The 57,671-nt window shown below is 62.1% G+C and carries 45 protein-coding genes (2 of these 45 only partly in view); 28 read left to right on the plus strand and 17 right to left on the minus strand.

Features of this window, described 5'->3' with window-relative positions:
- Window positions 1–361, minus strand: partial view of a SusC/RagA family TonB-linked outer membrane protein gene (locus A0257_17045; GenBank protein AMR28634.1) — the 5' portion only. 2,717 nt of this gene lie to the left of the window's left edge; only the first 361 of its 3,078 coding nucleotides appear in the window; its start codon is at window positions 359–361; its stop codon lies beyond the left edge, outside the window.
- Window positions 362–650: 289 nt separating this feature from the next.
- On the opposite strand from A0257_17045, the gene A0257_17050 reads away from it, so the two are divergent.
- The 8 genes from A0257_17050 to A0257_17085 all read left to right on the plus strand — a co-directional run bounded on the left by A0257_17050 (window position 651) and on the right by A0257_17085 (window position 8,450).
- A complete protein-coding gene (locus A0257_17050; protein AMR28635.1) occupies window positions 651–1,832 on the plus strand; it encodes a hypothetical protein in 1,182 nt (393 codons plus the stop codon).
- Between the two features lie 93 nt (window positions 1,833–1,925).
- Complete coding sequence (locus tag A0257_17055; protein AMR28636.1) at window positions 1,926–3,929, plus strand: hypothetical protein; 2,004 nt, start codon at window positions 1,926–1,928, stop codon at window positions 3,927–3,929.
- 321 nt (window positions 3,930–4,250) lie between these two features.
- Window positions 4,251–5,351 (plus strand): hypothetical protein, encoded by a 1,101-nt coding sequence (locus tag A0257_17060; GenBank protein AMR28637.1) that lies wholly within the window; start codon window positions 4,251–4,253, stop codon window positions 5,349–5,351.
- A gap of 158 nt (window positions 5,352–5,509) precedes the next feature.
- Window positions 5,510–5,956: a D-tyrosyl-tRNA(Tyr) deacylase gene (locus tag A0257_17065; protein AMR28638.1), complete on the plus strand. Its 447-nt coding sequence runs from the start codon at window positions 5,510–5,512 to the stop codon at window positions 5,954–5,956.
- Between the two features lie 19 nt (window positions 5,957–5,975).
- Window positions 5,976–6,209, plus strand: coding sequence for a hypothetical protein (locus A0257_17070; GenBank protein ID AMR28639.1), 234 nt, complete (start codon window positions 5,976–5,978; stop codon window positions 6,207–6,209).
- Between the two features lie 3 nt (window positions 6,210–6,212).
- Window positions 6,213–6,518 carry a hypothetical protein gene (locus tag A0257_17075; protein ID AMR28640.1) on the plus strand — a complete coding sequence of 102 codons (306 nt, stop codon included), beginning with the start codon at window positions 6,213–6,215 and terminating at the stop codon, window positions 6,516–6,518.
- A 306-nt stretch (window positions 6,519–6,824) separates the two neighbouring features.
- A complete protein-coding gene (locus tag A0257_17080; protein AMR28641.1) occupies window positions 6,825–7,166 on the plus strand; it encodes a pyrophosphatase in 342 nt (113 codons plus the stop codon).
- Between the two features lie 123 nt (window positions 7,167–7,289).
- Entirely contained in the window at window positions 7,290–8,450 is a 1,161-nt protein-coding gene (locus A0257_17085; protein ID AMR28642.1) for an anhydro-N-acetylmuramic acid kinase, read from the plus strand.
- On the opposite strand, the gene A0257_17090 is transcribed toward A0257_17085, so the two are convergent.
- Window positions 8,447–8,899: a hypothetical protein gene (locus A0257_17090; protein ID AMR28643.1), complete on the minus strand. Its 453-nt coding sequence runs from the start codon at window positions 8,897–8,899 to the stop codon at window positions 8,447–8,449. The two genes, A0257_17085 and A0257_17090, sit on opposite strands and share 4 nt — an antisense overlap.
- Before the next feature lie 3,643 nt (window positions 8,900–12,542).
- Here A0257_17090 and A0257_17095 point away from each other — a divergent pair.
- Window positions 12,543–12,818 carry a hypothetical protein gene (locus A0257_17095; GenBank protein ID AMR28644.1) on the plus strand — a complete coding sequence of 92 codons (276 nt, stop codon included), beginning with the start codon at window positions 12,543–12,545 and terminating at the stop codon, window positions 12,816–12,818.
- 685 nt (window positions 12,819–13,503) lie between these two features.
- On the opposite strand, the gene A0257_17100 is transcribed toward A0257_17095, so the two are convergent.
- From A0257_17100 to A0257_17115, 4 genes are all read right to left on the minus strand, one after another.
- A complete protein-coding gene (locus tag A0257_17100) occupies window positions 13,504–14,376 on the minus strand; it encodes a hypothetical protein (GenBank protein ID AMR28645.1) in 873 nt (290 codons plus the stop codon).
- A 129-nt stretch (window positions 14,377–14,505) separates the two neighbouring features.
- Window positions 14,506–14,811 (minus strand): septum formation initiator, encoded by a 306-nt coding sequence (locus tag A0257_17105; GenBank protein ID AMR28646.1) that lies wholly within the window; start codon window positions 14,809–14,811, stop codon window positions 14,506–14,508.
- A 70-nt stretch (window positions 14,812–14,881) separates the two neighbouring features.
- Window positions 14,882–16,153: a phosphopyruvate hydratase gene (gene eno, locus A0257_17110; protein ID AMR28647.1), complete on the minus strand. Its 1,272-nt coding sequence runs from the start codon at window positions 16,151–16,153 to the stop codon at window positions 14,882–14,884.
- Window positions 16,154–16,304: 151 nt separating this feature from the next.
- Complete coding sequence (locus tag A0257_17115) at window positions 16,305–17,366, minus strand: UDP-glucuronosyltransferase (protein AMR28648.1); 1,062 nt, start codon at window positions 17,364–17,366, stop codon at window positions 16,305–16,307.
- A 179-nt stretch (window positions 17,367–17,545) separates the two neighbouring features.
- Here A0257_17115 and A0257_17120 point away from each other — a divergent pair, with 179 nt between their 5' ends.
- Complete coding sequence (locus A0257_17120) at window positions 17,546–18,472, plus strand: hypothetical protein (protein ID AMR28649.1); 927 nt, start codon at window positions 17,546–17,548, stop codon at window positions 18,470–18,472.
- Window positions 18,473–18,635: 163 nt separating this feature from the next.
- Here A0257_17120 and A0257_17125 read toward each other — a convergent pair whose 3' ends face one another.
- The 6 genes from A0257_17125 to A0257_17150 all read right to left on the minus strand — a co-directional run bounded on the left by A0257_17125 (window position 18,636) and on the right by A0257_17150 (window position 28,677).
- On the minus strand, window positions 18,636–19,922 hold the full coding sequence (locus tag A0257_17125) for a hypothetical protein (protein ID AMR28650.1): 1,287 nt from the start codon (window positions 19,920–19,922) through the stop codon (window positions 18,636–18,638).
- Window positions 19,923–20,192: 270 nt separating this feature from the next.
- Window positions 20,193–21,434 carry a hypothetical protein gene (locus A0257_17130; GenBank protein ID AMR28651.1) on the minus strand — a complete coding sequence of 414 codons (1,242 nt, stop codon included), beginning with the start codon at window positions 21,432–21,434 and terminating at the stop codon, window positions 20,193–20,195.
- 92 nt (window positions 21,435–21,526) lie between these two features.
- Window positions 21,527–25,609, minus strand: a complete 4,083-nt coding sequence (locus A0257_17135) for a hypothetical protein (GenBank protein AMR28652.1) — start codon at window positions 25,607–25,609, stop codon at window positions 21,527–21,529.
- Between the two features lie 283 nt (window positions 25,610–25,892).
- Entirely contained in the window at window positions 25,893–26,648 is a 756-nt protein-coding gene (locus A0257_17140) for a CDP-diacylglycerol--serine O-phosphatidyltransferase (protein AMR28653.1), read from the minus strand.
- Window positions 26,649–26,667: 19 nt separating this feature from the next.
- A complete protein-coding gene (locus A0257_17145; GenBank protein AMR28654.1) occupies window positions 26,668–27,858 on the minus strand; it encodes a hypothetical protein in 1,191 nt (396 codons plus the stop codon).
- A gap of 174 nt (window positions 27,859–28,032) precedes the next feature.
- A complete protein-coding gene (locus A0257_17150; GenBank protein ID AMR28655.1) occupies window positions 28,033–28,677 on the minus strand; it encodes an MBL fold hydrolase in 645 nt (214 codons plus the stop codon).
- Window positions 28,678–28,863: 186 nt separating this feature from the next.
- On the opposite strand from A0257_17150, the gene A0257_17155 reads away from it, so the two are divergent.
- The 9 genes from A0257_17155 to A0257_17195 all read left to right on the plus strand — a co-directional run bounded on the left by A0257_17155 (window position 28,864) and on the right by A0257_17195 (window position 38,543).
- Window positions 28,864–29,940, plus strand: a complete 1,077-nt coding sequence (locus A0257_17155) for a hypothetical protein (GenBank protein ID AMR28656.1) — start codon at window positions 28,864–28,866, stop codon at window positions 29,938–29,940.
- 134 nt (window positions 29,941–30,074) lie between these two features.
- The gene (locus tag A0257_17160; protein AMR28657.1) at window positions 30,075–33,434 is read left to right on the plus strand and encodes a hypothetical protein; all 3,360 of its coding nucleotides are present in this window, start codon (window positions 30,075–30,077) and stop codon (window positions 33,432–33,434) included.
- Between the two features lie 144 nt (window positions 33,435–33,578).
- Window positions 33,579–34,226 (plus strand): ABC transporter permease, encoded by a 648-nt coding sequence (locus A0257_17165; GenBank protein AMR29822.1) that lies wholly within the window; start codon window positions 33,579–33,581, stop codon window positions 34,224–34,226.
- A 105-nt stretch (window positions 34,227–34,331) separates the two neighbouring features.
- The gene (locus A0257_17170) at window positions 34,332–34,979 is read left to right on the plus strand and encodes a methyltransferase type 11 (protein ID AMR28658.1); all 648 of its coding nucleotides are present in this window, start codon (window positions 34,332–34,334) and stop codon (window positions 34,977–34,979) included.
- 13 nt (window positions 34,980–34,992) lie between these two features.
- Window positions 34,993–35,676: an ABC transporter permease gene (locus tag A0257_17175; GenBank protein AMR28659.1), complete on the plus strand. Its 684-nt coding sequence runs from the start codon at window positions 34,993–34,995 to the stop codon at window positions 35,674–35,676.
- On the plus strand, window positions 35,657–35,905 hold the full coding sequence (locus A0257_17180) for a hypothetical protein (GenBank protein AMR28660.1): 249 nt from the start codon (window positions 35,657–35,659) through the stop codon (window positions 35,903–35,905). The genes A0257_17175 and A0257_17180 overlap by 20 nt, the downstream gene beginning before the upstream one ends.
- A 19-nt stretch (window positions 35,906–35,924) precedes the next feature.
- A complete protein-coding gene (locus A0257_17185; protein AMR28661.1) occupies window positions 35,925–36,365 on the plus strand; it encodes a cytochrome C biogenesis protein in 441 nt (146 codons plus the stop codon).
- A 118-nt stretch (window positions 36,366–36,483) separates the two neighbouring features.
- Entirely contained in the window at window positions 36,484–37,560 is a 1,077-nt protein-coding gene (locus A0257_17190) for a hypothetical protein (GenBank protein AMR28662.1), read from the plus strand.
- Window positions 37,561–37,778: 218 nt separating this feature from the next.
- A complete protein-coding gene (locus tag A0257_17195; GenBank protein AMR28663.1) occupies window positions 37,779–38,543 on the plus strand; it encodes a hypothetical protein in 765 nt (254 codons plus the stop codon).
- Between the two features lie 4 nt (window positions 38,544–38,547).
- Here A0257_17195 and A0257_17200 read toward each other — a convergent pair whose 3' ends face one another.
- Window positions 38,548–41,295 carry a hypothetical protein gene (locus tag A0257_17200; protein ID AMR28664.1) on the minus strand — a complete coding sequence of 916 codons (2,748 nt, stop codon included), beginning with the start codon at window positions 41,293–41,295 and terminating at the stop codon, window positions 38,548–38,550.
- 119 nt (window positions 41,296–41,414) lie between these two features.
- Here A0257_17200 and A0257_17205 point away from each other — a divergent pair, with 119 nt between their 5' ends.
- Window positions 41,415–44,015, plus strand: a complete 2,601-nt coding sequence (locus A0257_17205) for a cytochrome C biogenesis protein (GenBank protein ID AMR28665.1) — start codon at window positions 41,415–41,417, stop codon at window positions 44,013–44,015.
- Window positions 44,016–44,170: 155 nt separating this feature from the next.
- Here A0257_17205 and A0257_17210 read toward each other — a convergent pair whose 3' ends face one another.
- Window positions 44,171–46,927: a hypothetical protein gene (locus tag A0257_17210; protein ID AMR28666.1), complete on the minus strand. Its 2,757-nt coding sequence runs from the start codon at window positions 46,925–46,927 to the stop codon at window positions 44,171–44,173.
- A gap of 218 nt (window positions 46,928–47,145) precedes the next feature.
- Here A0257_17210 and A0257_17215 point away from each other — a divergent pair, with 218 nt between their 5' ends.
- The 8 genes from A0257_17215 to A0257_17250 all read left to right on the plus strand — a co-directional run bounded on the left by A0257_17215 (window position 47,146) and on the right by A0257_17250 (window position 55,627).
- Complete coding sequence (locus tag A0257_17215) at window positions 47,146–47,952, plus strand: hypothetical protein (protein AMR28667.1); 807 nt, start codon at window positions 47,146–47,148, stop codon at window positions 47,950–47,952.
- Between the two features lie 138 nt (window positions 47,953–48,090).
- Window positions 48,091–48,408 carry a ferredoxin gene (locus A0257_17220; protein ID AMR29823.1) on the plus strand — a complete coding sequence of 106 codons (318 nt, stop codon included), beginning with the start codon at window positions 48,091–48,093 and terminating at the stop codon, window positions 48,406–48,408.
- 123 nt (window positions 48,409–48,531) lie between these two features.
- Window positions 48,532–48,768 carry a FeS assembly protein IscX gene (locus tag A0257_17225; GenBank protein ID AMR28668.1) on the plus strand — a complete coding sequence of 79 codons (237 nt, stop codon included), beginning with the start codon at window positions 48,532–48,534 and terminating at the stop codon, window positions 48,766–48,768.
- Window positions 48,769–48,875: 107 nt separating this feature from the next.
- A complete protein-coding gene (locus tag A0257_17230) occupies window positions 48,876–49,070 on the plus strand; it encodes a cold-shock protein (GenBank protein AMR28669.1) in 195 nt (64 codons plus the stop codon).
- 121 nt (window positions 49,071–49,191) lie between these two features.
- Window positions 49,192–50,148, plus strand: a complete 957-nt coding sequence (locus A0257_17235) for a hypothetical protein (protein ID AMR28670.1) — start codon at window positions 49,192–49,194, stop codon at window positions 50,146–50,148.
- 238 nt (window positions 50,149–50,386) lie between these two features.
- Window positions 50,387–52,822 carry a hypothetical protein gene (locus A0257_17240; protein AMR28671.1) on the plus strand — a complete coding sequence of 812 codons (2,436 nt, stop codon included), beginning with the start codon at window positions 50,387–50,389 and terminating at the stop codon, window positions 52,820–52,822.
- A gap of 126 nt (window positions 52,823–52,948) precedes the next feature.
- Window positions 52,949–54,163, plus strand: a complete 1,215-nt coding sequence (locus A0257_17245; GenBank protein AMR28672.1) for a hypothetical protein — start codon at window positions 52,949–52,951, stop codon at window positions 54,161–54,163.
- A gap of 201 nt (window positions 54,164–54,364) precedes the next feature.
- Window positions 54,365–55,627 carry a hypothetical protein gene (locus tag A0257_17250; GenBank protein ID AMR28673.1) on the plus strand — a complete coding sequence of 421 codons (1,263 nt, stop codon included), beginning with the start codon at window positions 54,365–54,367 and terminating at the stop codon, window positions 55,625–55,627.
- A gap of 88 nt (window positions 55,628–55,715) precedes the next feature.
- On the opposite strand, the gene A0257_17255 is transcribed toward A0257_17250, so the two are convergent.
- The 3 genes from A0257_17255 to A0257_17265 all read right to left on the minus strand — a co-directional run.
- Window positions 55,716–56,306, minus strand: a complete 591-nt coding sequence (locus tag A0257_17255) for a methyltransferase (protein ID AMR28674.1) — start codon at window positions 56,304–56,306, stop codon at window positions 55,716–55,718.
- Window positions 56,303–57,046, minus strand: a complete 744-nt coding sequence (locus tag A0257_17260) for a hypothetical protein (protein AMR28675.1) — start codon at window positions 57,044–57,046, stop codon at window positions 56,303–56,305. The genes A0257_17255 and A0257_17260 overlap by 4 nt, the downstream gene beginning before the upstream one ends.
- 246 nt (window positions 57,047–57,292) lie before the next feature.
- Window positions 57,293–57,671 carry the final stretch of an acyl-CoA dehydrogenase gene (locus A0257_17265; protein ID AMR28676.1) on the minus strand. 911 nt of this gene lie beyond the right edge of the window, so 379 of the gene's 1,290 nt are visible here — the last part of the coding sequence; its start codon lies beyond the right edge, outside the window — the gene reads right to left on this strand; its stop codon occupies window positions 57,293–57,295.

The following is a 57,671-nucleotide window of genomic DNA, read 5'->3' on the forward strand; positions in this document are numbered from 1 at the left end:
GCTGCACCACCGAGCCCGTGAGGTCGGCCTTGGTCTGGGTGCCGTAGCCCACCACCACGGCCTCGGCCAGGTCGGTGGCCGAGTTTTGCAGCACCACGTCGAAGCGGCTGCGGCCACTCACGGCAATAGTCTGCGACGCAAAGCCTACCGAGCTGATGACCAGCATAGCGCCCGGCTGCACCGCCAGCGAAAAGCTGCCTTCCGCGTTGCTGGTCACGCCGTTGGTGGTGCCGCGCTCCACGATGGTCGCACCCGGCACGGGGCTGCCGTCGGTGCCGGTCACGCGGCCATTCACCACCTGCGACTGGGCCAGCGCCGGCAAAGCCGCCATCATCAGTAAAGGAGTAAAAATGTTCCTCATAAGGTAAGTTGATTAAAGGGTGTTTAAGCAATAATGAGCGTTGGGTAAACAAAATCGTCACCTGCAAAGTAAAGGGGGTAGTAAGAAAAAATTCGCAAAAAACTAAAAAATAGTCCAAAATTTGAAAGGGTAAATCTCATTCACTAAGAATAAAGTTTGGTAGTGACCCTATTTTTGAAGGGGGTATCTAGAAAAGCCAACAGTTGCTTTAGCGTATCAACGGCTGCCCTATGCCTGCGCTGCCAGCTTACCACCACAGCCGCCGCGCCCCGTACCTTTGCTGCCACGCATGAAGCCAACCATTCACTACCTCACCACGGCCGCTCAGGTGGCCGAGGCCGCCGCCCATTTTGCTACCCTGCCCCGCATCGGTATCGACCTGGAATTCGATGATAACCGCTACCGCTACGGTCGTCACCTGGCCCTGATTCAGGTATTCGACGGCACTACCGTTTACCTGATTGACCCCCTACCCCTGGAGCCCGAGATGGCCGCCGGCCTGGCGCCGCTGTTCGCGGTGCTGCGCGACCCCGCCGTGGCCAAGGTCTTTCACTCCTGCAAATCGGATATTTTGCTGCTCGACGAGCTGTTTAGCGTCACGTGCCGCACCATTGTCGATACCAGCGTGCAGTTCACGCTGCTGGCTTTGGAAGACAATAATATTTCCCTGGGCCGCCTCATTCAGAGCGAGTTGGGCTTTGAGGTGGATAAGGGCGAGCAGAAGTCGAACTGGCTCAAGCGCCCCCTCACCGAAGCCCAAAAAGAGTACGCCGCCAACGACGTGCTCTACCTGTTCGAGCTGACCGACCGCCTCACCGTGCGCCTGCAAGAGCAGGGTAGGGCGCAGTGGGCGGCCGAAGAAAACCAGGCCCTCGAAGCCGTGCGCTACGGCCGCGGCGAGCTGCGCCCGCACCTGCGCCTGGCCGGCAAGTTTCGCATCGGCCCGCAGGAGCTGCCGCTGTTTCGGGAACTCTACGCGCTGCGCGACCGCGTGGCACGGCTGCTCGACCGCCCTAGCTACATGGTGCTCAGCAACGACCGGCTGGCCGAAATCACGCACCAGCCCATTGCTTCGCACGGCGCGCTACGCACCGCCGGCGGCCTGCACCCCGAGCTCAAGCGCGCCCCTTACGCCGACGAGCTGGTGGCCCTCGCCACCGCCGAGCTGGCCCCCGACGGCCCCCTACCCCCCGACCAGCGCCGGCCGCAGCCGTTTCGCCGCCGCTTCGGTGGCCCGGTGGCGGCCAGGGCCGAAGCCCGCGAAGGCTTGCTCAACGCCCTCAAAAACCACCTGGCCACTGACTTCAGCCCCGTGCTGGCCAACACCGTGCTTAGCAACCGCCTCATCGGCGACGTGGTGGAGCAGGGCAGCCTGGCCGCCCTGCGCCCCTGGCAGCGCCAGCTGCTGGGCGAAACCGCCGGCCAACACGGCTTGGCTATCAGTGAGTTGGAAGAGCCGCTGCAAGCATAGTTAAAGGCTAACGTGCTAAAAAAGAACGTCATGCTGAACGTAGTGAAGCATCTCGCCCGATTCGTTGAACGATACTCAAACGAAGTGGTAGAGATGCTTCACTGCGTTCAGCATGACGTTCTTTTTTGGTTTGTATTCTTATTACTCTCGCTAGCCGCCCTACCCACCCTGGCGCAGGAAAGCCCGCTATTACGCGGCCGGGTGCTCGACGCTGATACTCACCAGCCTATTCCGAATGCGCAGGTCGGTATTGGTAATAACCGCCTGGGTACCAGCACTAATCTTGATGGCCGCTTTGCGCTGCGCGTGCCCGCCGCTTACCAAAGCAGCGAGCTGGAAGTGGCCCTGCTGGGCTACCGCAACTACCACCGGCCCCTACCCCCCCTGCCGGGGCCGGAGCTGCTGATTGAGCTGCGCATCAGTCCGGCCAGCCTGGGCACGGTGAGCGTCACGGCCTCGGCCGAGGGGATAATCCGGGAGGCGGTGGCGCGCATTCCGCGCAACTATCCGGTGCGGCCGACCCAGCTCACGGGTTTCTACCGCGAGTCGGACGAGGAGGCGGCCGGCCGGCACTACGACTACCTCGTGGAAGGCCAGCTACGAGTGTATAAGCCTGGTTATCAGCACCCGCGCGAAGCCGGCCAGACGCAGGTGCTGGAATCGCGCCGGGTGGACCTGCGCCCCGCCCGGCCCGACGGCCTGGCCCTGCCCGGCCTCAACTGGATGGCGGGCGCGCTGGTGCCGCACCGCTTCGACTTCGTGCGCAACCGGGCCGAATTCATCAATCCGGCGCATTTCCGGGACTACCAGTACCGGTTTAGTCCGCAAACCACGTTTCAGGGGCGGGCGGTGTACGTTATCACCTTCGCGCCGCGGCCGGGCACCGACCGGGCCAATTTTGCGGGCGAAGTGTACATTGACGAGCGCAATTATGCTCTGCTGGGAGCTGCCTGGCACCGCACGCCGGCCGGCATCCGGCGCGAGAATATGCTGGTGTTTGAGGCCACCGAGCGGGCGTACCGGGCCGACTACCAGCGCTATGCGGGGCGCTATTATCTGAAAAGCATCTGGTACAACACCTTGGGCCGGCCGGTGGCCGGGCGGGTGCGCCACCACCTGGCCGAGTACGTGACCACGGCCATCGACACGGCCCAGGCGCAACCGCCTACCTACCTGGAGCGCAGCCAGTACGCCGATATTTTCCTGAAAAACCCGGTGCCCTACGATTCCACGTTTTGGCAGCACTACACCACCCTGCTCCCCCCCGACGCCCTGCTCGACCAGACCCGCCAGCGCCTGGCCGATACGCTGCTGCGGCGCCCTACCCCCCCGGTCGCGGCCGAAGTGCCGGCCACCCCGGCCGCGCCAGTCGCCAGGAAGTGGCGGCTGTTCAACCACTTGCGCTACACCTATGCGGGCGGCCTGCTGCCGGTGCGGCTGCCCGCCGCCGACCTGCGCGCGGCGCTGGCGCCCGGCGGCTCCGCGTTCAGCGCCGACGTGCGGGCCAGCCCCACGCCCCAGGCCCTCACCTATCAATACAGCTTCGGGTTGCAGCTCGATTTGGTGGGCGGCCTGAGCGCCTACGCCACCGCGCGCCACGTGCTGCGCCAGCTGCGGGGCGAGGGCTGGGAGGCTGGCCTCACCTACGCCCGCAACCTGAACCCGCGCGGCCGGCCGCTGCTGGCTCGGGCCGGTATAGCCTACTTGCGCCAGAGTGTGGGCCGCGAGCTGGGCACTGTGCCCAACCCCGACGCCGGCCTGCGCCTGGGCGGCAGCCCCTTGCCCGGCGACCAGCTCACGCTCTCCCTCCAAAACGTGACCGACGCGCTGCTGCCCAAACTCGGGCTGGGCGTGGAGCTAAACCACCGCTGGGAGGCCGTGGCCGACCTCGGCTACGTGCTGCCGCTGCGCACTCGCGGGCAGCTATTAATCGAAGAAGACAAGGGCTTTTTCAATTTCAATCAGCACACGGCTGACCTCAGCCTGCCCGCCACCGAGGCGCGGGTGCTCGTGAATGGCCAGCCCGCCACCAGCGGCCCCTGGCAGCTGGGCCGCCTGCTGCCGAGCGTGGGCGTGCTGTACCGGCTGGGGCACTAGGGGAGGGGTAGGGTGTGGATGAGGAAGCGTCGAACGCCGCTTGAACGTCATTCCTCGGCAAGCTCGGAAGGACGTTCTTTTTTAATCAACTCCAATTTTATACTCCTCGCGAAGTAGGGTGCGGGGCTTGTCCCCGCCCGTCGTTGAACACCTCGCGCTGGATTCGTTCAACGACGGGCGGGGACAAGCCCCGCACCCTACTTCGCGAGGAGTATAACTCCAAAAAAGTGTGCTGACCTAGAAGCTGCTGGCAGGGGGGTAGGCGGCCAAGCGGTGTAATTTTGAGCTGGCCCGCCCGTGGTCCGCCCGTTTTTTATCCGAATGACCGAACCAACCGCGCCACTTTCTACGCCCCTGCCACGGACTCAGCCCCGGCCGCGCCGCTGGGGCTGGCCCCTGGCGGTGCTGCTGCTGAGTGCGTTGGCCGGGGCGGGCGCGCTGGCCTACCGCCTGCTGTACGCGCCCAACGTGCCGGCCGCCGTGGACGGTGCGGCGTACCTGTACATTCGGAGGGGGGTAGGGCTGAACGCGGTGCTCGACTCGCTGCGGCAGCCCGGCATGCTGGACCGCCCCGCCGATTTTGCGCGGGTGGCGCGCTGGCGGGGCTTCGGCACGGCGGCCCATCTGGTGCGGCCGGGCCGCTACACGCTGCCGGCGGGCGCGGGCAACCTCGACCTGCTGCGCCTGCTCGAAAGCGGCCGGCAGGATACGCTGGCCTTCACCCTCAAGCCGTTTAACTACCTGCCGCAGTTGCCGCGCCAGGCTGGTCGCCAGCTTAGCATAGATACTACCCAGCTGCATAAGTTATTGACTGATAATGCGTATTTGACTCGCCGCTACGGCCTCGATACGGCCACCATACGTACGCTCTTCATTCCCGGCACGCTGCGGCTGTTCTGGCCCACGCCGGCGGTGGCCTTCCTCGATTCGGTAGCGATGCGGCACCGGCGCTTCTGGAACGGCCGGCGGCTGGCCGAGGCTGACTCCCTTCACCTGAGTCCCGTGCAGGTGGCGGTGCTGGCCAGCATCGTGCAGCGCGAAACGGCCCAGCCCCTCGACCGGCCCGTCATCGCGGGCGTGTATCTCAACCGTCTGCGCCGCGGCCAGCCCCTGCAGGCCGACCCTACCCTGCTCTGGCCGCTGCACGGCCTCGGCACCCGCAAGCGCGTGCTCAACGTGGATAAAAAAGTTGATTCGCCCTACAACACTTACCGCCACAAGGGCTTGCCGCCCGGCCCCATCACCACGCCCTACCCCCAGGCCCTGGACGCGGTGCTGCGCCCGGCGCACCACAACTTCGTCTTCTTCTGCGCCCGCCCCGATGGCAGCGGCTTTTCCGATTTCAGCGAAACCTTTGCCCAACACAAGGCCTTCGCCCGCCGCTTTCAGCATCATTTAGATAGCTTGAAAATCAAGCGATAGTCGTCTGTCATTGCGAGCGCAACGAAGTGGAGCGCGGCAATCTTTCCTGGCCGGCCGCATACATTGAATTTACTAACCCAGATGTGAAGGAAAGATTGCCGCGCTCCACTTCGTTGCGCTCGCAATGACAGACGACATTAATCTTTAATCACTGAAAAATGCGTCTCGTAATTCAGCGCGTCCGCGAAGCCTCCGTCACCGTGGAGGACACCATTACCGGCCAGATTGGCCCCGGCCTGCTGGTGCTGGTCGGCTGCGCGCCCACCGACGACGAGGCCGCCCTGGCCTGGATGGCCCGCAAGCTCGTCGGCCTGCGCATCTTCAACGACGACCACGGCCAGATGAACCGTAGCGTGCGCGACGTGGGCGGCCAGGTGCTGGTAGTGAGCCAGTTTACGCTGCTGGCCGATGCGCGCAAGGGCAACCGCCCCAGCTACAGCGGGGCCGCGCCGCCCGCCGTGGCCGCGCCGCTCTACGAGCGCTTCGTGGCCCTCACGGCGCGGGAGCTGGGCCAGCCGGTGCCCACCGGCATCTTCGGGGCCGACATGCAGGTGCGCCTCCTCAACGATGGCCCGGTGACGATTGTGCTGGATTCACCCGCCTGATTTCTGCGTACTTTGCAGCATGACTACCTACCTCACCGAGCGCATCACCGTGGACCCGGAACGGTGTTTTGGCAAGCCTACCGTTCGGGGTACCCGCTTGCAAGTTGATACCGTGTTAGGCTACCTGGCGGCCGGTGACACGCTGGCCGATATTCTGGAATCCTTCCCGACGCTGGAGCCGGCTGACATTCCAGCGTGCCTGGAATTTGCGCAGCAGATTATTCAGCAGCAGTTTGCGCAACAGGCCGCGTAGTGCATGGTGCGATTTCTAGTTGATATTAATCTGCCTTACCGATTTGCTTATTGGCGGGGTGAGGAGTTTTTACATCAGCGCGACCTGAACGAGCGCTGGCCAAATGTATCAATCCGGAAATATGCGGCTGACCACAACCTAACTATCATCACGAAGGATAAGGATTTCGCGCAGCTCATACGCCAGCAGGAGCCCCCACCGCGGGTTCTTTGGCTGCGAAGCGGCAGTTGTAGCTTGCGGCAGCTTCACCATTTTTTAGCGCCGCACTGGGAGCAGGCCCTAAGTTTACTTTTCAAGCACGCTAGTTAAAGCTATGCCCTTTAGGGCAAGACTTTAGTTGCTACTCCCTTTCGCCGGCCTTGCTTATGCAAGAACGGTCAATTTTTGATTGTCAGTTAGTTATTGCTCTTTGCCCAACGACTGACGCTAGCGTTTCGCCAGCAGAATTTCATTCTAGAGCGGCCCACTTTCAGTGGCTTCTTTCAGCCGGCTTTAGCCGAAACCGCCGAATTCCATTCGCTTTCAAACCTATGGACTTACAGTCCATAGTCGTTTAGTGCCAATCAGTAAGCTGGTTGCCATTGAACAGGCGGGCTTGGTAAGCAGCTGATTTTTATGACAATTGAACAAGCCCAAGCCACTGTCGATGAGTGGATAACCACCACCGGCGTGCGCTATTTCAGCGAGCTAACCAACCTGGCCATTCTCACCGAAGAGGTGGGCGAGGTGGCGCGCCTCATCGCCCGGCAATACGGTGAGCAGTCGTTCAAGGACTCGGACCGGGGTAGGGAGTTGGGCGACGAGTTGGCCGATGTGTTGTTCGTGGTCATTTGCCTGGCCAACCAAACCGGCGTGAACCTCACTGACGCGCTGGCCCGCAACCTGGCCAAGAAAACCCAGCGCGACGCCACCCGCCACCGCGACAACCCAAAATTGGGGGCGAAGAAGGAAGAATGAGGAATCATATTGTTTTCGGAGTATGCTGCGAAAAAAGAACGTCATTCCGAGCTTGTCGAGGAATGACGTTCTTTTTTAATCAACTTGCTCAACGAGTATAATTTCTCCTTCCCAATTAACTCCATGAACCCGCACCTAAGCCGCCTGCTGGCCGTGGCACAGCAGCCCAGTCGCCGCATCATCGGCCTCATGTCGGGCACCTCGCTCGATGGCCTCGACGTGGCGCTGTGCCGCTGCACCGGCCACGACGCTGCGCTGCAAGTAACGATGGAACAGTTTGTTACGGTGCCGTATGAGGCGGCGTTTCAGGCGCGGCTGCGGGCCGTTAGTCAGCCGCGGGTTGACCTGGAAGAGGTGGTGCTGCTCAATGCGGAGGTGGCGCGCCGCCACGCGGCCACGGTGCTGGCTTGCCTGGCCGGGTGGGGGGTAGGGCCGGCCGAGGTCGATGTGTTGGCCAGCCACGGGCAGACCATCTGGCACGCGCCGCGCCACCAGCACGGCCGGGCCGACTTTCCGCACCACGCCACGCTGCAAATCGGCGACGGCGACCACCTGGCCGTGGGCACGGGCATTATCACGCTCTCCGATTTTCGGCAAAAGCACGTGGCCGCCGGCTTCGAGGGCGCGCCGCTGGCCCCGTTTGCCGACAAATTATTATTCCGCCAGCCAGGAGTTAATCGCCTGCTGCTCAACTTGGGCGGCATCGCCAACTTCACGCTCTTGCCCGCCGACGGCGGCCCCGCCCAGGCCACCGACACCGGCCCCGGCAACACGCTGCTCGACGCCGTGGTGCGCCAGCGCTACCCCGGCCAAGCCTACGACGAAGGCGGCCGCCTGGCCGCGCGGGGCCAGCCGCACGCCGGGCTGCTGGCGGCCTTGCGCAGCCATTCGTTTTTCAGCGAGCCCTTCCCCAAAACCACTGGGCCGGAGCTTTTTTCACCGAATTATCTGGCTGAAAACCAGCGCTGTACGGGCACAAAAAATTTATCGGTATCCGACCTGCTGGCCACGCTTATCGAGCTGAGCGCCGGGGCCGTGGCGCAGGGCGTGCGGCACTACCTGGGCCCTGCGCCCGCCGCCGACGCGCTGGTGAGCGGTGGCGGCGCCCACAACGCCACGCTGCTGGCCGCCCTGGCCCGCCACCTGCCGGCCACCCGCCTGCGCAGCACCGCCGAGGCCGGCGTGCCGCCCGATGCCAAAGAAGCCGTGCTTTTCGCGGTGCTAGCCAATGAAGCGCTGGCGGGCAACGGCCTGAGCCTGGGCAAAATCTCCCTGCCCGGCTAACGCTGACGCCGCAGCCCGAAGCCTAGCACCGCCCGCGCCGTCGTGTCGCGAAACGTGACCTCCAGCAGCACCGGCGGCGGCCGGCGCGCCGAGTCGCTGGCAAACGTGAAGCGGCAAAACCACTGGCTGCTCACCCGCCCGGTCCCGAGCCGCACGCCCACCTGGTAGAGTTCGATGGCTGGGCCGCGCGCCTGCCCCTGCTGCCACAGCGGCCGGGCGGCCGCCCCAAACGCCGCCAGCGGCACGCCCACCCGCACCTCGGGTGCCAGGCGGCGGTAGGCCGCCGGGTAGTCGGCCCGCAGCACTTCGCCCAAAAACCGCCGGGCCACCTGCGCCTGCGTCGGTGCGGGGGGGTAGGGCCGCGCCGCCGCCAGCAGCCCGGCGGCCAGCAGAACCAACGCAATGCCGCCCCAGGCACGCACTCTGCCGCCCGGAAAATAGTTGACCATACGGGGAAGCACCAGAGTTGGAACAGAAATTCCCGCTAAGATTATAGGGAATGGTTGCTTTTCTAATACTTTCCAGTTGGTAAAGTAAGGTTAAGCGTCTTCAACTAGCATTAGCCGCTGCTTTAGCTAAGTTCCTGTACCTATTTGGTTGCCTGAAGCGGGCACTTCCAGGCAATGCCAGTTGAATTTCTCTGCTGCTACCACTACCGAAAATGAAAAAACACCTGGTGGCAGCCAAACCCTCGCCGGCCCGCTGAGCGTGCCCTACTGGCGTTTCCAGGCCCCTTAATCTTAGCCCTAGAGTGACCTACCCTACTAGCATTTCTCCGCCCGAAATTATTTTTTGGTTACGAAGGACTACCAGCCGAAATTGTTGCTATATTTGGGCCGTCTCCGCTCTCTGCCACGTCCGCCTAACTACCCGCGCCTCCGGGCCTCGTTTTGCCCCATGTACCCTACCCCTCCGTAGGGTTTCGTCTGACTTCGACTAGCCTAGCCCTAGCAGACTCGTGCCAGTACGTTTTCCGTAGCTTTCCCCTGCCGTCTTGTTGGCAGTGCCCATCTTCGCCCATGCTTCGCCGCGAGGAGCGTTCTCGGGGCCTCTATTAGCACTTTTCCGCTAACCGAAGTGTTCTGTTCTTTCCCTTTAGTTCTGGGAAAAGTTCCTTAACATAACAAGGGTTATAACCTCGACCTTGGAATAGTGGTTGGTTTTGGTTCACGTAGTCGCAGTTGCCGGCGTGGTACTTTGCTAGGGTTATCGCAACTCTTTTGAGCGATTTGTTGCCAGTCTTTGTTCTAGGCGAAGAAAGTTCACGAAAATATCATCTCTGGCGAATCGGCCTGCAAAAGGCCACAGTAACAGCTTAACGCTGGCTTAGTGGGTTATTAAGTACTTATTGTATAAATATGTAGATTTCTATCCCGTGTGACGAGAAGTTTTACACTGTATATTAGGTACTTGCAACCAAAATCTGGCGGCGATGCTCTTTATACAAGGCCGCTGTGGCTCCTAGTCCCATTTCTTTTTCTCAAACGCTCCTCAGTTTATGAAAGCTAACCAAATCCTTGCCCTGGCTGGCATTAGTATGCTAGCCATGAGTAACAGTTGCCACAAAGAAGATGCCTCTCCTGACCTCGGTTTAACAACTGGACGGCTGGTGAAGCTGGAAAACACAATTGATGGGGCTGGACAAAATCCGCGTCAGCGCTGGATTATAGACCTGGCCCCGTTATCTCTTCCTGGCTATCAGGGAACCCTTTACCAACAGGCTAAAGTGTTTAATCTGCCCACGAATACTACTTACCAGGCAGGGCAGAGTCTTTCGTTTCACTACCAGCTGGTACCCTTTGCGCAACAGACACCGTGGCGCACTACCTATGAATGGGGTAATGCTCACCCGACACCAGTGGGAGCAGATTCCTTACCCGAAATTACTGTTTCCGATGCCGCTAATTAAGCATACAAACTCTAAGATAATGATTTAGTGGTAACCGAAGCGGCACGAGGATTTTATTCGTGCTACCTAGCTAGTTCGCCTGCCTTTTATTATGTTTTTTCCCACCTTTACCCTCCTTTTCCATGAAAAATGTCTACCAAACATTGGTTCACCGCCTAGGCACTGGTCGAGAAATCAAACTGCTATTAGGTTTCTTAGCCAGCGCTTCCGTTAGTCACGCGCAATCACTCGCTCCGCCCCATCCATATTTTGGATTTAAGGCTATGCAGAGCCCTGGTACGACTCAAGTGGTTGTACCGCCAATTCAACCAGCTGCGCCAATGGTTAAGCAGTTCTCTGTTAATAAAGGATTCACAACCAACTCCTTGACTAACGGGCAGAATGATGACGTTCAGCTATTTCCGTCGAATAACTCTCAGTCGGAAGTGCATATTTCCATTGACAAGACAAATCCCAATAATTTAATTGCCAGTTCAAATGTGTTCCTTAGTAATGGCGGTTTTTCTGTAGGCTATTATTACAGCACGAACGGGGCGCAAAGTTGGGCTGGTGGCGATAACCTTCCTAACAGTGGACAGACCACTGGTGACCCAGCCACAGCATACGATGCCGGTGGGCGGGCGTACCTAGTTAATATGGCTTCTAGTAGTGACGCGTACCGAGTGCAATCCTCTGGGGACAAAGGGAGTACTTGGACCAACCAAGTAGCGGGGTGCCCTGCCGAATACGAGTTTGACAAAGAAATGATTGCGGCCGATGATGTGCCCACCAGTCCATATAGCAACACGCTCTATACAGCTTGGACAATTTTTGCGGCAGATGGCGCTTCGACGATTAAAGTCAATCATTCTACTGACCGATTACAAGCAGTTCGAGGCCAGAACTTTTCGGCTCCTGTAACCTTGGTAAATCCTACAGCAGGCTACGATTCAGGTACGAATGTGCAAACCGGACCGAATGGCGAAGTTTATGTGTGCTGGGCTGATTATCCCACCCGTTCTGGCGCGTCCACAGGTGTTGGATTTACCCGCTCGACTGACGGCGGCAATAACTTTACAAGTCAATCTATTGCATTTGCTAGAACTGGCATTGAAATAAACAGCATATTCCCAGACCCTTTGTTCAACAACACGCGAGTCAATGATTTTCCTGCGATGGCGGTGGATAAGAGTAGTACCGCCCACCGGGGCCGTATTTACATTGTGTATCCAGCAAAGAATAATGGATTAAGTACAGGTAAAGCCGTTATTCAACTCCGCTATTCGGATAACCAAGGCAGCTCGTGGTCCGCTCCCGTTACGGTAAGTATTTCAAATGGTCAGCAGAATTGGTTTCCGTGGATAGCAGTAGATGACACGAACGGTGATGTGAGTATTGCGTACTATAGCATGGATGGACCATCGGGGAGCTTCACCACCAACACTTATGTGGCTTACTCAGGTGACGGAGGAAGCTCCTTCTGTAATTTGAAAGTGAGCGACGCCTCACATATTCCGGTAACTTCAGCCGGTCAACGCGTCGCCTCCGGTTACATGGGCGACTACATTGGCATTACGGCTTATGGAGGGAAAGCATATCCAACTTGGGCTGATAACCGCACTGGCACTAGTACTTATCAAGTGTACACCTCGCCGGTATCGTATGCAACTATTACCGGCCCTACCCAGATATGCATTAATAATACTGCAACTTACAGCGCTGCTCTTGTGACTGGTGCAAGTGTTAGTTGGTCTTCTTCCGATACGGGCATTGCCACCATTAATTCATCTACGGGAACGGCGACAGGTGTCGCACAGGGAAGCGTTACGTTCACTGCCACGGTTACGACTAGCTGTGGAACAACGTTAACCCGCACCAAAACTGTCCAAATCGGTGCTACCACAGCCACTGGCACGTATTCTAACGGTCCCTATGGTACCCGCACTCCCTTGGCCGGGTCCTATCAGTTCGTTCCCGCTAACCAGACATATTATATCTGGATGGACCAGCCCTACAACTTTACTTTTTCTCTTGTCGGCCCTAATGGAACGAATACAAATATAAATATAAATATAACTGGTCCCCAGACTTGTAATTTTACCTTTCCGGGGTCCAGTGTCCAACTCAATGCCACTGCTACTTCTGGCAGTGCTTGTGGCTCTACCTTATCGTCCGTATTCGTAGCTCCTTACGGCAGCTATGCGATGACGCCAAATCCGGCAAGCTCGGAACTCACGGTGACGAACACTGCGCCGGACTTGGCAGCTCAGTATCAGCTCAAAGACGCTGATAAAGCGCACATACCTGATATGCCGTTCGATGCAGACTTGTATGACATGTACGGCAAGAAAGTTAAGTCACTGACCAACGTGCAAGGAAAGGGTATATTTGATGTGAGCAGCTTGCCCGCTGGCCTTTACAATCTGCGAGTGGGTAAGGGCAAAGACATGCACATGGAACACGTTCAGATTGTGCATTAGGATGCTGCGAAGGCTAGCTGCTCTAGCTCCAACCCGCAGCTAGTTTCGCGCCACCAGCTTTATAAAAAGGCCCTGCTAGTGAAGCAGGGCCTTTTTTGTTTCCGTCCAGCAGGCCCACAAGCCCATATGGGGTGCTTTTAGTAGGCGAACATAATCCTACGCTAAACAGTAAAGGCCGTCTCAAAAAGTCAATCACCGAGGTCAAACCAAACCATTGATTCATGAGATGGCCAAAAAACACATTCTTAGAAGGTTATAAACGGCTAATTTGAGAGCCCTTCTTGCGTTCTGTTAAACGCCCATTTTCTGAGATGCCAGCTTAAAAAGTGCATCCACTTCATCTAATGGGCGTTTTACTAGCTTAGGGGGAAGCACAAGACTAGGAGCAGAAATTCCCGCTAAGATTATGCGCTATGTTCAATAGGTGCCTTACAGGTGTTCAGATGGCTGTTAACACTTTTAAAACCACCGTTTAGAAAATGTTAGCACACCCACTATCCCCTATGTCAGGTCCATTTTTAGCCTAGCTGGCCAATCAAGTTCCTGCGAGCATTATATTGAACATAGCGCATAATCTTAGCGGGAATTTCTGCTCCTAGTCTTGTGCTTCCCCCATACCCAAAAATAGAGCGGGGCGGCTACCCAAGGGTAGCCGCCCCGCCTGGGTCCGCCAGCAAACGGGGGCTTACTCTACTACTACTACCCGACGCACGGCGTGCAAGCCGGAGCCGCTCAGGTACAGCACGTACACCCCGGCCGCCAGGCCCGCGGTCGAAAACTCGGCCTGACCCGGCTGGCCGGGCACCAGCGCCAGGCTCTGGGTGGCAATGCGCTGGCCTTGAGCGGTGTACAGGGTTAACGCGACAGCCAGTTGCGGGCCGGCGGTGCTTAGCCGCACGCGCAGGGGGGTAGCGTGGGGCACGGGGTTGGGAGCAAGGCTGAAGTCAGCGCCAAGCAGCTCCTCGTTAGCCTCCAGGCTGGGCGTGAAGCTGTTAGCCAGCTGGCTGCGCTGGGCAGCGCGGGCGCTGGGCAGCGCCACGGTCAGTTGGTGCACCCACACGTTGTTGCCGTCGTTGCTTTCCCGCACTAGGTTGAGGTAGTCGGCCACCCCCAGCAGGTAATAGGTGCCCGCGGCAGTGCCGGTGGGCACGACCACGCTGGCAGGAAGGAGTAATAGATTATCCGGCGATATGGCCGTGGTGATGGCTTCGCCCAGCAGCACGTCGTCGCTGCTAAGCGTGGCATCGACCGAGAGGTAGTAGCCCAGCACCGAGAAGCCCGCGCGCCGGGTGCCAATATTTCGGATGGTCGTCGGCACCACGGTCGGGCTGCCCACCGTTAGCAGGGTAGGGGCCGGCTGCGGAGAAGCCACGATAACGAGGTCGGGTGCCGGGGGCGGTTCCGGCCAGCTCTGGGTAGCAAAGATTTCGCCCCGCCCGGCATTGCTGGCGGCAGGCAGCTTATTTTCCTGGGCGCGCAGAGGAGCTGCGGAGAAGCTGAATAGGACCACGCCCAGAAATAAGTGTGATAACTTGTAGGAAGTAGCGAGTTTTTTCATATAATAGTTCTAATTTTCAAGCAGTTGTAGGTACTATAAAACGAAGATAATGGGTCATAATACAAAATGCCCACTATTTTCAAAATAGTGGGCATTTTGTATAAATAACAGGCGCAGCCTGCATTGGCTTTAGTCGGCCTGCTTAGGCACCAGCACAAATACGTCCTCGCCGGGACGCTTCATGAGGTACTTCTCACGGGCAAACTTTTCGAGAAGGGCCGGTGAGCTGAGCAGCTCGGCGCGGTCTTGCTGCACCAGCTTGATGTTGGCTTCGTAATAGCCTTTTTCGGCTTGCAGCTCGCGCCACTTATGGTACATGTCGTACTGCTTGCCCAGGTCGTTGGAGTCGAACACGGTCATCCACACCACAAAGCCGACGGCCGTGAGGAAGTAGAAGTTGCGCAGCACGCGCAGGGTGGGGGCGAGGAAGTTCATCGGTTTCTGGTTCCTGGTTCCTTATTTCTAGTTTGAACAATAACTAGGAACCAGAAACAAGGAACTCAAATTAAAATTTCTTGCCGGGAAAGTACGCCGTTTCGCCCAGCTCTTCCTCAATGCGGAGCAGCTGATTGTACTTGGCCATGCGGTCGGAGCGCGAGGCCGAGCCGGTTTTAATCTGGCCGGTGTTCAGGGCCACGGCCAGGTCGGCAATGGTCGAGTCTTCCGTCTCGCCCGAGCGGTGGCTCATGATGGACTTGTAGCCGTTGCGGCGGCCCAGGTTCACGGCGTCGATAGTTTCGGTGAGGGTGCCTATCTGGTTGACTTTGATGAGAATGGCGTTGGCCACGTGCTCGTCAATGCCTTTCTGGATGCGCTCCACGTTGGTTACGAACAGGTCGTCGCCCACGAGCTGAATTTTCTGGCCCAATTGCTTGGTCAGGTTCTGCCAGCCGCTCCAGTCGTCTTCGGCCAGGCCATCTTCCAGGCTCACGATAGGGTATTTATTGGCCCAGTCGGCCCAATAGCTCACCATTTGGTCACTGGTCAGCTTCTCGCCGGTGCTCTTCTTGAAGTGGTAGTGGCCATCCTCGTAAAACTCCGATGCGGCGGGGTCCAGCGCAATCATTACCTGCTCGCCGGGCTTGTAGCCGGCCTGCTCAATGGCTTGCAGCACCAGCTGAATGGCCTCCTCGTTGCTCTGAATATCAGGGGCAAAGCCGCCTTCGTCGCCCACGTTGGTGCTCAGGCCCTTCTTCTTCAGCACCGATTTCAGGGTGTGGAAGATATCGGTGCCCCAGCGCAGCGCTTCGGTGAAGCTGCTCGCGCCCACCGGCATCACCATAAACTCTTGGAAGTCAATCTTGTTGTCGGCATGCGAGCCGCCGTTCAGGATGTTCATCATCGGCACGGGCAGGGTATTGGCCCCTACCCCCCCCACGTAGCGGTACAGTGGCTGGCCCAGCTCCTGGGCAGCGGCGCGGGCGGCGGCCAGGCTCACGCCCAGAATGGCGTTGGCACCCAGGTTGCCCTTGTTGGCGGTGCCATCCAGCTCGCGCATGATTTTGTCAATCAGTGCCTGCTCATACACCGAGAAGCCAATCAGCTCTTCGGCTATTTTGGTGTTCACGTTGTCCACGGCCTTGGTCACGCCCTTGCCCTGGTACATGTTGGGGTCGCCGTCGCGCAGCTCCACGGCCTCGTGCACGCCGGTGCTGGCACCGCTCGGCACAGCGGCGCGGCCCACGGTGCCCGAGTCGGTGGTCACGTCAACTTCAATGGTCGGATTGCCGCGCGAATCAAAAATCTGGCGGGCATGAATGGCTGCGATGTAGCTCATGTGTTGGAAAGGAAGAGGAGAGCTGCAAATGTAGGTCGGCCGGGGTGTAGCGCGAACTTTCCAGTTCGTGCGCGAGCGCAGCGAGCATCGGTGGTCGCGCCGCCCGGCCATGCCTGCTCGCTGCGCTCGCGCACGAACTGGAAAGTTCGCGCTACACTTCCTCCAGCAGCTCACGGAGCCGCGCAAACAGCACCTCGTTGCCCTGCTGCCGGTAGCTGCTCAGCGCCGCCTCATACGCCGGCAGCTCGCTCAGAAACGCCGCCACGTTGGCCGCCGTAATGGCTTCGAAGCGCCGGCCGTAGCCCATTTTCTCAATCTCGGCCGCGTTCAGCCACTGCTCAAACTGCCCCGGAATGGGCACCGCGCACACCGGCTTGTGCAGGTACACAGCCTCCGAAATCAGCGAAAAGCCGCCGTTGGTGAGCACCGCCCGGCTGCCCGCCAGCTCGGCAATAAAGCCCGCCTCGGAAAAGGGCCGCAGCAGCACGTTGCCGTGGTTTTCGTCCTTGTTGAAGCCATAGACGCGGAATTCCTGCGCCGGCATCTGCTGCAAAATCTCCACCAGGTCGGTCTGGTTGGTGGCCGTTTGGTACACCAGCACGTAGCTGCCCGCCGAGGGGGTAGCAGTCTGAATTTCGGGCCGGATAATGCTGGGCACCAGCGTAGTGCGCTCGGCGTAGCGCAGGCGCAGCGGCAGCTCAAAAAACGTAGTAATCAGGTAGTGCCGGGCGCGCGGCAGCTTGGCCCGCACCAAGTAGCGCGCCACGTTATAGGGCTCGCGCTCGGCGCGCGGGATGGTTACGTCGAGGTGGGCGCGGCTGATAATCTGCATGTTATCAATGCTGATAACCGGCACCCGCAGCAGCTTGGCGAAAAAGTAGCTGAACGACTCAAAATCGGAAATCACCACCTCGAGCCGGAAGCCGTGCAGCAGTTGCCGGTACTGCCGAAAGTTGACTTGCAGCGCCTCGGGCGCGCTGCGCAGCGTCAGCCCAATAGTGCGCGACTTCGACACCGTGAGTTTTTTATACGCGATGTGAAAGCCCTTGATTTCGAGCACCCGGCCCGGAAACGTCTTGTCGAGCAAGGTAAAGGCCCGCGCGCTGCTCACCACGCGCACGTCGTGTCCCTGCTCCAATAGCCAGGAAATGAGGACTTTGCTGCGCGTGGCGTGGCCCAGGCCCTCGCCCGGCACCCCGTAGAGAATGGTCATGAGTATGCTGAATAAAATCGTTTGTCCTTGCTTGATACGCAACATGCTCGCAAGGACAAACGATTTTTTACTGCACCAGTAGCTTGTTAATATTGCCCCTACCCCCTACTTGCGGGCTTCCGGGGCTTGGCCCGGTTTTCGTACTGCGGGGCGATAGTTCGTCTTTTATTTCTGCACACATGCGTATTTCTGCTGCTTTTGTCGGGCTGGGTTTGGCCCTCGTAGCCTCGGCCTGCACCGCGCCGCGCGGCATCACCACCTCGGGCAAGGTGACGCCCCAGGGCGAATTCCGACTCGCTTACAACCAAGGCTTTAACGTGGGCTCGGCCCCGCTCAGCAAGGCCGGCACGGCCGTGCGCGATGCCGCCAGCCAGCTCGGCAGCCAGGCCGCCCGCGGCGACACCGTGCGCTACTCGGGCTCGGTGAGCAACGTGCAGGCCGCCGCCCTCGCCTACCTCCTCGACCCGGTGCAAACCACCGCCGACCTCAGCATTCGCTACGGCGTGGTGCCGCGCCTCGACGTGGGCTATAAGTACGCCTTCGGCTCGCACGTTTTTGATACGCAGTACCAATTGCTGGGCCCCACCGGCTCGGTCGAAAACCCTGAGCGGGGTGCGGCCGGCGGCACTACCTACGCCAGCATCGGGCTGCAATACGCCATTCAGCGGGCGGCGCTGCCCAGCCTGCCGTTTCTCAACAACCTCAATAACCTGCTGGGCCTCTCGGCCTCGCGCCACGACATTCTCATTCCGCTCACCGTCAGCCAGTCGTTTGGGCCCGAGGAAAGCATTGGGGCCATCAGCTACGGCGCGGTGTACGCGCACTCGTGGGTAAATTACGGCTTCACGCCCAGTAACTTATATAACCGCGCCGGCAGCTCCCGGTTGCCTGACCTACCCCGCCAAAGCCGCAATTTCTCGTCCTACGGCTTGTTTCTGAACCTCAAGCTGGGCTACAAATACGTGTACGTGGTGCCCGCCCTCAGCCTCTACTATCAGAACTACGGCAACTACATTCTGCTCGACGGCAGCACGACTTCGCTGAGCGGCGTCACGTTCATCCCGTCGCTGGGCGTGCAGTTCCGCATCCCGAATATGAGCAGGTAAGAGGGGGGTAGGGGTAGGAGGGTAAAAAAGAACGTCATGCTGAGCTTGTCGAAGCATCTCGCTCGCATCGTTGGGTTACTACATCCAACGGCGCGAGCGAGATGCTTCGACAAGCTCAGCATGACGTTCTTTTTTACCCCCTTACCCTCCTATCCCTACCCCCTTACCCCGCCCCGCCGGCCACCACTGTCAGCATATCGGCGGGGCTGAGGTAGGTGCGAGCCAGCTCGCGCAGCTCGGTGGCCGTGGCGGTCTGGGTTTGGTGCACCAGCTGGGGGTAGTAATCGGGGCGCAGGCCTTGCAGCACTACGTAGCGGTGGCGGTCGGCCTGCTCAAACACGGTGGCCGACTCGCCCAGCAGCTTGCCGAGGGTGTAGTTTTTCACGGTTTCCAGCTCGTCGTCGTCCAGCAGCTCGGTTTGCAGGCGGGTCAGCTCGGCGGCGATTTCGACGCGGGTGGCCTCGGCGCTCTCGCCGTTCACATCGGTGCCGATGACCAGCGCGGCGGCCTGCTGGCGGGCCTGCACGCTGGCATGAATGCCGTAGGTAAGGCCCTTGTCTTCCCGAATATTGCGCATCAGGCGCGAGCCGAAGTAGCCGCCCAGCACCTTCACCAGCAGCAGCAGCTCGGGCGTTTGCTCCTCGGTGAGGGCCGGCCAGCGCCGTCCCACCCGCAGCGACGCCTGAATGCTGCCTTCAACCGGCACCACGGCCAGGCCGGTGGGGGCGGTGGGCATGGCGCAGGGGGGTAGGGCGGGCACCACGGGCGCGGCGGCGGCCGGCTGCCACTGGCCCAGCTGCGTGGCCACCTCCTCGGCGTAGGCGTCAATGTCGCCGCACAGGAAAATTTCGGCGCCGGCCGGCGCGTAGGCCGCCGCGTGAAAGTCGCGCAGCTGCTCCCTGGTGAGTGCGTTAAAAGAGGCTTCGTCGAAGGGTCGGCCGTAGGCCGAGTCTTCCCCAAACAGCTGGCGGTTAAATTCTTCGCTGGCGCGGAAGCTGGTTTTTTGGTGCTCCACGCGCATATTCTGGCTAATGCGGGTTTGCAGCTGGCGCAGCTCGTCGGCCGGGAAGGTGGGCGCGGTCAGCACCTCCTGCACCAGCGGCAGCAGGGTAGGCAGGTAGCGCGCCAGGCAGTAGAGCGTGAGCGTGGTGCGGTCGGGCCCGGCCTCACAATCGAGCGAAGCCCCATAAAAAGCCACTTCATCGGCAATTTGGCGGGCCGAGCGCGTGGCCGTGCCTTCGGTGAGCATGCGGGCCGCGAGCTGCGCCAGGCCGGGCAGGGGCTCGTGGCATTTGCCGGCGGGCAGCACCACTTGCAGGCGCAGCACGGGCTGGGCCGCATTGGTCAGCAGGTGCAGGCGCGCGCCGTTGGGCAGCGTGCTCACCTGCAGGGCAGGCAGGATAAGCTGGGTGAGCGGGTGGGTAGGGGGGGGTAGGAGACGGTTGAGCATTTGGGTCGAGTTAAAAGTTAAGAGTTTAGGGCTTACGCAAATCACTAGTCGCGCTCTGCGCACCTCCGCGTTTTCCGCTGCGCACCTCTACGGAAACCTGACGTTGAAGGCAATTTGCGTAAGTCCTAGAGTTATTTCTTTGCAGAGGAAAACGTTGGAACCGGGAATAAAGACAAAAATTAGGGCTGAAAGACAGTTGCCGCTAAGCCGCTATCTTTCAGCCCTGATTTTTAACTCTTAATCCTCAACTCTCAACTCTTAACTCTTAACTCAATTAGGCAGCGTGCCTTGGGTGCCGCCCGCGCCCTTCTCGTCGAAGGCGTCGGCCAGCTTGTTCAGGTTAAAGTGCAGCGACACCCGGATGGTCTGGGCCAGCGGATTAGCCTGCGAGTTGGGCACCAGGTAAGTGCCATCGACGCCAAACACCGACAGGCGCGCGCCCAGGCCAAAACTCAAATACTGGCGGGCACCCACGTGAGGATTCTCGTAGAAGTAGCCCACCCGCGCCGCGATGGTATTGTTGTACCAATATTCCGCCCCGGCGTGCAGGTTAATCTCCTGCAATTCTCCGTGAAAGCCGCCCGGCGCGTCGCTGAACGAACTGAAGATGGCTCCAATTGGACCCTGCTGCTGGCGTTCCTGGTTGGTTTGCTTCACCCGGTTATACTGCGCCGTCACCTGAGCTGGCGTAGCCGTAGGCGGCAGCGGGTCTTCGTAGTAGGGCGAAGGCACCAGCAGCTTGGTGGCGTCGATGGCCAGCGTAATCTTGTTATACGAGTCAATTTCGCGGGTGATGGCCGTGCCCAGGCGCAGCGTGGTGGGTAGGAAGCTCGACGTAGTTATATCCTGGTACACCATCTTGTTGCCCAGGTTCGTAATCGCCAGGCCGTAGGCAAAGTTGTAGATGCCCGCGCCGATGGTCGCGTCCTTGGTGTAGTAAGCGCCCAGGTCGGCGGCAAAGGAATTGCCCGCCTGCGCGTCGTTGCCCGAATAGTTACCGATAAGGTCCGAGCGCACGTAGCGGGCCGAGATGCCCACGCCGAAATTCTCGCCCAGCTTTTGGCCGTACGATACCGTAACGGCGTATTCCTTGGGGTTGAAAGAGCCGTTGGGCAGGTTGTTGCCGGTGCGGTAGTCAATCTGGCCCAGGTTAAAATACAGCAGCGAAGCCGCGAACGCGCCGCGCGTGCCCACCTTCCCATAGCCCGAGAGGTAGCTCAGGCTCATGTCGTCCGTAATCTGGCGCAGCCAGGGCGAATACGACGGCGAGAAGGCGTACTTATAATCCACGAAGCCCAGCTTGCCGGGGTTGTAGAAGGCGGCGTTGGCGTCGGGCGAGGTCGCCACGCCCGCGTCGCCGAGGGCCGCGCCCCGCGCATCGGGGCTCAACGTGAGAATGGGCACCGCCGTGGTGATGGTGTGCAGGTCGGCGCTGGCTATTTGGGCCAGCGCGGCCGGCGCGGCGAGCAGCAACAGCGCTGGCGCGAAGCCTAGCGTACGAAAAAAGGTCATAAAATGAAGTAAAGAACTGCTACCAGGATAACTGATGAAAGGTAAAACGTTGCAATGGAAACCGGACTATCTGCCGGGGGGTAGGGCGGCGGTTAATTTAACAAAACTAGCTTCTCAAACTTGGTGGCGGTCTGGCCGCCGGGAATGCGCACGCTCACGCGGTACACGTACACGCCCCGCGCCAGCTGGTCGTTGTAGTCGTCGCGGCCGTTCCAGGTCAGCGCAGGGTCTTGCAAGGTGCTGGGTATGTGGGCAGTACTAGCGGGATAGTTGGCGCGCAGCGTTTTCACGAGGCGGCCGGCAATAGTAAAAATCTGCACCTGCACATCGAGCTCCTGGCCGGCGCTGGTCTGGTCGAAGTGAAAAGTGGTAATGTTGCTGAACGGGTTGGGGTAGTTGAGCACGTGCGTGAGCGCCAGCTGCGCCGACTGCGCCACGAGGAAATCAACCGTGGCCTCGGCCGAATTATTGTGCGTGTCCCAGGCTTTGAGGCGAATTGTGTGCGGGCCGGGCGCGAGGTCTTTGTAGAGGTAGCGCACCAGGCCGGTGCGGAAGTTATCAACGTCGGTGGTGTAGGCGCTGTTCACCACCACCAGCTTGGTGGGGTCGTTGTCGAGCGTGGCCGTAATGTCGTGCCCAATGCCCGCGCTGGACGTGTTGATGCCCGACTCGTCCTTGAGGCGCGCCAGCAGGTAGGGGGTAGGGCTGGTGGTGCCGCCCGACACGAACGAGCTGTCGTTGGGCGTTTCGGTGGTGTTCAGCCACAGGTGCACGAGGGGCGGCCGGGTGTCGATGGCGGCCTTGCGCGAGACGCCGCCCACCAGCGCCAGCTGGTAGCCCTGGGCATCCACCTTGTTCACCAGGTCCTGGGCATAGAGGCTGATTTTGCCCTGGCCCACGTTGTAGGCAATATCTTTCGGCACCACGAACCGCACCATAAAGCGGCCGGCTTTCACCGTGGCCTGCCCGCCGTAAATGATGTTTTCCTGGGTCAGGACCGGCTCCGGCGCGCTCTGGTCGCCGAGGGTTTGCACGGTCACCGGCTTGTCAAAAATCGTGATGTCGGCCGTGCCGCCGAAGGTGGTGTTCAGCACGCCGCCCTTCTCCACGTGGCCGCTCAGCCGCATCTGGCCCAGCGCCTGCAAGGTGTCGAGGCTGACCGTGACGGACTGCACGTGCCGGCCGTTGATGGAGTCGAGCACCACGCGCTGGCTGGGGTAGGCGAGGCGGGTGGTGGGGTCGGCCAGCAAGGTATAGTTGCGGTTGTTGAGGTCGCCGCCCACCGCCAGGTTCTTGGCCGTGCCGGTGGCGAAGCCCAGGTAGGGCAGCGTGCCGGTGGCGTCGCGCTTCAATATCTGGTTGTAAAACCCATCCACCAGCTGGGTGTTGAAATTGGAATAAACCACCCGCGTGGTCGTGAACAGGCCCACCGCGCCGCCGGTTACGTTGTCGGTCAGCACCTGCTCGCCGGCCGAGATAAAGTCGGGATTGTCATAGGTGCTCAGGTCGCAGGTGCCCGTGACGAAGAAGGTGAGGCGGTGCTGATTTTGCAGCGCCAGCAGCGAGGCGACGGTCACAATCTTCTCATCGGCCAGCGCCTGCGGGCCGCCGTGGCCGGTGTAGCCAATCAGCAGCGAGCCCTGCTCCAACGACTCATCAATGGCCGCCATCGCCGCCGGCGAGCGCTGCCCGGCCGCCGTGCTGATTTGCGGAAACAGGTCGAGATAGTCCTTGCGCAGGTTGTAGGCCGGCTCGGCTTGGCTAATGGTCAGCGCGAATATATTTTCTGACTCGTTAACGAAGTCGGGGTTGTCGCCGTCGTCGGCGGTGAGCGTGATGCGGTTGCGCCACTTGCCAAAGCTGGTGGGCGTGTCGTAATCGATAAGCTTATCGACCACCTGCTGGGCCTGGGTGGCATCGGTGGGCTTGCCCACCGGCGGGCGCACCGGCAGCCGGCCAATGCCAATGTCAGTGGCCTCAAACGTAGCTCCCGTCGATTCTATCCAGTCGCCCTCCGTGTCGTCGAGCAGGCCGTAGTAGTCTTCGGAAGAGTAGCTGTTTTCGCCCTCCTCGTTGGCGCGGCTGCCGCTCACCGGCAAAAATGACTCGCGCGATTCGTACGTCGGCACCAAGTTCTGGTTGGCCGCGTCGAAGTTGGCGGTGGTGGTGAAGGGCGCGCGGTTGGTCCACCACGCTGGCTCCTGGCTCTTGTCGTTGAAAGGCGACGACTTGTAATCGAACGACGCATCGCCGAACAAGAGCAAATAATTGCGCCGGCTGCTGGGGTCGGGGTTGCGGTCATACACCTGCTTCATCAGGTCGCGGATGGCCGTGGCATCCTGCCCGCCCGAGCTGTATTCGTTGAATACTTCTTTGGTCGTGACCACCGCCACGTTCAGGCCGTTGTAGTCGCGGCGGTGGTTGGCCAGCCGCTGCGCCTGCTCCCGGAAGGGGGGGTAGGCCACAATCACCATATCCAGCTTGCCATCGGCGTTGAGGGCGTGCAGGTTCTGGTTCGCGATTTTGCCAAACAGCCGGGGCGTGTCGAACGTGCCGCCGGGCTGCACGGCCACAAACTCGCGCAGCGAGTCGGTGTAGGCCGCGAAGCTGCCGCCAGCGTCGAGCGCCTGGGCCTGGGGCCGGCGCGGGTTGGTCACTTCCCACACCTGCGCGCCGCCGGCATTGGCCACCGTGAAGGTGCCCACCGTGCCCGCCCCGCGCTTGTAGTTCAGAGAGTTAAATTCCAGGTAAGAAGCGCTCAGGCGCAACTGGCGCTTCACCACCAGCTCCAGGTAGTCGAGGTAGCCGGCACCGTTCGCGTCAAACGAGCTGAAGGTGAGCGTCACCCTGGGGTCGGTGAGGCCGGCCGGCGTGAGTGTCGTGAAGGTGCGAAAATCGTTAGTCGCCACCGTCGTAAACGAGCCGTTCGGGATGCCGTTCAGCTGCGACGTGCCCAGCGCGCTACCCCCCAGCGCCACCGCGAAGCTGCTGCTTTGCGCGGCCGTGGTGGCCGTGGCGACGGTCAGGCGCAGCGTGTCGCCGGCCACCAGGTCGGCCAGTGGCTGGTTGCCATCGCCGCTGAAAACGAAGTCCGTGGCCGTGCCCGCCTTAAACGACTCGCCTAGCCAGCGCCGGCCCGAGTGCAACACGTTCACCAGGTCGTGCTCGTAGTAGCGGCGGTCCAGAAACGTGGTGATGGCCGCGCCCTGCGGCGCTCTGGCCGGGGCCGCCACCGTCGGAATGCGCCTTCCGTCGCTGCTCCCCACCCGAATGAAGTAGTAGGCCGTGTCCGAAAAAAAGTTGTTGATGTGCTTGAAGCGCCCGCCCTCGCCCAGCAGCCCATACAGGCCCGGCTGCGGCAATTGCGCCGCCCGGCCCGGCTGGCTGGCCCGCCAGGTGTGCGGCCCCCTGGCATAAAACAGCAAGTACTCGTCGCTGCCAAACACGTTGTCGGTGTTGCCCTGAAAATACAGGTTGTTCTCCACCAGGTCGTCGGGGCGCGGGGTAGCGTTGGCCTGCGGCAAAAGGCCCGTGGCGTTGCCATACAGCTGCACCTTATTGGGATTAATCGACGCGGGCAGGCCCAGCTTTTGCAACGTCGCCAGGTCGAGCTTATACACGCCATTGCGCGGCACCCCGATTTTATACCAGTCGCCGCTATTCAGCACCGAGGTCTGCCCAAAGTTGTGCGTGGCCGTGGTGCGGCTCGTGGCCGCGCCGCCATTCGCCGTCTGGTAAGCGTAGGTGAACGAGATAAGGCGCTCGGCCTGGCCGGTCTGGGGGTTGCGGCGCACCGGCTTCAGCAGCACGTAGCTGTAGGGGCGGCGCGCCTCGGTGCCCGTGCGCAGCGTCAGGGCCGGGGCGGGGGGTAGGGCGATGTTGCCGAGCAGCTTCACGTCGGCGGCCGGGAAGGCCTCGTACACGGCGTCGCGCAGTTCGCCGGCGCTCACGGTGCCGGGCACGCGCAGGGTGTAGGTGCCCACCACGTCGGTGGGCCCGTGGTAAGCACCCACGAAGCTGGGCACCCGGCGGGGCTCGGTGTCGGGGCTGGCGCTGGGGCTGCGCAGGCTCGCATACACGGTCCAGCGCAGCGCAACCGGCCCCGTGAGGGCGGTGCCGCCAACCTGGGCGCGGACCGGTAGCACCAAGCCCGCCAACAGCCCCAGCAACACCATCGAGAAGAAGTTTCGCATAAATAAACCTGCTAAGGCACTGGGGAAATTAAGAAAGCTAACTAGGAAGTTGTCAGCACGTCAGTCCGAGCTGGCCGAGGAATCTCGCCCGCGCCGTTTGGGTGTCGGTCAACGATGCGGGCGAGATTCCTCGGCAAGCTCGGAATGACGAGCTACTAATTTTATCTGCTTCTTAAAATAGCTCTAAGAATTAAAAATGATAAAACTGCCATCTTTAAACCATCATTTTCTGCTTCTTAACAGCCGAACAGCGGAGCCCGCCAACTTATTGCGGCCCGGCGGCACTGGTTTCGGCGGCGTCGCGGCTGCGCACCCGGCCGGGCACCGACAGCAGTACATACAGCAGCACCGCCAGCGGAATTCCTGCCGCCCGCAACGTCGCTACTAACACCAAAGCCAGACCTACAAAAATAAACCGCCGCCGGTTTCCCAGCCACCGCAAATTCTTGAATTTCAGGGCGAAAAGTGGCAATTCGGCCACCAGCAAGCCCGACAGCACTACCGTGAGCCCCAGCAGCAGCCAGGGAGTCAGAATAAGGCGGTCCAGCCCAAACTCATTGCGGGCCAGAATGAGCGGCAGCGAAGCCACTACCAGCGTGCAGGCGGGGGTAGGGAGCCCGATGAAAGAGGTCGTCTGCCGCGTGTCGTTGTTGAATTTAGCCAGGCGCAGGGCCGAGAAAATAGTGACCGTAAAGCCTAGGAATGGTAGCACACGCCAAATGCCTGAAGGAGTGGCGTAATCTGTGAACCATAAATGAGCAGTTTTATTCAGAAGTTGGAATATTATCGCCCCCGGCACCACCCCAAACGTTACCATGTCAGCCAGCGAATCGAGGTCTTTGCCGATGGGCGACGACACGCGCAGCGCCCGCGCCAGCAGCCCATCGAAGAAGTCGGCCACCGCGCCCGCGCCCACCAGATAAGCGCCCAGCACCAGCTCACCCTGGAAGATGAACGTGAGCGCCAGGCACCCACACAGCAGGTTGAGGCAGGTAACGGCATTGGGAAGGTGTCGTTTCAAAACGTTGAAAAGCAGCTTATTACTTGGTAAGGATAGTGCCGAAAGACTTGTTCTGCTCAAAAGCCTTAATGATTTCTTCCTCCAGTGGCGTGCGCTTCACCACCGGGTTGTCGCGCCAGAAGGCGGGGTCATAGGGCTTTTGCTTGATGGCGGCCAGGTCGCTGAGCGGCCCTACGGGGCCGGCGTAGGGCAGGCCGGTGGGCACCGGTTGCTGGTCGTAGAAATAAGTTAGTGCCTCAGCCGTTAACGGCGTGTCGGGCTTGCGGGGCTGGCTGATAAGGAGGGCGGCGCTGACTTTTACGTAGTTGAGCAGCACACCGCTCGCCAGGGGCCGGAAGTCAATCTCTTCGGTTAGCTGGTCGTTTTTCGCACTATAGCCTTTCTTGGAAATGGTTACCTGCATGGGCCGGGTGGCGCGGGCGTGCAGCACCTGGTAGGTGGCCGGGTCGATGAAGATGCTGCCGCTCACGGCCGTAATACCCGGCCGGCTGGTAAACGCTATTTCAGCCACCGCCCGCCCACTGGCTTGGGTTAAGCCCTTGTATTGCAAGGTAAAAAGCCGGCCTGCATCGGCACTTACCACCGCGTGCGAGTCGGCTGTATCGGCCGCCGCGATGGCGCAGAACCCGCTAGCGGCCTTGGCATACAACGAGAAATTAGTGAAATTCATCAGGGTTGGCCGGCTGGCGTAGCGGCCCTGCGCCAGCCGGCTACCATCGAGGCCGGCGCTATTGGTTTTGACGTCCCATATCGCCTCCTGCACTTCGGTAGGCTCGCCGCCATTGCGTGTTACCTGCCGGTAAAACGCCTGGCTGTATTGGGCCTGCCCCCGCGTGCGTTGCAGCACGCGGTAGGCCCGCGCCAGCAGCTCGGCCGCGTAGCTGGCCGGCTCTACGGCCGGCAGCGCCACGGGCGCGGCTTCCAGCGCCAGCGGGGGGGTAGGGCCGGCCGCCGTCACCGTCACCGAGTCGCGCCCGTAGCCCAGGCTGAACGCCAGCACTTTGGCCGGCAGCCGGGCCACGCGTAGCCCAAATTCTCCCTCCGCGTTGCTGGTCGTGCCCTGGGTGGTGCCCGCCACCACCACGCTGGCGTAGGGCACGGGCTGGCGCGTTTGCTTGTCCAGCACCTTGCCCGTCACCAGGCCCTGCGCAGCAGCCAGGTGGCTCAGCAGTGCGGCGGCGGCCAGCAAAAGGTAGCGGGTTGAAGTCATAGAAGGGGGGTAGGGGAGAGTTAAGAGGTAAGAGGTAAGAGTTGAGAGGTAAGAGGTAAGAGGTAAGAGTTAAGAGTTAAGAGGTAAGAGGTAAGAGTTAAGAGTTAATGGGATTTGAAGATATATTTTAACTCTTAACTCTTAACTATTAACTCTCAACTGAGCACACCTGCGCTACGTCAGAAACGGGTTGCTGCGCCGCTCCGCGCCGATGGTCGTGGTGGGGCCGTGGCCGGGAAACACTACCGTCTCATCGGGTAGCGTCAATAGCTCGGTTTCGATGCTTTGGAGCAGGGTAGTGTGGTTGCCGCCCGGCAGGTCGGTGCGCCCGACGCTGCCCTTAAACAGCACGTCGCCGCCGATGAGCTGCCCGCCCGCCGCGTCATAGAGCACCACGTGGCCGGGCGCGTGGCCCGGCGCGAAGCGCACTTGCAGCTCGCTCGCGCCCAGCTCCACTACCTGGCCGGCCGCCAGCTCGCCGGTGGGCTCGGCCGGCTCGTAGGCCTCGAAGCCGTAGGGCCCGGCATAGGTCTGCACGGCGCGCAGAGTGGGCAGGTCGTCGGTGTGCAGCAAAAACGGGATGCCGGGATACTGCCGCAGCACAAACGCATTGCCGAGCACGTGGTCGATGTGGGCGTGGGTATTGAGCAAAAACTGCACATCGAGCTTTTCAGCCCCGATATAATTGCTCAAGGTCTGCTGCTCGGCCTTCGAGTAGGTGCCGGGGTCCACGATGGCCGTGGCGCGCGTGGCCTCGTCAATGAGCAGGTAAGTATTTTCGCTGAAAGCGTTGAACGTGAAGCAGACAATTCGAAGCATCCGGCAAAGATAGGTTTTGGTGCTTGGTGCTTGGGGTAAGGAAATCGTTTGTCATTGCGAGCGCAACGAAGTGGAGTGCGGCAATCCTTCCTTCACGTTAGGATTACTAACCCCTACGTAAAGGACAGTTTGCCGCGCTCCACTTCGTTGCGCTCGCAATGACAAACGATTTTTTGTCCTAAATCAATGACCGAATACGACTACCTGCTCATTGGCCACGGCATTGCCGGGGCGGTGCTGGCCCGCGAGCTGCGCGGGCGCGGCCACCGCGTGCTCGTCTATGACGAGCCGCGGCCCGACGCCGCCTCCCGCGTGGCCGCCGGCCTTATGAACCCGGTGGCCGGCAAGCGCTTCGCCCTCACCTGGCGCGCCCTCGAAACCCTACCCCCCGCCGTGGCCTACTACCAAGCCCTGAGCCAGGAATTGGGCGAAAAATTTTTCCAGAACGCGCCCATCCTCAAGGTCTTCGGCTCGGCGCAGGAGCAGCAGCAACTGCTGGCCCGCGCCGCCGACGACCCCTGGCAGGGCTTTGTGGAGAAGATAGAAACCGCGCCCATCGAGCGGCCGGGGCTGCTGGCCCCGCACGGCGGCGCGTGGCTGCGCGGCGGCGGCCACCTGCGGGTCGAAGCCCTGCTCGCCGCGCTGGCCGAGGGGGGTAGGGCGGAAGGCTGGCTGCGCGAAGAAACTTTTAGTTGGGAGCACCTCGTTAGCGACGGCACGGGCGTGCGCTACGCCCCTGGGCAGGTGCGCGCCCGGCACGTAGTATGCTGCCAGGGCGCGGCCGCGCTGGCCGGCCCGCACTTCGGCTGGCTGCCGCTCACCCCCAACCAGGGCGCGGTGCTCGACGTGGCGGTGCCCGGCCTCAGCGCGGCGCAGGTTCTCAATCGGGGAGCCTACGTGGTGCCGGGGATGGTGGCCGGGCAGTTTCGGGTGGGCGCGACGTATCGCTGGCCGCCCTTTGCGGCAGTGCCTGACGATGGCGACCAGCGCGAGCTGGCCGGCCGGCTCGCGGCGCTCACCGACCTGCCCTTCGTGGTGGTGGGCGAGCGGCGCGGGGTGCGGCCTGCCGTGCGCGACCGCCGCCCGCTGCTGGGCCGCCATCCCGCCCTGCCGTGGCTGAGCCTCTTCGGGGGCTTTGGCTCGAAGGGTGTGAGCCTGGCCCCGCGCCTGGCCGCGCAGCTCGCCGATTACTTCGACGGTAGCGGCGAGCTGTGGCCCGATGTTAACTTAGCCCGCTACTACGCGCTTTACCCGGCGGCGTAAGTAAAGGGTGCCCGCCAGGGCACCAGACCCGCCCCGCGCGGCGTTAGCCTGAAAAACTGCCTTGCCGGCCCGCCGGTTGGGTTTCCGATTGCCCCGCTTCGTCCTTCCCGCTCGTAATTCTGACCCCGTTTGCTGTGAATCTTTCCCATCTTTTCCGCCGGGGTGTTGCCGGCCTGGCCCAGGTCCGGTGGGCCGTGGTAGTGCCGTTGCTCGTGTTGGTGGGGGTAGGGGCCGTGCCCGCCCAGGCCCAAACCGCCCAGGAGCCCTTCGGCCGGGTGCGTATTCAGTATAAAAAGCTGAACTGGGAAGAATTTACGACCCAGAATTTCAACGTCTTTTTTTACCAGGGCGGCGAGGCCAGCGCCCGCCGCACGGCCGAGTATGCCGAGCAGGAATTGCAGCGCATCACGGCGCTGGTGGGGTATTTCCCTTATAGCAAAACCACGCTCATGGTGTATAATTCGGTGGGCGACCTGCGGCAGAGCAACATCGGCCTGCCGGTGGCCAACGCCGTGAACGGTGGCGAGGCCCAGCTCACGCGCCAAACCAAGGTGGAAGTTGCCTTCACGGGCCGCCAAACCGACTTCAAGCGCGAGCTTAGCTACCAGATAACCCAGGTGCTGCTCAACGACATGATGTACGGCGGCTCGCTGCGCGAAGTGCTGCAGAGCAACTACCTGCTGCAACTGCCCGACTGGTTTATCAGCGGCGCGTCGTCATACGCGGCCGAGGGCTGGAGCGTCGATATGGACGCCTACATGCGCGACATGGTGCGCCAGTACCCGACCGGCAACCGCACGGCCCCGTTTTTCGTGCGCAACCAGCGCCTGGCGGGCCACAGCATCTGGAACTACATTGCCGAGCGCTACGGCTATGGCACGGTGCAGAACGTGCTGAACCTCACCCGCATTACCCGCGACGTGGAAGTAGGCATCTCGTCGTCGCTGAACGTGCCGTACAAGGTGTTTCTGCGCAACTGGATTGGCTATTACCGCGACATCAACCGGGGCGAAACGATGTCGGCGCTGGTGGTGCCCACCGAGGCCAACCGCCTCAGCACCCGCAACAAGCGCGGCCTCGACGTGTTCTCGCAGCCCGTGTTCAGCCCCGACGGCCAGCACCTGGCCTACGCCGCCAATGAGCAGGGCCGCTACCACGTGGTGGTGACTGACCGCAACGGCGGCCACCGCCGCACCATCCTCAGCGGCGGCTACCGCACCCCCGACCAGCAGGTGGAAACCCGCCTGCCGGTGCTGGCCTGGCGCGGCAATTCGCAGCTGGCCGTGGCCGAGATGAAGCACGGCCGCATGGCCCTGCACGTGCACAATGCCACCGGCCTGGCCGTGCTCGACCGCCTGCGCGGGGCCATTCAGCTGCGCCAGCCGACCACCATTTTCGCACCCTACGACCAGGTGCTCGATATGAACTATTCGATCGATGGCAAGGCGCTGGTATTCACGGCGGTGAAGAATGGCCAGAATGATATCTACCTGCTGCGCGCCGGCAGCCGCCAGCCCGAAAAGCTCACCGACGACCTGTTCGACGACCAGCAGGCGGTGTTCATGCCCAGCGGCCAGGAAATCGTTTTCAGCTCGAACCGCTACCTCGACTCGACGGGGCGCGCCCGGCCGGCCACGTTTCCCAACGTGGTGAATAACTACGACCTCTTTATCTGCCACCTCGACGGCCGCGCCATCCCGATTGAGCCGCTGGTGAGCACTATTTCGAACGAAACCCGGCCCCGGCCAATTTCCGACGACGAGATTCTGTACCTGGGGGAGGAAAACGGCATCCGGGGCCTGTATCGCTTCTCGCGCAAAACCGGCCAGCACCAGCCGGTGAGTAGCTTTGCCATTAACATTCAGGATTTTGACTACAGCCTGCCGCAGGGCACGCTGGCCTTCGTGGCGCAGGTGCAGGCCCGCGACCTGCTCTATCTCTACCCCCATTTTGAGCTGCCCGCCAGCCTGAAGCTAGGCAAAACTGCCCGCCAGCAGATTCTGGAGTCGCGCTCGCGGCCCGCGCCCGCCCCGGTGCGGCCCGCCGCGCCGGCCCCTACCCCCCTCACGCCGGCCATCGCGGCCACGACCCCCGAATCCGCGCCCGCCGGAACGGCACCCGCCACAACAACGCCCGCGACCACTACCCCCGCCACGGCGGCCGGCGCGCCCAAGCGCAGCAGCACCGCCCCGCTCAACCCCAACAATTACCAGTTTGAGGAAGATGAGGACATAACGCCCGTGCGGCCCCGGCGCAATGCCAAGCCTACGGTTGCGAATGCCCCGCGCATCGTGACGCCCACCATCATGGGGCCGTATCGCTACGATACGCGCTTCATGGCCGACAACCTGATAACGGGCATCGCCATCGACCCGCTGCTGGGCTTCGGGGTGTCGCTGCAAGCCAACTTGTCGGATGCGTTTGAGAATCATCGCTTTCAGGCGGGTATTTTTGGAAAGCTCGACCTGCGCACCAGCAATATCAACATGTCGTACACCAACGTGACCCACCGTGTTGACTGGACCATTGCTTACCAGAAGCAGGCGTACTTTTTTGACCCCAACGGCACGGGCCAGCTGCTGCGCTACGGCCGCCACTCCATCGCGCCCACCCTTTCCTACCCCCTCACGCACAGCCTGAGCCTGCGCGGCGGCCCACGCTACGACAACATTTCGCGCTCGCTCACGGGCACGGCCTCGACGGAATACGACGAAACGCGCAACTACGGGGGCTATAATGCTGAACTGGTATTCGACAACTCGCGGGTGACGGGCGTGAACATGCTGGTGGGCACGCGCCTAAAGGCTGGCGTGCTCCAGATGAACGATGTGAGCAGCAAGGCCAATAGCTTCGGCAAGTTTTACATCGACCTGCGCCACTACCAGAAAGTGCACCGCCAGATAATCTGGGCCAACCGCGCCAGCTACGGGCAGTTTTTTGGCAATGCGCAGTCAGGTGCCAACCCGCAGGTTTTCCGCCTCGGCGGCATGGACAACTGGATAAACCAGAACTACGCCGACCAGCAGCTGCTGACGCCGGCCGGCCAGAGCGTGCCCGACCCCACCACCATGTTCTACCAGCAATTCGTGACCAACCTGCGTGGTTTCGACCTGAGCAAGCGCACGGGCTCGCGCTACGTGCTGTTTAATAGCGAGCTGCGGGTTCCGATTGTGCAGTATTTCGCCAACCGGCCCATCTACTCGGGCTTCTTGCGCAACCTGCAGGTCATCGGCTTCTTCGACGCGGGCACGGCCTACAACGGCACCAACCCTTTTGGCGAAGACAACTCCAACAACACCATCAAGTTTGGGGGCAATGGCAACATCTTCTCCGGCACGGTTACCAACTTCAACAACCCCTTCCTAATGGGCTACGGCGTGGGCATACGCAGCACGGTGCTGGGCTTCTACACCAAGTTTGACCTGGCCTGGGCCCGCGAAAACTACATCACTTCCAGCCCCAAGCCGTATTTCACGCTGGGCCACGACTTTTAAGGGGGGTAGGGTGCGGGGCTTGCCCCCGCCCGTCGTTGAACAAATCTAACGCGAGTTGTTCAATGACGGGCGGGGGCAAGCCCCGCACCCTACTGTGCTTTGTACCTTTGCCCTGTGTCGCTACCCGCTGAAATCTGGCTGTTGCTGCTGAAAGACCTGCGCCTGGAGTGGCGGCAGCGCAGCGCGCTGGGCGGCCTGCTGCTCTACATGGGCGGCACGGTGTTCGTGAGCTACCTCAGCTTCAGCTTTCGCGGGGGCGCGCCGCCGGCCCCGGCCTGGAACGCGTTGTTCTGGATAATTCTACTGTTTGCGGCGCTGGGCGCGGCCGGGCGCGGGCTGGCCCAGGAGTCGGCTGGCCTGCGGCTTTATTACTACACCGTGGCGCGGCCCGAAGCCGTGGTGCTGGCCAAGATTATCTATAACGCCCTGCTGCTGTTGGCATTGGCCATTCCGGGGCTGCTACTCTACACGCTGCTGCTCGGCAACCCCGTGCAGGACTGGCCCACCTACGCGCTCAGCATTGCGCTGGGGGCCGTGAGCCTGGCCTCGTCCTTGACGCTGGTGGCGGGCATTGCGGCGCGGGCGGGGCAAGGCGGGGGCGGCACACTGCTGGCCGTGCTGGGCCTGCCGGTGCTGGTGCCCGTGCTGCTATTGCTGGTGAAGGTGAGCAAAAATGCCCTCGACGGTCTGCCCTGGGACGTCAGCCAAAGCGCCGTGATTACGCTGGTCGCGCTGAACTTTATCCTGGGCGCGGTGTCTTATCTGTTGTTTCCGTTCCTGTGGCGCAGCTAGTTTTTCAGTTATCAGTGAGCAATTATCAATTAGCAGCTTTTCAAAAGCTATTGATTGCCTAAGTGCTGACTGAGAAATTGTTAAATGATGATTGATAACTGTTAAATGATAATTGACCTCCCGCCTCAGGCGTTTGCCCGCCACGACGAAGCGCCCGATGGGGAGTTTTACCGTTTCGAGCGCCTCGTCACGCACATTGACCCCGGTGCCGTGGCGGCCGTGACGCAGCTGTACCGGCAGTTTTTGCCGGCCGGCGGCGATATTCTGGATTTAATGAGCAGTTGGATTAGCCACCTGCCCGCCGAGGTTTCCTACGGTCGCGTGGCCGGCCTGGGCATGAATAGGACTGAGCTGGCCCACAACCCGCGCCTCACAGAGCGCTTGGTGCAGGACCTCAACGAGCAACCTACCCTGCCCTACGGCAACCACAATTTTGACGGCGCGGGCATCTGCGTATCAGTGCAATACCTGACGCGACCAGTCGAGGTTTTCGCCGAATTGGCGCGAGTGCTGCGGCCGGGCGCGCCGCTGGTCGTCACGTTTTCCAACCGCTGCTTCCCCGACAAGGCCGTGTATGCCTGGCAGGCTCTCGACGACGCCGGCCACGCCGGACTGGTCAAGCATTATTTTGAGGCCGCCGGCTTCGGCCCCGCCGAAGTGTATGCCCACCGCCCCACGCACGGCGACCCGCTCTACGGCGTGGTAGCCCGCGCCGACAAACAGTTGTTGCGCTCATCAACTCCTCACTCTTAACTCTTAACTCCCTATGAAGTGGTGGAAATACCTGACTATTGGGCTGCTACTCTACACGGTTGTCATGGGCTTGCTGGGCCATGTGCCGCGCCTGGCCATCCTCAACGAAACGGAGCGCAACCTGTACTTCCACGTGCCGATGTGGTTCGGCATGACCATCATTCTGCTGGCCTCGGTGGTCAATTCCATTCGCTACTTGCGTAATCCGAGCCCGCGCCTTGATATCCTGGCCCACGAGTCGGCCAAGACGGGTATCCTGCTGGGCGTCTTGGGGTTAATGACCGGCAGCCTGTGGGCGCGCTACACCTGGGGCACCTGGTGGACCACCGATGTGAAGCTCAACGGCGCGGCCGTGACCATGCTCATCTATCTGGCTTACTTAGTGTTGCGCGGCGCGGTGAACGACGAGCAGCAGCGGGCGCGGCTTTCCGCGATTTACAATATTTTTGCGTTCGCGGCGCTCATTCCGCTCTTGTTTATTATGCCCCGGATGGCGTCGGCGTCGCTGCACCCCGGCATGGGCGGCAACCCTGGCTTCTCAAAATACGACCTTGACAGCGCCATGCGAATGGTGTTCTACCCCGCCGTGATTGGCTGGACGCTGCTCGGCGTCTGGATTACGGAAGTGGCTTGCCGCCTGGCCTTTGTGGAAGAAAAGCTTTATGAAAATCAGCCCGATGAAAAACAACTTGCTTAGTCGCGCCGGTGCCTTGCTGCTACCCCTGCTGCTGCTGGCGGGCGCGGCCCTGGCCCAGACCAACGCCGTGGCCGCCGACCAGCCCGAAATGGCCGACGCCCTGCGCGCCAGCGGTAAAATCTATGTGGTAGTGCTAGTTATCGTCATCATCCTCAGCGGGTTGCTGGCTTATCTGGTGCGCCTCGACGGCAAAGTGAGCCGTCTGGAGCGCGAGTTGCAGGAACGGTAGGTAACTTTATAGAAGCGTTATGAAAAAGTCACACATTTTTATCCTGGTGATAATTGCGGCCGCGGTCGGCATCATCATCAGCACCATGTCGGATGCCAGCACGTATTCGACCTTCGCCGTTGCCCGGCAGCAGGCGGCGGCCGGCAACCCAGCCAAAGTGCACGTAGTAGGCACCCTGCCCCGCGACGCCGACAAGCGCCCCGTGGGCCTGGAATACGACCCGATGGTGAATCCTAATTACTTCGCCTTCACCATGATGGATACCCTGCACGTGGCCCAGCGCGTAGTATATCGCAACCCCAAGCCCCAGGACCTCGACAAGTCGGAGCAGGTAGTAATCGTGGGTGCCATGAAAAACGGCGTCTTTGAAGCCGACCAGATTCTGACCAAGTGCCCCAGCAAGTACGTGGAGAAAGACCTCGGCAAAACCGGCCCGCCCGCCACGGCCATGAATAATTAGCCGCCTGGCTTTTCAGCAAAGAAAAAAGAACGTCATGCTGAGCTTGCCGAAGCATCTCGCTCGCATCGTTGGATTTAGTAACCTAACGGTGCGAGCGAGATGCTTCGGCAAGCTCAGCATGACGTTCTTTTTTGCTTTGCTGCTGTTCAAGAGCCACGCCCAGGCGGCCAACGACAACATTGAAAACCGCCGGGTGCTGCGCGCCGAGGAAACCATCACCTCCAGCACCGTGGGCTGCACCGTGCAGCGCGCCTGCGTAGATGAGCGCCTCACCGGCAAGTGCATTGAGTACCACAACGACCAGTGGTTTGAGTTTCGGCCATTGGTTTCGGGCACTTACTACGTGAATATTGGCGGGCAGCGCTGCCGCGACGTGCGCGGCGTGCAACTGGTGGTACTCACCGGCACGCCGTGCCAGCCAGCCACGTACCGCATTCTGTCGTGCAATTCGCTCGGCACGCAGGACGACCTGTTCGTGGCGCTGCCCAACCTGCAAGCCGGTCAGCCCTACCTGCTCGATGTCGATGGCTACCTCAAAGACTACTGCACTTTTACGCTGCAAGTGAGTGGGCAGGCGCGTGGGCTGCCGGTGGTGCCCGCGCCCGCCGTGCCGCCGGGCCTACCCCCCATGAGCCGGGTAATAACGCTGAGTTGGCAGGTACCTGACTCGCTGGCTTCGGCGCGCTACTGCCGGGTACTGCGCCGCGAGGCGCACGAGTTCCGGAGCCGCGAAATCCGGCGCGAGCCGCTGACTATCAATACCTACGGCCGGCGTCGCGCCGCCTACACCCTCACCGATACCCTGCCCGGCCCCGGCCAATACCTCTACCAGATAGTGGCCGAGGGCGAACCCGCCGACGGCCCGCCCACGCTGTTGCGGCAGCAGTGGCTGGCCTATAGCCAGCTGCGGCCCATCATGCCGGGGGCGGTGGCCGCGGGGAGTGCGTTTCTGACCTTGCCGCTGGCGCGCTACCCCCGCCGGGCGCAGCTGGCCATTATTATCAGCAATGCCGAAACCGGGCAGGTGCTGCGCCGGCTGCCGCTGACCGTGACTACCCCCGGCCAGGGGCGGCTGTATGCCCAGCCCTGGCTTGACGCGGGCCTGCGGCAAGTAGCGGTGGCCATTACCTGCTACCCGCCGCGCGGGGCCACCTACACGGAGCACCTGCTGCTGCCCTTGGTGGCTGGGCAGTGAGCAGGGGGTAGGAACTTCAGGAGTCCTGCATAATTTATCTGGCCCATAACTTTGGGCCGTTGGAGTTGGTAATAAGGGTGTTGAGCGAAAAGTGAAATTCACTTGCTGGCGTGGTTATAGCTTGCGGGCTCTAGGCAAGCTGTAGCAGTACTGCGAGTCTAGCGGCTATCTTTCAAGTCGTTTCGAGTGCTCACCATCTTTATCTCTTCTATTCTTCTATGAACACTGCTTCTCCAACCTCTGAAATCCCGCTGCCTTCGCTGGCCTGCGTGGTGGTGGATGACAATGAGATGAGCCGGTTGATGCTGGAACATTATGTGGATATCACCGAAGGGCTGACGCTGGCCGGGGCCTTTGCCGACGGGGTTGCCTGCCTGAACTACTTCCGCACCGGCGGCACCGCCGACGTGCTGCTGCTCGATATCAACATGCCCAAGCTCACGGGTCTGGAGCTGGTGCGCATCTTGCCCAAGCCCCTGCCCGAGGTGGTGCTCGTGACATCGCACCGCGACTACGCCGTTGATGCCTTTGAGCTGCAAGTGGCTGATTACCTGGTGAAGCCGCTCGACTACGCCCGCTTTATTCGCAATGTTGACCGCATTCGGAGCAAGCGGGCGGCCCTACCCCCCCCCGCGACCCCCAACGCCGCGCCCATGTTCAACGCGGAGGGCAACAGCCTGTTTTTGAAGATAAACAACCGCCTCACCCGCGTCAACTTCGATGAGGTGCTCTATATCGAGGCCATGTCGATGTACTCGGTGCTGGTAACTGCCAAGCACAAGCACATTCTCTACGCTACCCTCAAAACGCTGGAAGAGAAGCTGCCCTTCGCGCACTTCATGCGGGTACACCGCTCCTACATGGTGAATACGCAGTGCATTGAGGCCGTGGAAGACAACCAGCTGCAATTGCCTGGCGGCCACACTATTCCGGTGGCCAAAGCCTACCAGGAATCCTTTTTTCGCCGGCTGCGGGGCATCTAGCGCGCTACTTGGCCAGCTCGGCGGGCAGCTCACGCAGGGTAGCCTCCACGGCGGCCAGCAGCTGGGCCACGGCCGCTTGGCGCAGGGCCTCGTCGGGGGCAGGCAGTTGCACGGGGGCTTTCTCCAGGGTGTGCACCGGGGCTAGGGCTCCCGCTATGTTGAGGGTGATGAGGTTGGGCTTGATGTGGTGGACCAACTCGGCCACGGTGGCCCAGTCGTGGGCGGCGGCGGCACCCCGCAGGCGCTCCAGATTGGGGGGAGTGTGCTTCAAAAACGACTCCACCATGCCCGCCACGAAGGCCCGGTTGCCGCGCGCCTCCTGCCGCAGCTGGCTGAGGCTGTAGGGGGGGGCGGGCCGGCGCAGCAGCGCTACCAGCTTGGCATACAGCTGCTCTTCGGCAAAAGGCTTGGCCAGGTAGTCGTCGAGGCCCGCGGCCAGGTACTGCTCATTTTCCTGCCGAAACGCGTTGGCCGTGAGGGCCAGAATGGGCGTGGCGGCCCGCCCGGAGTCGGGGTTCTGGCGTAGGTGCTGGGTCACTTCCAGGCCGCTCATACCGGGCATCTGAATGTCCATGAGCACGATGTCGTAGGCATTTTGCTCCAGCAGGTGCCGGGCCGTGGGGCCATCCTCGGCTTCGTCCACCAGCACGCCCCATTGCAGCAGGTGCAGGCGGGCCACGGTGCGGTTCACGGGGTTGTCTTCGGCCAGCAATGCCCGGCAGCCCGCCAGCAGCCCGCTATTGGTGGCCGGCGGGGGGGTAGGCGGGGGCGCGGTGGTGCGGGTGAGCGGCAGCATAAACGAGAATGTGCTGCCCTGCCCCAAGGTGCTGCTGACCACCAGCTCGCCGCCCAGCTGCGCCACCAGCGCCCGGCTGATGCTCAGGCCCAGGCCCGTGCCGCCGTAGCGCCGGCTGGTGTCGGCGTGGGCCTGGGTAAAGCTTTCGAAGATGCGCCCCAGCGCCTCGGCCTCGATGCCTACCCCCGAGTCTTCTATCTCAAAGCGCACGTGCAATTCGTCGTCAGTGCTGGCTACCAGGTAGCTGCGCAGGCACACGCGCCCGCTGCTGGTAAACTTGATGGCATTGCTGAGCAGGTTGAGCAGCACTTGGTTAAGCCGAAACGGGTCACTGAGGACCCACGGCTCAGCGGGGCTGGTGAAGGGCTCGATGACGAACGCCAGACCCTTGGCCTGCGCCTCCAGCGCCAGCGGGGCCACGGCCTGCCGCACGGCTTCGTGCAGGTGAAAGATGGTGCGCTCCAGGGCCAGCTTGCCCGCCTGAATTTTCGACACGTCGAGCACGTCGTTCAGCACGCCCAGCAGGTGGGTGCCCGAGCTGCGAATGGAGCGCAAAAAATCCTGCTGCTGCGTGCTCAGGGCCGTTTTGGCCAGCAAGGCCGCCATGCCCAGCACGCCACTCATGGGGGTGCGAATTTCGTGGCTCATCATGGCCAGGAAGTTTTCGCGGGTCCGCACGGCTTCTTCGGCCGCCAGCCGGGCCGCCTTCAGGGCCGTGATGTCGGTGCTCACGCTCAGCACCTGCACCGCGCCACCGGGCCGCACCAGGGGGCGCTTCACGCTGTAAAACCAGCGCTGCTCTCCCGTGAGCAGGGTGCTCGATTCTTCGGCCTGTACTTCCTGGTGCGTGGCCAGCACCTGCGCATTCACGGCGGCTTGCTTGGCGGCCTCGCACTTTCTGGCTTGCCGCAGGGCCTCGCTGGCTGGCAGGTGGCCGGCTTCTTCTTCCAGCTGCAGCTGCGCCTGGTTGCCAAAGATGAGGCCACCGGCCGCATCGCGCACATACACCGGGTTGGGACCAGTGTTGAGGATATGACGCATAAATTCCTGCTGCTCGCGCCGGGCCAGTTCGCTGCGCTGGCTGCGCTCCTCGGCCCGCACGCGAGCCGTCACGTCGAGGCCGCAGCCCAGCATGTAGGGCAAGCCCGGCGCTGCCCCCGAAAGCAGGGTGAAGTGTCGCTGGTGATATACCGGCCCATCGGCCGTGGGCGTGCGGTCATCCCAAAAAACGGGCTCGGTGCTCGCTTCCACCTGCTCAAACATGCGGTTGCGCTGCTCGGCCAGGGCTATCGGGAAGGCATAGCGCGCGCAATATTCGTCAATGGTGCGGCCCAGCAGCCAGGCGCGGTGGGCCGGGTCGGGCACGGCCCGAGGGTTGGCGTAGAGGTAGCGGCGCTGCTCATCGAGCACCACAATTTCCACCGGCACTTCGTCGAGCAGCGTTTCGTAGAACGTGCGCTGGGCATCGCGCTGGGTCAGGGCCTGGTGCTGCGCCGTCAGGTCGCGGTAACTGAGCAGCCAGCCGGCTTCGTCCCCTAGCCGCACGGCGCGCACGTCGCGTTCCAGCAGGCGGCCGTCGGCCAGCCGCAGCAGCTGCTTGCCGACGCCGCAGGTCAGGGCCTGGGTAGTCTCGGCATCATAGGCCGCGGGGTCGGCCATGCACGCGCGGGCGCGGGCCATTATCTCGGCCAGTGGCTGGCTCACCCACTGGCTGGCGGGCAGCGGCAGGCTAAAAACCTGGCAAACCTGGTCGTTAATCAACACCACCTGGTAGTCGGCCCCAACCAGTATCATGCCCTCGTTCAGGTTGCCCGTGAGGGCCGCGAGGTGCTGGCGGGCCAGGTCTGCCTCGGCGCGGGCCTGGTGCAGCGCCTGCTCCAGCTCGGCCAGGCGGCCGGGGGCAGGGGCCAGCGGAGCCACGGTGGCAGCGAGGGGTAGGGAACCGGAAGAGGGCATAAGATGTAGAAGCTAACCGGCTTTGAAGGTAAACAAAAAGCCAGCCACCTGGTCGTAAGCGGTTGCCCGTTGGCTGCCCCCGCCCGCCCGCCAGGCGGTACCTTTGCCAAAAAAACAGTTTGCTCGTGAATTTATTTATCGGAAACCTCGGTCAGGCCAGCGTCATCGTGGCCTTCGTGGCGGCGGCGGTGGCGGCCTACGGCTATTTTCAGGCGGCGCGGGGCCGGGCGCTGGGCCAGGCCGATGCCAGCTGGCTGCGGCTGGCGCGGGGCGCGTTTTTCACGCACGGCGCGGCGGTGCTGGTCGTGGTGGGCTGCTTGTTTAATATTATTGCCCACCACCGCTACGAGTACTACTACGCCTGGGCGCACTCCAGCAACCACCTGCCGGTGCAGTACATCATTTCCTGCTTCTGGGAAGCCCAGGAGGGTAGCTTTCTGCTCTGGATATTCTGGCACGTGGTTATTGGCCTGGGCATTATGAGGTTCAACAAGCAGTGGGAAGCGCCGGTGCTGGCCATTTTTGCCACGGTGCAAACCTTCCTGGTGAGCATGATTCTGGGCGTGGTGGTGGCCGGCGTGAAGGTCGGCTCGTCGCCGTTTATGCTGCTGCGCAACTTCCTGGTGGACCTGCCGGTGTGGAAAACCCAGCCCGATTTCGTGCCCAAAGACGGCATGGGCCTCAACGCCCTGCTCCAGAATTACTGGATGGTGATTCACCCGCCTACGCTCTTCCTGGGCTTTGCCCTCACGCTGGTGCCGTTCGCGTTCGCTATGGCGGGCCTCTGGAAAAAAGAGCTGACCACTTGGGTCAAGCCCGCCCTGCCCTGGACCGCCCTCGGCGGTGCGGTGCTGGGCGTCGGCATCATGATGGGGGCCTACTGGGCCTACGAAACCCTCAACTTCGGCGGCTTCTGGAACTGGGACCCCGTGGAAAATGCCGTATTTATTCCCTGGCTGGTGCTCATCGCGGCCCTGCACGGCATGGTGCTGTGGCAGCGGCGGCGCACGGGCCTGCGCACGGCCTACGCCCTGGTGGTGGCCACGTTCGTACTCATTCTCTACGCTACGTTCCTGACGCGCAGCGGCGTGCTGGGCAACGCCTCGGTGCATTCGTTTACCGACCTGGGCCTGTCCGGCCAGCTCATTATCTACCTGGCGTTCTTCACCGTGGGGGCCGTCGCGCTGCTGGCCTACCGCTGGAAATCCATCCCGGTTTCGGAGAAAGAGCTGACCGCCTACAGCCCTGAATTGTGGGTATTCGTGGGCGCTACGGTGCTGTGCCTGGCAGCGTTCCAGGTAGTAGCCACCACCAGCATTCCGGTGTATAATGCTTTTTTGGGCTTCATCGGTATTAAATCGAACCTGGCCTTGCCGGCCGACCAGATTCAGCACTACACCCGCATTCAGCTGTGGACGGGCGTGCTCATCGGCTTCCTCTCGGGCATCGGGCAGGTGATGTGGTGGCAGCGCAACGACAAGCACACCGTCATCAACGCGCTTGCTACCCCCACCATGCTGGCCCTGCTGGGCACGGCGCTGGTAGTGCTGCTCACGCGCTATTTTGGCCACTCCATGTCGGGGCCTTACGTGATGCTGCTGCTGGCCGGCTTGTTCGGCATTATGACCAATGCCAGCACCTTGTTTGGGCTGTGGCGCCGCAAGGTGACGCTCTCGGGCGGGGCGGTGGCCCACCTGGGCATTGCGCTGATGCTGCTCGGCATCCTGGGCTCGGCGGGCTACTCCAACACCATCTCGCGCAACATCAGCGGCAAGCTCATTTCGCGCGAGATGAACGACAAGGACAACGAGGAAAACGTGCTGCTGTGGCGCAACGAAACCGGCGATATGAACGGCTACGACGTGACCTACACCGGCCAGTACCTCGAAGCGCCCGGCGTGCCCGACTACATCAACACTACCCTGCTCTACCGCACCGACGACGAGTACAAGGCCGTGGCCCGCGCCGACATCAAGAGCCAGGGCCAGACCCTGTACCACACCGGCGACACGCTCACCATCCGACCCGAAAACACGTATTATCGCGTCGAGTACAAGGATAAAAAGACGGGCCAGCAATTCACGCTCTACCCCCGCGCCCAGGTCAATGAGGAGATGGGCGGCCTGCTGGCTTCGCCGGCCTTGCAGCGCTTCTGGGACCACGATATTTACTCGCACATTTCGTCGGTGCCCGACCCGCGCAAAGAGATTCCGTGGTCGCCCGCCATTCCGCACGAGCTGAGCGTGGGCGATACGCTTTTTTTGAACGACTATTTCGCCGTGTTCCGGGCCATTGAGCAGGCGCATGAGGTGCCCGGCATCAAGCTGCTGCCCGGCGACATTGCCTTGCAGGCCGACATGATTATCACCGGCGAGAAGGGCCGCCAGTACCACGCGCACCCCGTGTTTCTGTTGCGCGACCGCGAGGTGGGCCATGTGCCCGAAATCATCGAAGACCTGGGCCTCAAGATTACCCTCGACCAGATTGACCCCGTGAAAGGCAAGTTTACTTTCGCCATCAGCACCACCGGCAAGGACTATATCATCCTCAAAGCCACCGAAAAGCCCTTCATCAACCTGCTGTGGGGCGGTACGCTGCTCATGGGCTTTGGCCTGGTGCTGAGCATGCGGCAGCGCCGCGCCGCCCGCGCCGAAGCCCCCGCGCCTACCCCCCGCAACACCGGCCGCGCTGGCGCTGCCCGCCCTCAGGCCGTGGCGTAGCGCGAAGTTTCCACTTCGTGCGCGAGCGCAGCGAGCATCGTCGTTCGCGCCGTGCGGTGCCGTCTGCTCGCTCTGCTCGCGCACGAAGTGGAAACTTTGCGCTACGAAAAAGGCCACCCAATCGGGCGGCCTTTTTCGTGTCAGTTCAGCGGCGCTTACTTCATGATGGCCAGCTGGCGGGTCATGGTTTCTTCGCCGTTGCGCACTTGCAGGTGGTAGAGGCCGGGGGCCAGGCCGCTCAGGTTGAGCGGGTTGGTGAAGTTGTCGCGGGCCGTGCCCGTGTACACTACCTGGCCCAGCATGTTGGTTACCTGCACGCCCAGCGCGCCTTTGGCATTGGCCCCGTGAATTTCGAGGTCAAAGGTGCCCGTGGTGGAAGGGTTGGGGAAGACCGTCACGGCCTGGAGCAGCGCCGCCGAGGTGGTGGCCGTCACGGTGGTGGCCGAAATGGTTAGGTCGTCGATATACAGGTTGCCCTGGCCAGCTGCGCTAATGGCGTGGAAACCCACATACTGCGTGCCGCCGCCGGTCAGCACCGCCACGGCGGGGGTAGCGGCCCCGTCGGCCAGCGCGTAGGCCGTGTTGGTGATGCTGTTGTTGGTGTAAAGGGTAATAGTCTGGCCGGCCGGGGTAGCCGCGGCGCCCGCCTTCACTTCCAGCTTTTCGGTATAGCTGGAAACACTGCCCGCAATGCCTTCGCCCCGGTAGCGGAAGGCCACCTGGTAGCGCGTGTTGGCCGAGGTAACCAACGCCGGCGTGAAAAACCAGTCATCGGCCGCCTGGCTGTTGGCCAGGGCGCTGGTGTAGCGCAGGGCGTTGGGGCTGGAGTTGGGGGTAGTCTTGGTGATGGCCCAGGTAGCGCCATCGTTATTGGCATCGAGAATAGTAATGCCGCAGGGCAGCGCCTGGCCCGAGGGCAGAGTATCAAAATTCTGGCTGTAGGGGAAGGCCGTAACAGGCGCCGTGGCATCGCAGCCCGTGATGAACGTAGCCACCGCCGTAAACAGGCTGTTGCCCCCGGCAGTGCAGTTGCTGCGCACATACACGTTATACGTGGTGGCCGGGCTGAGGCCCGTGAGCGTCACCGGCGAAGTGGTCGTCGTCACGGTCGTGCCGGCCGCGCTGGGGTTGAAGCCCGCTGGCCCGTACACTACCTGGTAGCCGCCGTTGCCGGCCGCCGCCGTAAAGCTGACGGTAGCCGTAGTGGTGCCCGTGCTGGTGGCGATTACGGCCGTGGGCGGGTCGCAGGCCGGCGCGGCCCCCAGCTGCACCTCAATGGCGTAGCGGAAGGGCACGTCATAATCGCTCAGGTCTAGCCAAGGCGCGGTGCCCGCGAGCGAGAAAAAATAGGTGCCGGGCCGCAAGGGTTCTTCTTCCTGAAGCAGCAGACCGGCACCAGTGGCAGTGGTTGCCTGCACTCCTATGTAGAAGGAGCCCGCCGGTATCTGCAGGCCGCCCAGGCTCACCGAAACGGCGCCTTGCGTGGCCGGCCGCGTTTGGTTGGGCGAGGTGTAGAGCACGTTGCCGGGCGCGCCGCTCGTGCCGCTGGCATCGTACACAATCACCTCGTAGGTAACAGGCTGCGTTATGTTGTTGGCCAGGCTATTCAGCCGCAGCACCGCATTGGTGAGCGTAGTGGGCTTGGGCAGCGTAAACTTAACGGCCTGCACGCTGCCCACCCTGGCGCTATCCAGACTTGAGTAATAAAACTGGTTGTTGCTGGGGTCGATATACGATATTAGATTGGTCGTCACCAGCTGGCCGTAGGTGGCCGTGTTGTTGGCCGCGTTGCCATCGCCCGCCACTGTGGCCGTGGCGGTGAGGCTGTTCGTGCCCGTGTTCAGCGTGGCGGGGTAGGCCGCAAACGTCACCGTGGTCGAAGCGCCCGGTGCCAGCGAGGCCACGGTTTGGTTGTCGCTGAAAGTGTTAGCGCCGGTCACGCGCAGGGCCACCGCCACGTTAGTGAGCGTCTGGTAACCCTTGTTGGTCACCACCGCCTGCACCGAGTGGGGTAGGGCCGTGGGGGTAGCAATCTCGCCCAGCGTGTAAAGGGCGCTAAGCGCCACATCGGTAGGCAGCGCCGGCGTGAAATGATAGGTGCGCCCGGCATCGGGCAGCACGCCGTTAGTGATGTCGTGGGCGTTGGTGGTGTAGTTGGTATTCTGAAAAGTAGTAGTGCTCCAGGGGGCATTATAGGTTTTCAGCCCCAGCAGCAGTTGCCCATCGGCCAGCCCCGAGCCTTTGAGGCCCACGTTGGGGAAGCGTATACCGGCCGTGCCGCTGCTTGCCGTGGCCGTGCCATACATAAACTCGATAGTATTAGTCGTTTCGTATAGCTTGAGCTGAAAGCTGAAGTTGGCGTACTGCGTGGGGTTTTTAGCGTCCTGGCCTGCGCCAGCTTTGTCGGCCACATTGCGCCATTGGATGGTGCACACCCGGTTGGGGGCGGTGCCGCTGGTCAGCAACCGGTAGTCAACGGCTCCGGTGCCCGGCACCAAATCGAAGTTGAAGGGCATTACCAGGTTCACATCGGCGGCGCTCGTGCTCGCCAGCGGGTCCACTCCGCTCAGGCCCGCGTTATCGTAGTACATGGCCGCCGACGAGGGTGCCGCGCCTCCCAGGCGAATCAGGCCGTTGGTGTTAAAGACAAACTGCGTGAAGCTGCTGCCGTTGAACGAGAACGTAAAGCCGATATTCTGCGCCGCCGAGTTGGCATCGTCCGTATTGGCCGTAGCGATGGCCGCGCCCGAAGTGCCCAGGTCAGTGTAGGTGCCCGCCACATTGGTAGCCGAGGTGGTCGTGTAGTTCAGGTTCTGGGCTTGCGCTACGGTAGCACCGCCCAGCAGCAGCGCCAGGCCCAGCCGGCCCAGCCGCTGGCCCCAGGCGCGGGCCCGAGAGTAAGAATTGGTCATTACCAAAGAGGGAAAAGGTGAAACAGATAAGTTAGAAAGCTAAAAGGCGAATGATAACCACTTGGCCGTGGCTTTTCTATGAAAATAACCGGGCGAGTTTGGTTTATGCTACAATATGCCGTCTTTTTGGCCTGCCTGGCTCAACTTCTCGACCATTGCGGCACTTTATCGGCTAGAAAGACACTCTTGACGGCACCGCTTATACTTTACGGCGTTTTATGAAAGAAGGTAGTAACTCAACGCTGCGCGTCGGTTTGTTTGGGGCTGGGCGGGTAGCCGCCGCGCTGGCCCCGGCGCTGGTGGCCGCTGGCTGCCCGGTAGTGTTCGTGGCCAGCCGCGCGCCCGGCCCGGCCCAGGCGCTGGCCGCCACGCTGCCCAGCTGCCCGGCCCTACCCCTCGCCCAAGCCCTGGCCGCCCCGCCCCCCGCCGACGTTTACCTACTGGCCGTGCCCGATGCGGCGGTGCCGGCCCTGGCCGCCGCCGGGGCCTGGCCGGCCGGGGCCGTGGTGGTGCACGTGGCCGGCGCGTTGCCCCTGGCCAGCCTGGAGGGGGTAGGGGCCGGGGCCGGCGTGCTGTACCCGCTCCAGACCTTCAGTCCCGGCCGCGCCATCGACTGGGCCGCCGTGCCGCTGTTTGTGGAAGCCACCGACCCGGCCGCCGAGGCCACACTGCTGGTGCTGGCCCACCGTCTCAGCCGGCGCGTGGCGCTGCTTGACTCGGCCCAGCGGCTGCGGCTGCACCTGGGGGCCGTGTGGGCCAGCAACTTCACCAACCACCTGCTGGGCATTTCCCAAGCCGTGCTGGCCGAAGCCGGCTTGCCCTTCGAGCTGCTGCACCCGCTGGTGCACGAAACCGTGGCCAAGGCCCTGGCCGCCCAGCCCTCGGCTTTTGGCGTGCAAACCGGGCCCGCCGTGCGCCACGATGCGCCCACGCTGGCGGCCCACGCGGCGGCCCTGGCGGCGCACCCAACCTGGCAGGCGCTCTATACCGGGCTCACGGCCAGCATTCAGGCGGCGGATTCTTAGTTCCTGTTTCCTAACATTCATATGCTTATAATAGATGGCTTCACAGCCAGGAACTAGAAACTAGGAACCCGCAACGGGGCCTTAACTTTGCGCTTTGCATTACGCCCGCCGGGCATTCCTATTTTGACTCCCTCCACTATTATTTTTCAGTTTCAGGACGGCCAGCCCGCCCAAACGCACGTGGCCGCCAGTGGCGAGTCGGTGCTTGACGTGGCGCTCAACAACGGCATTCAGCTGCAGCACAACTGCGGCGGCGTGTGCGGGTGCAGCACCTGCCACGTGTACATTGACCAGGGGGGCGACGAGCTGCCCGAGATTTCCGAAAAAGAAGAAGATTTTATTGACCGGGCCATCAACCCGCGCATCAGCTCGCGCCTGGCCTGCCAGTGCGTGCTGCCCAACGAGGCGCTGAAGGTGGTGGTCACCCTACCCCCCCAACATTTTCTGGGCCACTAGCAAGGAGTTAGGAGTTAAGAGTTAAGAGTTATGAGCTATGAGTCGGGTGTTGTCCCCTTCATTTTTCGTGACTGCCAACTCTTAACTCTTAATTCTCAACTCTTAACTCTTAACTCAAAAAAAGTGACCCATTACGAGCCGCCCATTCAGTGGGCCGACCACGAAGACGTAGCCATCGCGCTGTACGAAAAATTTGGCGACGATTTTACGGAAGCTAAAATCTACCGCATTCGGTTTACCGAATTGATTGAATGGGTGCTGGAATTGCCTAACTTTGCCGGCACCCGCGAGCAAGCCAATGAAGGCCACCTCGAACAGATTCAAGCCAAGTGGGTATATGAGTGGCGCGACCACCAGTAGCCAACCCCACTTGTCCAGTTTGCGTACAACCAACTCACTGGCATTAAAGGCACCAGTTCTTTTTGCCACGTGAGTGGCAGCCTCTTTTTTTTTCTTTGCCAACCACCATGAAAACTGGGACAGTAAAATTTTTCAATGAAGCCAAAGGTTTTGGCTTCATTACCGATGACAATACGAAAGAGGATTTCTTCGTACACATCACGGGCCTCAACGGCGGCCAGATTCAGCAAAACGACCGCGTGGAGTTCGAGACGCAGGAAGGCCGCAAGGGCGTGAATGCCGTGAACGTAAGGCGCGTATGAGCCAACTGAGTAGCTAAACTCTGCTTTTGGTCAAAAGCCCCTGCCGGTTGCCGGTGGGGGCTTTTTGCTGGGGTAGGGCCGGGCCGGCGCGCCGTATCTTCGGCCTTTCGTGCCCTTGCCCATGCCTGCTGCCCCACTGCCTGCGCCCACCACCGGGCCGCCCGCCGGCGACGCCGATGCGCTGCCGCCCGCCGGCCCTGGTCAGGCCGGCCGCCTGGCCAGGGCCCTGCCGGGACTGGTGCGCTGGCCCAACCTAGCCATTATGCTGCTGAGCCTGGTGCTGGTGCGAGTGCTGCTGCTGCCGGGGCAGCCGCTGGGCGCGGTGCTGCTGGCCCCGCGGTTTGGGCTGCTGGTGCTGGCGGCGCTGCTGGTAGCGGCGGCCGGCTACATCATCAACGACTATTACGACGTCAAGATTGACGCCATCAACCGGCCCGACCGGCTGGTGGTGGGGCGGCTGCTACGCCGCCGCCACGCCATGCTGGCCCACGTGGTGCTGAGTGGGGTAGGGGTGGGGCTGGCCGCGGCCCTGTCGTGGCGCCTGGGGGCCGTCACGCTGGGCGCGGCGCTGCTGCTGTGGGGCTACTCGGCGCGCTTCAAGCGCCTGCCGCTGGTGGGCAACGTCAGCATTGCTACCCTCACGGCGGCGCTCATTCTGCTGCCCGCCTTACTGCCGCTGGCCACCTTAGAGGGCCGGCTCAAAGCCGTGTGGCTCTACGCCTTAGCGGCTTTTTTGCTCACGGTGGTGCGCGAAATAGTGAAAGACCTGGAGGACATGCGCGGCGATGCCCAGCACGGCTGCCGCACGCTGCCGCTGGTGTGGGGGGTAGTGCGCAGCAAATGGGTAGCCGGGTTCTTTTTGATATGCCTGGGCGTGCTGGTGCTGGGCGTGGCCGGGCAGCTGCTGGCCTGGGGCCGCTGGCCGCTGGCCGCCTGGCTGCTGGGGCTGGTGCTGCTGCCGCTGGGCTGGCTGGCCCGCCTGCTGGGGCGCGCCGACCGCCGCCGCCATTTTCGCCAGCTCAGTGCCTGGTGCAAGGGCATTATGCTGGCCGGGGTGCTGAGTATGCTGCTGGTGTAGCGCCGGCAGCCGGGCCCTATTCTACGAAAAATGCTAGTGGCTTGACCTGGCATCGGGCACAAAACAGGGGGTAGGGCTCGCTGACGTTTGGTTTATTGAAACCCACGCCGCACCTTTACACTTTAACAAAAGGACTATACTAATTACTTAGGTGAAAGTAATAGACTCCCTTTGATTACAGTGCTTACTACAAGTTGATTTCTAGTTGTTTTATATGCCTGGTTTTGTTCGGGTGCGGTTGAATGGGAGCGTGAATTGGTTGTTGTTGCTAAGCGTCTGGCTGCTGGGCGCGCCGCTGGCCGGCCGGGCCCAGCGCGCGCCCGTGAGCGGCCACGTGGCGGGGCCGGCCGGCGCGGCCGTAGAACTGGCCACCGTGACGCTGCACCGCGCTGCCGACTCGGTAGTGGTGAAAACGGAGTTCAGCGACGCGGCCGGCGGCTTTCGGCTGGAGGCCCCGGCCGGGCAGGGCTATCTGGTGTCGGTGGCGCAGGTGGGCTACCAGCGCTACTGGAGCCCGGCTTTCGTGCTGCCGGTGGCCGGGCAGGCGCTGGGCGCGGTGCAGCTGGTGGCCCACCAGGCCACCGCGCTCCGGGAGGTGACCGTGACCGGCCGCAAGCCGCTATTTGAGCACCGGGCCGACCGCACGGTGGTGAACGTGGCCGACAGCCCGCTCTCGGCCGGGGCCACTACTTTTGACGTGCTGGGCCGCTCGCCGGGCGTGACCACCGATGGGGCCAGCAACCTGGCCCTGCGCGGTCGTCAGGGCCTGTTGGTGGTGATTGACGGCAAGCGCGTGCCGCTGACGGGGACCGAGCTGGCCGACTACCTACGCGCGCTGCCCGCCGAGCAGGTGCAGCGCATCGAGCTCATTACCAACCCGCCCGCCAGCTACGATGCCCAGGGCGGGGCCGGCGTGATTGCCATCACGCTCAAGAAAGACCAGCGCCTGGGCACCAACGGCAGCGCCAACGCCAGCTACGGCCGGGGCCAGTACGGCAAGTTCGTCGGGGGCCTGGCGCTGAACTACCGCCGCAAAAACCTCAATATCTACGGCAACTACGCCTACGCCGACCGCCGGGGCTACCTGCGCATTGACTTCGACCGGCAGTACGCGGCCGCGCCGCCGCTGCCCGCCGCCAGCAGCCTCATAGCCACCGAGCGCCTCACCTGGCTGCGCTCGCACAGCGGCAAGGTGGGCCTTGACCTCACGCTGAACAAGCGCACGCTGCTGGGCGTGTCGGCCACCGGCCTGGCCAGCCAGACCACCACCGCCACCAGCTCAAACATTCAGTTTTTTGACGAAAACCGCCAGCCGGCCAATCACTATACGTCGCTGGCCGACCAGGACATCAAGCGGCCCAATGGCAGCCTTAACCTGAACCTGCGCCACGCCTTTGCCGACTCGGCCAATGCCAGCTCGCTGGCCTTCGATGCCGACTACGCACGCTACAACACCACCCGCCTGCTGGGGCTCTACACGTATTACGACGCGCCTACCCCCACCACTCTGCTCAGCGGCGACCAGCGCAGCAGCCTCGATATTGGCGCGGTGAAGGCCGACTACAGCCAGCCCCTACCCCACCGCGCGCGGCTTGACGCCGGGGTGAAGGCCACGCGCATCGCCTCGGACAACAACGTGGTGTTCGTGAACACGGTCAACGGCGTGAGCACGATTAACCCCGACATTTCCAGCCAGTTTCAGTACCACGAAAATGTGAACGCCGCCTACGCCAGCGTGTCGGGGGCGCGGGCGGGCACCACGCTGCAGGCCGGCCTGCGTGCCGAGCAGACCAACACCCTGGCCGAAACGCCGGGGGGTAGCAGCCGCGAGCGGCACTACATCCAGCTGTTTCCCAGCTTGTTGGTGCAACATACTATCAATGAGCAGCACGCGCTGGTCTTAGCCGTGGGGCGCCGCATCGACCGGCCCAGCTACAACCAGCTCAACCCCCTGCGCACCTACCTCGATGCTACCTCGTACATCTCTGGCAACCCCAACCTGGTAGCCAGCACCAGCTACAATTTCGAGCTGACGCATACCTACAAGCAAAAATTCAGCACGGCCCTGGCGTATTCGCGCACCGACCAGCCCGTTGTGCCCGCCGTGCTGCTCTCGCCCGATGGCAACCGGATAGTGGTAAACCAGGATGTGAACCTGACCACCCGCCATTTTTACACCCTCACCCTCACGGCCCCGGTGCAACTAGCCAAGTGGTGGACGCTGTACGCCAATGGGTTACTCTACTACAACCGCTACGTGGGCAACCTGGAAAACACCTTCCTCGACCGGGGCCAGGTTGCCGGCAACCTCACGCTCAACAACAGTTTTGCCCTACCCCACGGCTGGTCGGCCGACGTGAACGGGACGTATGAGTCGCGGCAGGTGGGCGGCTTTCAGCTGCTGCGGGCGCAGGGCCAGGTGGCGGCGGGCCTCCAGAAAAGCCTCTGGCACAAGCAAGGCACTCTGCGCCTGAACGTGAGCGATATTTTTTACACCACGCCCCAGCGCGTCACGTCTAACTACGTCAATTTCAGCGAGTACTTTCGTTCGCGCACGGACTCGCGGGTAGGCACCGTGGCCTTCACCTATCGCTTTGGCAACACCAAAGTGGCCGCCGCCCGCAAGCGCGCCGCCGGTGCCGATGAAGAGCTGCGCCGCGCCGCCGGCCAGTAGATGAATGCCATGTGTAGGTGGTATCTTGTTGAAAAATAATAGTTTGTGGGTACTAAGGCGTTGCTCGGTCAACCGCCTACCCCTGTTTTCCGTTGAGGTCCCCACACGCCTCCACTTTATTGTTTTATGCGCATTTTTCCGCTGTTATTAGTTGGGTTGCTTACCATTGCCTTTGGCGCTTCGGCCCAAACCCCGGCCGGCGACCCGCCCGTGCCGGTAAAGCCTGCTAAGCCACTCAAAAAAATTACCATTTTGCCCGTGCCCGTGCTGTTTTACCAGCAGGAGACCGGCGCTGGCTACGGCCTGGGCGGCTTGCTGAGCGGCCGGCTGGGCACCGACACGCTCACGCGCGCTTCCAACGCCCGCGTCCAGTTCTGGACCACCCAGAAAAGCCAGTCGCTCGTGCAGTTCGTGCATACTATTTACTCGCCCGGCGAAAAGTATTATCTGAACGGCGAAATCAGCTCCTATAAAAACCGGCTCTACTTTTTTGGGGTCGGCAATGAAGCGCCGGCTACGCAGACCAGCAACCGCTCGTTCGTAGATTTTCAGCTGTTCATCATCAACCAGCGCATCCAGAAAAGCATTGCTCATAATCAGTTCCTGGGCCTGCAATACCGCTTGTCACGCGTGTTTAACATCGACGAGGAAAAGGGCCGGGTCGATGATAATGGCGATGCCATCGCGGTAGTGGACCCCACTAATGCGGCGCAGCGCAACTACCTGCTGGTTGACCCGCGCGTTGACCTGCGCCAGACGCGCAATTTCAGCCTCTCCGGCATTGGCCCGGTCTATACCCTCGATAGCCGCGATGTGGCCCTGGCTGCTTCGCGCGGCAACCTGCTCGATTTGCAGGTGATGTTTAACGGCGGCTTTGTGGGCTCCGACTACAACTTCGTGCGCTACCAGATTGACGCGCGCCACTACCAGCGCATTTTTAGCGATAAAACCATTCTGGCGCTCCAGTTTCTGGGGCAGTTTCACTCGGGCAACGTGCCGTGGTACGGGCTGGCCGGCATCGGGGCCAACCTGGGCGGCACGCTCTACGACAACGCCAACCTGATGCGCGGCATCTATGAGCAACGCTTCCGCGACCGGCAGCTGATGAGTGCCCAGGCCGAACTGCGCCAGCACTTGTTCTGGCGCATCGACGGGGCAGCTTTCGTGGGCGCGGGCCAAGTGGGCTACAACCTCAACGACTATACTTTGGGGGGCATTCATGCGGCCGGCGGCGCGGGCTTCCGCTTCAACTTCATTCGCCGCGACCGGGTAAATCTGCGTTTCGACTACGCGTTCGGCACCGACCCTGGCTTTTATTTCGCCATCGGCGAGGCGTTTTAAGCGGGTTGAATCTTCTTTCAAAAGCCGCGCTACCCTGGCTGGGTAGCGTGGCTTTTGCTTTTTGGCTAACAATATTAGCTAAACATTTAGTTAGACTAAAATATTGATAAAAAACGGTTTATGCTGAAATAAAGCTTAAATAATTTCTGGATTAATCGAGAAATAATAAAAATTGTCACGCTATTACTCATCCTTGCGCGGGTGCGGGCGTACAAAGCTTTCATTATGGACCAACTTGCCTCGCCAGCCCGCTTTCACGCCACGCGTGAAGCGATGGCCACCGCTCCGCCGGCCCTGCTGCCTCAGCCTCTCACCGAAGAGCAGCTCCTACGCCAGATTGAGCGGACCCTCCACCGCCAGCTACCCCCGCCCAGCGCGGCGCTGCAAGCCTGCGTTATTATTCCGGCCAAGGATGAGGCCGCCAACCTGCCGGCCACGCTGGCCGCGCTGGCCGCTCAGACTACCCTCTGCGGCCAGGCCCTGCCCAGTGGCATGATAGAAGTGCTGGTGCTGGCCAACAATTGCCTCGACCGCACGGCGGCCACCGTGCGCCAGGCTGCCCGCCGCCACCCCAACCTGGTGTTGCACGTGGCCGAAGTGCAGCTGCCCCACCCGCAGGCCCACGTGGGCCGGGCGCGCCGCCTGCTGCTCGACGAAGCCGCCCAACGCCTGGAAAGCACCATTGGGCCCACCGGCGTGTTGCTGAGCACCGATGCCGACACGCTGGTGGCCTCAACCTGGCTGGCCGCCACGCTGCGCGAAATCGAGTTGGGCGCCGAAGCCGTGGGGGGGCGCATCCTCACCCAAATCGCCACCACCACCGAGCGCTGCCCCGTGCGGCGCACGCAGCTCCGCGACGCGGCTTACCGGGTGCTCTCGCGCCAGCTCGAAGACCGGCTGGACCCCTGCGCGGCCGACCGCTGGCCCTGTCACCACCAGCACTACGGGGCCAGCCTGGCCCTCACCGTGCGGGCCTACCGCCGGGTGGGCGGCCTGCCGGTAGTGCCGTTTCTGGAAGATGAGGCGCTGTGGCAGCTGCTGCTGCGGCAAGACTTGCCGGTGCGCCACAGCCCGCACGTGCAAGTGTACACGTCGGCCCGCCGCTGCGGGCGCGTGGCGGTAGGGCTGTCGTGGCAGCTGCGCGAATGGGAAGCCCTGAGCGCCCAGCACCAGGAACCCCTGGTGCCCTGCCCCCACGAGCTGGTGCGGGTGTGGCGCGCCCGCCGCGCGTTGCGCGCCTGGTGGCAGGCCGGCGCGGGCCAGCCCGGCCCCGAGCTGGCCCGCCTGGCCCGCGCCGTCGAAGTGCCCCTGGCCGAGCTGCTGCTCCAGGCGCGCCAGTCCGCTACGTTCGGCCAGCTCTGGCAATGGATTGAGGCTGCTCGCGGGGCTGTTATGCCCGTGCCGCTCAGCGGCGCTTTGCGTGACCTGCGCACCTACCTGCGCGAGGGCGTTGCGGGCGCTTAACACGGCTTCAAGCCGGCGCGAGGGGGTAGGCGGTAGCGCAGATTATTCGCACGAACGCGAATAATATAGACTTTGGCCTAAAATCGGATTAAGCAGTTTTCTCAAATAAATCGAGCCGGTATTTGTCGGCGCGGTGGCCGTGCAGGTGCTGGAGCTTGTCGGTTTTATGCAGGAAAAAATCGTGCACCTCGTCGCCGGTCTGGGGGTAGTCGGGCACCACGGGCGTCCAATGCACCAGCAGCAGCTGCGCGCCGGGGGGCAGGGCGGCCAGCAGCAGGTCGGCGGCGCGGGCCAGGTCGGCGGGCGACCAGTAGTAGCCCACTTCCGACAGCATAATCAGGTCAAACTGGCCCTCGGGAAACTCCTTTGGCACTTGCAGCCGCCGCAGCATTACCTGCGGCAGGCGCGCGCACCGCTGGCGGGCCTGCGCCAGGGCAGCCTCGCTCACGTCCACGCTCAGCAGCTGGCCGCAGCGCGGGGCCAGTTGCGCCGTGAGCACGCCAATGGAGCAGCCAATCTCGAAGGCCCGCTCGTAGTGCGGCCGGGACAGGGCGGCCAGCGTATCGGCATATTTCGTGCGCTCGTAGGGGCTGCTGGCGAAGGCCCAGGGGTCCTCATTGGCCCGGTACACGTCGTCGAAGTAGTTGGGGTCAAGCGTATTGGGCTGGTCTGAATTCATAGGGGTAGGGCGGCTTCGATAAACACTTCGGTGGGTTGGGCAAAATGCGCCAGCATGGCTTCCGACAGCAAAAAGCCGCTGGGGTCGTCGGTGATGGTGCCGGGTGCCAGCTGCGAGCGGTGCGCCGCGATGGCGCGCTGCTTGCGGGCCAGCACGCTGCTGATATCGAGTTGGAAACCAGTGCCCTCGCCCGGCTGGGGCAGGTCGGCGGGGGCGGCGCGCTCCCAGGCCCACACCACGTATTCGAGGCGGCGCGGGGGGGTAGGGAGCCGGGCCAAAGCGGCGCTGGTCAGCAGGCTGCTGGCGCGGTGGTCGGGGTGCGGGTCGCGCCGCCAGGGCACCAGCACCGTGTCGGCTTGCTGCTGGATAATAAAATCAGCCAGCTTCGCGGCGGCAGCTTCAAAAGCCGGGCCGGCGCTGGGCACCTGGCTATCGGGCAGACCTAAATACAGCACGCTATTCTCCTCCACATCGAGCACGGCCAGCGCGTGGCGCAGCTCCGCGTAGCGCAGCTCGCGGCGGGCGGCGGGCGAAAACTCCCGCGAGTGTGGGTGCGACATGCTGCCGTCGCTCACCAGCGCGGCGGCCACGGGCTGACCCGCCTGGCGCAGCAAAGCCAGTAAGCCGCCGCAGCCCAGCGCCTCATCATCAGGATGCGGAACGACGATGACGACGCGCCCCAGCGTGGCTGCGTAGCTGGCCGGCCGCAGGGGGTAGGAGGCGAAGGGTAAAGCGGACATGCCAGGTATTCGGTTGGATGAACTATTTCCAGGCCCAGAGCGAGGCTGAATTATGAATTAAAAATCTGACTCTCAAACAGCGCATTGCAGAAAATATATTTCCGCCGAGCCCGCAAGTCCAATTTGTAACTAATGTTACGCAACGGGGAGTAGCGCGAACTACAAAGTTCGCGCTACTCCCCGTTACCATCTCGAATAAGGTAGTGCGCAACACCAATTCATAATTCATAATTTTTAATTCATAATTCAAACTCCCCCCTGCCACAGCTGGTAAGCCGGCTTGTCCGAGGCCAGCGCGAGGCGGCCGATGTCGGCCTGGGCGGCGTCGGGGGCGGGCTGGCGCAGGTAGTGGGTGAGGTCGCGGTGCAGGCGCTCGAAAGGCTCGGGCTGGAGCAGGCCGCGCGCGCCCACACTACGCTCGGCCAGGCGCAGGGTTTGCAGGCAACTGTCTTCGGTGGTGGTGCGCAGGGCGTTGACGTAGGCCGCGAGGGCTTCGAGGCGGGCGGGCGGCATGTCGGCCGGGGTAGGGGGTAGGGCGGCGTGCTCGGCCGCGCCGCGCAGCCAGCGCTGGCCGGTTTCGTGCAGCAGCAGCATTTCGCCCAGGCGCTGGCGCTGGTAGGGGTCG

This window comes from Hymenobacter psoromatis, from assembly GCA_001596155.1.
Lineage (GTDB): Bacteria > Bacteroidota > Bacteroidia > Cytophagales > Hymenobacteraceae > Hymenobacter.

What these genes read in the sequence shown, in the direction of transcription:
- A0257_17190 (AMR28662.1), top strand. Translation starts at nt 36,484, where the DNA reads ATGACGTTCTTTTTTGCTTTGCTGCTGTTCAAGAGCCACGCCCAGGCG.
- A0257_17075 (AMR28640.1), top strand. Translation starts at nt 6,213, where the DNA reads ATGGTGCGATTTCTAGTTGATATTAATCTGCCTTACCGATTTGCTTAT.
- A0257_17135 (AMR28652.1), bottom strand. Translation starts at nt 25,609, where the DNA reads ATGGTGTTGCTGGGGCTGTTGGCGGGCTTGGTGCTACCGGTCCGCGCC.
- A0257_17120 (AMR28649.1), top strand. Translation starts at nt 17,546, where the DNA reads ATGCGTATTTCTGCTGCTTTTGTCGGGCTGGGTTTGGCCCTCGTAGCC.
- A0257_17260 (AMR28675.1), bottom strand. Translation starts at nt 57,046, where the DNA reads ATGTCCGCTTTACCCTTCGCCTCCTACCCCCTGCGGCCGGCCAGCTAC.
- A0257_17210 (AMR28666.1), bottom strand. Translation starts at nt 46,927, where the DNA reads ATGACCAATTCTTACTCTCGGGCCCGCGCCTGGGGCCAGCGGCTGGGC.
- A0257_17115 (AMR28648.1), bottom strand. Translation starts at nt 17,366, where the DNA reads ATGACCATTCTCTACGGGGTGCCGGGCGAGGGCCTGGGCCACGCCACG.
- A0257_17155 (AMR28656.1), top strand. Translation starts at nt 28,864, where the DNA reads ATGACCGAATACGACTACCTGCTCATTGGCCACGGCATTGCCGGGGCG.
- A0257_17055 (AMR28636.1), top strand. Translation starts at nt 1,926, where the DNA reads ATGCTTCACTGCGTTCAGCATGACGTTCTTTTTTGGTTTGTATTCTTA.
- A0257_17145 (AMR28654.1), bottom strand. Translation starts at nt 27,858, where the DNA reads ATGACTTCAACCCGCTACCTTTTGCTGGCCGCCGCCGCACTGCTGAGC.
- A0257_17180 (AMR28660.1), top strand. Translation starts at nt 35,657, where the DNA reads ATGAAAAACAACTTGCTTAGTCGCGCCGGTGCCTTGCTGCTACCCCTG.
- A0257_17150 (AMR28655.1), bottom strand. Translation starts at nt 28,677, where the DNA reads ATGCTTCGAATTGTCTGCTTCACGTTCAACGCTTTCAGCGAAAATACT.
- A0257_17130 (AMR28651.1), bottom strand. Translation starts at nt 21,434, where the DNA reads ATGACCTTTTTTCGTACGCTAGGCTTCGCGCCAGCGCTGTTGCTGCTC.
- A0257_17070 (AMR28639.1), top strand. Translation starts at nt 5,976, where the DNA reads ATGACTACCTACCTCACCGAGCGCATCACCGTGGACCCGGAACGGTGT.
- A0257_17175 (AMR28659.1), top strand. Translation starts at nt 34,993, where the DNA reads ATGAAGTGGTGGAAATACCTGACTATTGGGCTGCTACTCTACACGGTT.
- A0257_17085 (AMR28642.1), top strand. Translation starts at nt 7,290, where the DNA reads ATGAACCCGCACCTAAGCCGCCTGCTGGCCGTGGCACAGCAGCCCAGT.
- A0257_17080 (AMR28641.1), top strand. Translation starts at nt 6,825, where the DNA reads ATGACAATTGAACAAGCCCAAGCCACTGTCGATGAGTGGATAACCACC.
- A0257_17065 (AMR28638.1), top strand. Translation starts at nt 5,510, where the DNA reads ATGCGTCTCGTAATTCAGCGCGTCCGCGAAGCCTCCGTCACCGTGGAG.
- A0257_17255 (AMR28674.1), bottom strand. Translation starts at nt 56,306, where the DNA reads ATGAATTCAGACCAGCCCAATACGCTTGACCCCAACTACTTCGACGAC.
- A0257_17195 (AMR28663.1), top strand. Translation starts at nt 37,779, where the DNA reads ATGAACACTGCTTCTCCAACCTCTGAAATCCCGCTGCCTTCGCTGGCC.
- A0257_17215 (AMR28667.1), top strand. Translation starts at nt 47,146, where the DNA reads ATGAAAGAAGGTAGTAACTCAACGCTGCGCGTCGGTTTGTTTGGGGCT.
- A0257_17235 (AMR28670.1), top strand. Translation starts at nt 49,192, where the DNA reads ATGCCTGCTGCCCCACTGCCTGCGCCCACCACCGGGCCGCCCGCCGGC.
- A0257_17185 (AMR28661.1), top strand. Translation starts at nt 35,925, where the DNA reads ATGAAAAAGTCACACATTTTTATCCTGGTGATAATTGCGGCCGCGGTC.
- A0257_17050 (AMR28635.1), top strand. Translation starts at nt 651, where the DNA reads ATGAAGCCAACCATTCACTACCTCACCACGGCCGCTCAGGTGGCCGAG.
- A0257_17100 (AMR28645.1), bottom strand. Translation starts at nt 14,376, where the DNA reads ATGAAAAAACTCGCTACTTCCTACAAGTTATCACACTTATTTCTGGGC.
- A0257_17245 (AMR28672.1), top strand. Translation starts at nt 52,949, where the DNA reads ATGCGCATTTTTCCGCTGTTATTAGTTGGGTTGCTTACCATTGCCTTT.
- A0257_17230 (AMR28669.1), top strand. Translation starts at nt 48,876, where the DNA reads ATGAAAACTGGGACAGTAAAATTTTTCAATGAAGCCAAAGGTTTTGGC.
- A0257_17125 (AMR28650.1), bottom strand. Translation starts at nt 19,922, where the DNA reads ATGCTCAACCGTCTCCTACCCCCCCCTACCCACCCGCTCACCCAGCTT.
- A0257_17060 (AMR28637.1), top strand. Translation starts at nt 4,251, where the DNA reads ATGACCGAACCAACCGCGCCACTTTCTACGCCCCTGCCACGGACTCAG.
- A0257_17095 (AMR28644.1), top strand. Translation starts at nt 12,543, where the DNA reads ATGACGCCAAATCCGGCAAGCTCGGAACTCACGGTGACGAACACTGCG.
- A0257_17090 (AMR28643.1), bottom strand. Translation starts at nt 8,899, where the DNA reads ATGGTCAACTATTTTCCGGGCGGCAGAGTGCGTGCCTGGGGCGGCATT.
- eno (AMR28647.1), bottom strand. Translation starts at nt 16,153, where the DNA reads ATGAGCTACATCGCAGCCATTCATGCCCGCCAGATTTTTGATTCGCGC.
- A0257_17170 (AMR28658.1), top strand. Translation starts at nt 34,332, where the DNA reads ATGATAATTGACCTCCCGCCTCAGGCGTTTGCCCGCCACGACGAAGCG.
- A0257_17200 (AMR28664.1), bottom strand. Translation starts at nt 41,295, where the DNA reads ATGCCCTCTTCCGGTTCCCTACCCCTCGCTGCCACCGTGGCTCCGCTG.
- A0257_17105 (AMR28646.1), bottom strand. Translation starts at nt 14,811, where the DNA reads ATGAACTTCCTCGCCCCCACCCTGCGCGTGCTGCGCAACTTCTACTTC.